This window comes from Streptomyces ficellus (assembly GCF_030406405.1).
Lineage (GTDB): Bacteria > Actinomycetota > Actinomycetes > Streptomycetales > Streptomycetaceae > Streptomyces > Streptomyces ficellus_B.
This window is the reverse complement of record NZ_JAUEPL010000013.1, coordinates 57,672-115,342: the sequence shown is the minus strand read 5'-3', so window position 1 is coordinate 115,342 and position 57,671 is coordinate 57,672. Positions and strand designations below refer to the sequence as shown.

Annotated in this window: 41 protein-coding genes and 2 tRNA genes (2 of these 43 cut by a window edge); 28 read left to right on the top strand and 15 right to left on the bottom strand. The window is 70.9% G+C overall.

Translation table 11 applies throughout. From position 1 onward, the window contains the following. From QWM81_RS11925 to QWM81_RS11910, 4 genes are all read right to left on the bottom strand, one after another. On the bottom strand, positions 1-1,462 hold the 5' portion of the coding sequence (locus tag QWM81_RS11925; RefSeq protein WP_290111811.1) for a sensor histidine kinase. 248 nt of this gene lie to the left of the window's left edge; the window shows 1,462 of its 1,710 coding nt (coding positions 1-1,462); the start codon lies at positions 1,460-1,462; the stop codon falls past the left edge of the window. A 198-nt stretch (positions 1,463-1,660) separates the two neighbouring features. Continuing rightward, complete coding sequence (pepN, locus tag QWM81_RS11920; RefSeq protein ID WP_290111810.1) at positions 1,661-4,237, bottom strand: aminopeptidase N; 2,577 nt, start codon at positions 4,235-4,237, stop codon at positions 1,661-1,663. 108 nt (positions 4,238-4,345) lie between these two features. Continuing rightward, on the bottom strand, positions 4,346-5,362 hold the full coding sequence (locus tag QWM81_RS11915) for an aspartate-semialdehyde dehydrogenase (protein ID WP_290111809.1): 1,017 nt from the start codon (positions 5,360-5,362) through the stop codon (positions 4,346-4,348). 175 nt (positions 5,363-5,537) lie between these two features. Next, a complete protein-coding gene (locus tag QWM81_RS11910; protein ID WP_290111808.1) occupies positions 5,538-8,852 on the bottom strand; it encodes a S8 family serine peptidase in 3,315 nt (1,104 codons plus the stop codon). Positions 8,853-9,125: 273 nt separating this feature from the next. On the opposite strand from QWM81_RS11910, the gene QWM81_RS11905 reads away from it, so the two are divergent. After that, complete coding sequence (locus QWM81_RS11905; protein ID WP_290111807.1) at positions 9,126-10,274, top strand: serine hydrolase domain-containing protein; 1,149 nt, start codon at positions 9,126-9,128, stop codon at positions 10,272-10,274. Positions 10,275-10,280: 6 nt separating this feature from the next. Here QWM81_RS11905 and QWM81_RS11900 read toward each other — a convergent pair whose 3' ends face one another. Further along, entirely contained in the window at positions 10,281-11,261 is a 981-nt protein-coding gene (locus QWM81_RS11900; RefSeq protein WP_290111806.1) for a hypothetical protein, read from the bottom strand. Between the two features lie 168 nt (positions 11,262-11,429). After that, entirely contained in the window at positions 11,430-14,090 is a 2,661-nt protein-coding gene (gene pepN, locus QWM81_RS11895; RefSeq protein WP_290111805.1) for an aminopeptidase N, read from the bottom strand. Between the two features lie 136 nt (positions 14,091-14,226). Between pepN (QWM81_RS11895) and QWM81_RS11890 the strand changes: the two genes are divergently transcribed. After that, positions 14,227-14,862: a mycothiol-dependent nitroreductase Rv2466c family protein gene (locus tag QWM81_RS11890; protein WP_290111804.1), complete on the top strand. Its 636-nt coding sequence runs from the start codon at positions 14,227-14,229 to the stop codon at positions 14,860-14,862. Between the two features lie 115 nt (positions 14,863-14,977). Here the strand turns inward: QWM81_RS11890 and QWM81_RS11885 are convergent, their stop codons facing one another. The 4 genes from QWM81_RS11885 to QWM81_RS11870 all read right to left on the bottom strand — a co-directional run bounded on the left by QWM81_RS11885 (position 14,978) and on the right by QWM81_RS11870 (position 19,906). Beyond that, positions 14,978-15,622 (bottom strand): superoxide dismutase, encoded by a 645-nt coding sequence (locus QWM81_RS11885; protein WP_290111803.1) that lies wholly within the window; start codon positions 15,620-15,622, stop codon positions 14,978-14,980. A 96-nt stretch (positions 15,623-15,718) separates the two neighbouring features. Continuing rightward, positions 15,719-16,789, bottom strand: a complete 1,071-nt coding sequence (locus tag QWM81_RS11880; RefSeq protein ID WP_290111802.1) for a glycerophosphodiester phosphodiesterase family protein — start codon at positions 16,787-16,789, stop codon at positions 15,719-15,721. Between the two features lie 134 nt (positions 16,790-16,923). Then, positions 16,924-18,354 (bottom strand): amino acid permease, encoded by a 1,431-nt coding sequence (locus QWM81_RS11875; protein ID WP_290111801.1) that lies wholly within the window; start codon positions 18,352-18,354, stop codon positions 16,924-16,926. Between the two features lie 154 nt (positions 18,355-18,508). Next, complete coding sequence (locus QWM81_RS11870) at positions 18,509-19,906, bottom strand: amino acid permease (protein WP_290111800.1); 1,398 nt, start codon at positions 19,904-19,906, stop codon at positions 18,509-18,511. A gap of 251 nt (positions 19,907-20,157) precedes the next feature. Between QWM81_RS11870 and QWM81_RS11865 the strand changes: the two genes are divergently transcribed. Further along, positions 20,158-20,742: a biotin transporter BioY gene (locus QWM81_RS11865; protein ID WP_290111799.1), complete on the top strand. Its 585-nt coding sequence runs from the start codon at positions 20,158-20,160 to the stop codon at positions 20,740-20,742. Between the two features lie 111 nt (positions 20,743-20,853). Here the strand turns inward: QWM81_RS11865 and QWM81_RS11860 are convergent, their stop codons facing one another. Beyond that, a complete protein-coding gene (locus QWM81_RS11860) occupies positions 20,854-22,302 on the bottom strand; it encodes an amino acid permease (RefSeq protein ID WP_290111798.1) in 1,449 nt (482 codons plus the stop codon). A 161-nt stretch (positions 22,303-22,463) separates the two neighbouring features. On the opposite strand from QWM81_RS11860, the gene QWM81_RS11855 reads away from it, so the two are divergent. Beyond that, on the top strand, positions 22,464-22,952 hold the full coding sequence (locus QWM81_RS11855) for a ribose-5-phosphate isomerase (protein ID WP_290111797.1): 489 nt from the start codon (positions 22,464-22,466) through the stop codon (positions 22,950-22,952). A gap of 564 nt (positions 22,953-23,516) precedes the next feature. Further along, the gene (locus QWM81_RS11850) at positions 23,517-24,326 is read left to right on the top strand and encodes an Fpg/Nei family DNA glycosylase (RefSeq protein WP_290111796.1); all 810 of its coding nucleotides are present in this window, start codon (positions 23,517-23,519) and stop codon (positions 24,324-24,326) included. Here QWM81_RS11850 and QWM81_RS11845 read toward each other — a convergent pair. Continuing rightward, a complete protein-coding gene (locus QWM81_RS11845; protein WP_290111795.1) occupies positions 24,314-25,543 on the bottom strand; it encodes a GNAT family N-acetyltransferase in 1,230 nt (409 codons plus the stop codon). The two genes, QWM81_RS11850 and QWM81_RS11845, sit on opposite strands and share 13 nt — an antisense overlap. A gap of 105 nt (positions 25,544-25,648) precedes the next feature. Here QWM81_RS11845 and QWM81_RS11840 point away from each other — a divergent pair, with 105 nt between their 5' ends. Beyond that, positions 25,649-26,794: a PP2C family protein-serine/threonine phosphatase gene (locus QWM81_RS11840; RefSeq protein WP_290111794.1), complete on the top strand. Its 1,146-nt coding sequence runs from the start codon at positions 25,649-25,651 to the stop codon at positions 26,792-26,794. A gap of 16 nt (positions 26,795-26,810) precedes the next feature. Here the strand turns inward: QWM81_RS11840 and QWM81_RS11835 are convergent, their stop codons facing one another. Continuing rightward, positions 26,811-27,956 (bottom strand): acyltransferase family protein, encoded by a 1,146-nt coding sequence (locus QWM81_RS11835; RefSeq protein WP_290111793.1) that lies wholly within the window; start codon positions 27,954-27,956, stop codon positions 26,811-26,813. Between the two features lie 424 nt (positions 27,957-28,380). On the opposite strand from QWM81_RS11835, the gene QWM81_RS11830 reads away from it, so the two are divergent. Together QWM81_RS11830 and QWM81_RS11825 are read left to right on the top strand one after the other, a co-directional pair. Beyond that, positions 28,381-28,575: a hypothetical protein gene (locus QWM81_RS11830; protein ID WP_290111792.1), complete on the top strand. Its 195-nt coding sequence runs from the start codon at positions 28,381-28,383 to the stop codon at positions 28,573-28,575. 281 nt (positions 28,576-28,856) lie between these two features. Next, positions 28,857-29,399: a DUF4262 domain-containing protein gene (locus QWM81_RS11825; protein WP_290111791.1), complete on the top strand. Its 543-nt coding sequence runs from the start codon at positions 28,857-28,859 to the stop codon at positions 29,397-29,399. A 212-nt stretch (positions 29,400-29,611) separates the two neighbouring features. On the opposite strand, the gene QWM81_RS11820 is transcribed toward QWM81_RS11825, so the two are convergent. Next, positions 29,612-29,685 (bottom strand) — tRNA-Gly (locus tag QWM81_RS11820). Between the two features lie 130 nt (positions 29,686-29,815). Here QWM81_RS11820 and QWM81_RS11815 point away from each other — a divergent pair. The 5 genes from QWM81_RS11815 to clpX all read left to right on the top strand — a co-directional run bounded on the left by QWM81_RS11815 (position 29,816) and on the right by clpX (position 34,471). Next, positions 29,816-29,892, top strand: a tRNA-Pro gene (locus QWM81_RS11815). 178 nt (positions 29,893-30,070) lie between these two features. Next, on the top strand, positions 30,071-31,468 hold the full coding sequence (gene tig / locus QWM81_RS11810; protein ID WP_290111790.1) for a trigger factor: 1,398 nt from the start codon (positions 30,071-30,073) through the stop codon (positions 31,466-31,468). A gap of 249 nt (positions 31,469-31,717) precedes the next feature. Continuing rightward, positions 31,718-32,335 (top strand): ATP-dependent Clp protease proteolytic subunit, encoded by a 618-nt coding sequence (locus QWM81_RS11805; protein ID WP_290111789.1) that lies wholly within the window; start codon positions 31,718-31,720, stop codon positions 32,333-32,335. A gap of 57 nt (positions 32,336-32,392) precedes the next feature. After that, complete coding sequence (locus QWM81_RS11800; RefSeq protein WP_039946446.1) at positions 32,393-33,052, top strand: ATP-dependent Clp protease proteolytic subunit; 660 nt, start codon at positions 32,393-32,395, stop codon at positions 33,050-33,052. Between the two features lie 135 nt (positions 33,053-33,187). Then, positions 33,188-34,471 carry an ATP-dependent Clp protease ATP-binding subunit ClpX gene (clpX, locus tag QWM81_RS11795; protein ID WP_031070473.1) on the top strand — a complete coding sequence of 428 codons (1,284 nt, stop codon included), beginning with the start codon at positions 33,188-33,190 and terminating at the stop codon, positions 34,469-34,471. 67 nt (positions 34,472-34,538) lie between these two features. On the opposite strand, the gene QWM81_RS11790 is transcribed toward clpX, so the two are convergent. Further along, positions 34,539-35,363, bottom strand: a complete 825-nt coding sequence (locus QWM81_RS11790; protein ID WP_353938290.1) for a hypothetical protein — start codon at positions 35,361-35,363, stop codon at positions 34,539-34,541. 241 nt (positions 35,364-35,604) lie between these two features. Here QWM81_RS11790 and QWM81_RS11785 point away from each other — a divergent pair, with 241 nt between their 5' ends. From QWM81_RS11785 to QWM81_RS11715, 15 genes are all read left to right on the top strand, one after another. Continuing rightward, positions 35,605-38,226, top strand: coding sequence for a valine--tRNA ligase (locus QWM81_RS11785; protein ID WP_290111788.1), 2,622 nt, complete (start codon positions 35,605-35,607; stop codon positions 38,224-38,226). Positions 38,227-38,282: 56 nt separating this feature from the next. Further along, positions 38,283-39,791 (top strand): bifunctional tetrahydrofolate synthase/dihydrofolate synthase, encoded by a 1,509-nt coding sequence (gene folC / locus QWM81_RS11780; protein WP_290111787.1) that lies wholly within the window; start codon positions 38,283-38,285, stop codon positions 39,789-39,791. Positions 39,792-39,800: 9 nt separating this feature from the next. Beyond that, entirely contained in the window at positions 39,801-40,136 is a 336-nt protein-coding gene (locus tag QWM81_RS11775) for a DUF4233 domain-containing protein (RefSeq protein WP_290111786.1), read from the top strand. Between the two features lie 89 nt (positions 40,137-40,225). Further along, complete coding sequence (gene ndk / locus QWM81_RS11770; protein ID WP_290111785.1) at positions 40,226-40,639, top strand: nucleoside-diphosphate kinase; 414 nt, start codon at positions 40,226-40,228, stop codon at positions 40,637-40,639. A 263-nt stretch (positions 40,640-40,902) separates the two neighbouring features. Beyond that, positions 40,903-41,922, top strand: coding sequence for a rod shape-determining protein (locus QWM81_RS11765; RefSeq protein WP_031070458.1), 1,020 nt, complete (start codon positions 40,903-40,905; stop codon positions 41,920-41,922). A 132-nt stretch (positions 41,923-42,054) separates the two neighbouring features. Continuing rightward, complete coding sequence (gene mreC, locus QWM81_RS11760) at positions 42,055-43,017, top strand: rod shape-determining protein MreC (RefSeq protein WP_290111784.1); 963 nt, start codon at positions 42,055-42,057, stop codon at positions 43,015-43,017. A gap of 4 nt (positions 43,018-43,021) precedes the next feature. Next, positions 43,022-43,687, top strand: coding sequence for a rod shape-determining protein MreD (gene mreD / locus QWM81_RS11755; RefSeq protein ID WP_290111783.1), 666 nt, complete (start codon positions 43,022-43,024; stop codon positions 43,685-43,687). 19 nt (positions 43,688-43,706) lie between these two features. Further along, on the top strand, positions 43,707-45,896 hold the full coding sequence (gene mrdA, locus QWM81_RS11750) for a penicillin-binding protein 2 (protein ID WP_290111782.1): 2,190 nt from the start codon (positions 43,707-43,709) through the stop codon (positions 45,894-45,896). Positions 45,897-45,903: 7 nt separating this feature from the next. Then, positions 45,904-47,103 (top strand): rod shape-determining protein RodA, encoded by a 1,200-nt coding sequence (gene rodA, locus QWM81_RS11745; protein WP_290111781.1) that lies wholly within the window; start codon positions 45,904-45,906, stop codon positions 47,101-47,103. 66 nt (positions 47,104-47,169) lie between these two features. Further along, positions 47,170-48,672 (top strand): CYTH and CHAD domain-containing protein, encoded by a 1,503-nt coding sequence (locus QWM81_RS11740; RefSeq protein ID WP_290111780.1) that lies wholly within the window; start codon positions 47,170-47,172, stop codon positions 48,670-48,672. 59 nt (positions 48,673-48,731) lie between these two features. Then, positions 48,732-50,657 carry a TIGR03960 family B12-binding radical SAM protein gene (locus QWM81_RS11735; protein ID WP_290111779.1) on the top strand — a complete coding sequence of 642 codons (1,926 nt, stop codon included), beginning with the start codon at positions 48,732-48,734 and terminating at the stop codon, positions 50,655-50,657. A gap of 435 nt (positions 50,658-51,092) precedes the next feature. Further along, positions 51,093-51,875: a TIGR03936 family radical SAM-associated protein gene (locus tag QWM81_RS11730; protein WP_290111778.1), complete on the top strand. Its 783-nt coding sequence runs from the start codon at positions 51,093-51,095 to the stop codon at positions 51,873-51,875. A gap of 183 nt (positions 51,876-52,058) precedes the next feature. Then, positions 52,059-56,174, top strand: a complete 4,116-nt coding sequence (locus QWM81_RS11725; protein WP_290111777.1) for an Rne/Rng family ribonuclease — start codon at positions 52,059-52,061, stop codon at positions 56,172-56,174. Between the two features lie 341 nt (positions 56,175-56,515). Further along, the gene (locus QWM81_RS11720; protein ID WP_290111776.1) at positions 56,516-57,634 is read left to right on the top strand and encodes a DegT/DnrJ/EryC1/StrS family aminotransferase; all 1,119 of its coding nucleotides are present in this window, start codon (positions 56,516-56,518) and stop codon (positions 57,632-57,634) included. Beyond that, a protein-coding gene (locus QWM81_RS11715) for a Gfo/Idh/MocA family protein (protein ID WP_290111775.1) crosses the window boundary here: on the top strand, positions 57,631-57,671 show its beginning. Its footprint extends 973 nt past the window's final position; the window shows 41 of its 1,014 coding nt (coding positions 1-41); its start codon is at positions 57,631-57,633; its stop codon lies off the right edge, out of view. The genes QWM81_RS11720 and QWM81_RS11715 overlap by 4 nt, the downstream gene beginning before the upstream one ends.

The window sequence follows — 57,671 nt, the reverse complement described above, 5'->3', positions numbered from 1 at the left end:
GCTGCACCTGCGGCGCGGGCTCCGGCTCGGTGGCCGTCCGGGTGGTCGGGGCCCCGCCCGACGCCGTCGCGGGCGCGGCGGCCGCGGGCGCGGGTGCGGCGGGAGCGGTCGGCGGCGCCGTGACGCGGTTCTTGCGGCGCCGCTGCGGCAGCCCGTTGGCGGTCCGCTCGGTCACGACCGGCGCGTCGGGGTCGGGCTCGGGCGCGCGGGGGCCGCTGGCCGGCCGGGACGGCTCACGCGCGGCCCTCCGCGCGGCCGGCGAAAGCGCGCCCCGGGGCCCGGAGGCGGTGCCGATGCCGTGGGCGACGCCCGTCGCGGAGGAGACGGTGGTGATCAGGTCCTGCGGGACGACGAGGACGGCACGCACACCGCCGTACGCCGAGGAGCGCAGCGAGACCCGGAAGTTGTACGCCTGCGAGAGCCGGCCCACCACCGCGAGGCCCAGGCGCGGCGTCTCGCCCAGGTCGTTGAGGTCGATGCCCTCCTGGGCCTGGCGCAGCATCCGCTCGGCCCTGCCCCGGGCCTCCTCGCTCATGCTCACGCCGCCGTCCTCGATCTCGACGGCGATGCCCGCGGTCACGTCCACGGCGGTCAGGTGGACCTTGGTCTGTGGCGGCGAATAGCGGGTGGCGTTGTCCAGCAGCTCCGCCAGCGCGTGGATCAGGGGCTCGACGGCGGGGCCGATCACGGCCACCTCGGAGACCGAGTGGAGCTCCACGCGCTGGTAGTCGATGATCCGCGACATGGCGCCGCGCAGCACGCTGTAGAGGGGCACGGCCCTGCTCCACTGGCGGCCGGGCCGCGCGCCGCCGAGTACGGCGATGGAGTCGGCGAGCCGGCCGATCAGCGCGGTGCCGTGGTCCAGCCGCAGCAGATCGCCGAAGACGCTCGGACTGCGGCCGTGCCGGTCCTCCATCTCCCGCAGCTCCTGCGCCTGCTGGTGCACGATCGCCTGTACGCGCCGGGCGATGTTCACAAACGCCCGCTGCGCCGAGTCACGCAGGTCCTCCTCGGCGGTCACGGCCTCCACCACCGAGCGCAGCACGGCCCGGTGCGCCGCCCGGAACTGCGGCGTCAGCCCGGGGCCGTACGCGTCGGCGGCGTCCAGGGAGGCGAGGACGTCCTCCGGGAACTCGCCCTTGCGCAGCCGCGCCACGACGTCGGGCAGCAGCGTCTCGGCGAGCCGTACGGTCTCCGCCTCCTGCCGCTCCAGGGCCGTGCGCTGCTCGGCGACCGTGGCCCGCAGGCGCGCCACCTCGCGGCCGCGCCGGGCGGCCGCACCGCAGGAGAGCGCGACCGCGACGAACGCCACGGCACCGAGCCACGCGACCGGCATCCTGGCCGCCGCCGGGGCCAGGACCACGGCGGCGACGGTGCCCGCTGCTATCACGATGGCGGGTAACGCCCATAGGGCGGGTGAGGCGGGCCCTGGACTTCCGGGCGACGATCCCTCTCGAACCATCAGAACCCTCAAACGATCGTGAGCGAAAGATCAAAGGACATCGGCCGGGAAGCTTATCGGTTATGTGCGCGGCACTTGACAGAGGGTCAGAGTGTGGACGGGCCAAGGGGTTTGGAACGCGGAGGTGCCCCGGACCGATCCGGTCCGGGGCACCTCGCAGGGAGCCTGACACCCCCCTGCGCGCCGCCTGCGCGCCGCCTACGCGTCCGCCGCCTGTGCCTTCAGCGCGCGCTCGACACCGGCCCGGGACTCCAGGACCAGCCGCCGCAGCGCCGCGTTGGGCTCGGCGCTCGCCAGCCACGCGTCGGTGGCGTCCAGCGTCTCCTGCGAGACCTGGAGCGCGGGGTAGAGCCCGACCGCGATCTGCTGGGCCATCTCGTGCGAGCGGGACTCCCACGCGTCCTTGACCGCCGCGAAGTACTTCTCCGTGTACGGGGCCAGCAGCTCGCGCTGGTCGGTCTGCACGAAGCCGCTGATCACCGCCTCCTGCACGGCGTTCGGCAGCGCTGCCTTCGCATCCGACCCGGCGGACTCCACGACCGACGCCCACGCCTCGGCCTTGGCCTCCTCGGTCGGCCGGGCCGCCCGCGCGGTCGCCGCGTGCCGCTCGCCCGCCGCGGTCCTGTCCCGCTCGTACTCGGCCGCGATCTCCTCCTCGCCGTACACGCCCGTGGCCGCCAGCCGCTCCACGAACGCCCAGCGCAGCTCGGTGTCGACCACCAGGCCCTCGATCGACTCCCTGCCCTCCAGCAGGGCCGCCAGCAGGTCCAGCTGCTGGGGCGTGCGCGCCGTCGCCGCGAAGGCCCGCGCCCACGCCAGCTGGTGGTCGCTGCCCGGCTCGGCCGTGCGCAGGTGCGCCAGCGTCGCCTCCGTCCAGCGCGTCAGCGCCGCCTCGCGCCGCTCGGGAGCCGCGTACAGGTCCAGCGCCAGCTTCACCTGGCGGTGCAGCGACTGCACCACACCGATGTCCGACTCCTTGTCGATGCCGGACAGCACCAGCTCCAGGTAGTCGTGCGTGGCCAGCTCGGCGTCCCGCGTCATGTCCCAGGCCGACGCCCAGCACAGCGCGCGCGGCAGCGACTCGGTGAAGTCGCCCAGGTGCCGGGTGACGGTGCGCAGGGACTCCTCGTCCAGGCGCACCTTCGCGTACGACAGGTCGTCGTCGTTGAGCAGCACGACCGCCGGACGCGGCTTCCCGGCCAGCTGCGGCACGTCGGTGAGGTCACCGTCGACGTCCAGCTCCACGCGGTCCGTACGGACCAGGGCGCCGTCCTTGAGCTCGTACAGCCCGATCGCGATCCGGTGCGGCCGCAGCGTCGGCTCGCCCTTCGCGCCGGACGGCAGCGCCGGGGCCTCCTGCCGGACCGCGAAGGAGGTGATGACCCCCTGCCCGTCCACGGAGATCTCCGGGCGCAGGATGTTGATCCCGGCGGTTTCCAGCCATGCCTTCGACCAGGTCCTCAGGTCGCGCCCGGAGGTCTCCTCCAGTGCGCCCAGCAGGTCCGAAAGCCGGGTGTTGCCGTACGCGTGCCGCTTGAAGTACGCCTGCACGCCCCGGAAGAACGCGTCCTCGCCCACGTACGCCACGAGCTGCTTCAGCACGGAGGCGCCCTTGGCGTACGTGATGCCGTCGAAGTTGACCAGGACGTCGTCCAGGTCGCGGATCTCGGCCATGATCGGGTGCGTGGACGGCAGCTGGTCCTGCCGGTACGCCCAGGTCTTCATCGAGTTCGCGAACGTCGTCCACGACTGCGGCCAGCGCGAGCCCGGCGCGGCGGCCTGGCAGGCGATCGAGGTGTACGTGGCGAAAGACTCGTTCAGCCACAGGTCGTTCCACCACTCCATGGTGACCAGGTCGCCGAACCACATGTGCGCCAGCTCGTGCAGGATGGTCTCGGCCCGCGTCTCGTACGCCGCGTCCGTCACCTTCGAGCGGAAGACGTACTGGTCGCGGATGGTGACCGCGCCCGCGTTCTCCATCGCGCCCGCGTTGAACTCCGGCACGAACAGCTGGTCGTACTTGGCGAAGGGGTAGGCGTAGTCGAACTTCTCCTGGAACCAGTCGAAGCCCTGCCGCGTCACCTCGAAGATCGCGTCCGCGTCCAGGTACGCGGCGAGCGACGGGCGGCAGTAGATGCCCAGCGGCACGACCTGCCCGTCCTTCTCGTAGGTGCTGTGCACGGAGTGGTACGGGCCGACGATCAGCGCCGTGATGTACGTCGAGATGCGCGGCGTCGGCTCGAAGACCCAGACGTCGTCCTTGGGCTCGGGCGTCGGGGAGTTCGAGATGACGGTCCAGCCGGCCGGCGCCTTCACGGTGAACTGGAACGTCGCCTTCAGGTCCGGCTGCTCGAAGCTCGCGAACACCCGCCGAGCGTCCGGCACCTCGAACTGGGTGTAGAGGTAGGTCTGGTCGTCGACCGGGTCGACGAACTTGTGCAGGCCCTCGCCGGTGTTCGTGTACGCGCAGTCCGCGACGACCGTCAGCTCGTTGCGGCCCTGCCTCAGGTGCTTCAGCTTGATCCGCGAGTCCCGGAACACGGCGGCCACATCCAGCGCCTTGCCGTTCAGGGTGACCTGGTGGACGGCGGGGGCCACCAGGTCGATGAAGGTCTCCGCCCCGTCCTCGGCGGAGTCGAAGCGCACGGTGGTCACGGACCGGTAGGTACCGCCCTCCCGCGCGCCACTGAGATCGAGGTCGATCTCGTACGAGTCCACGGTCAGCAGCCGCGCCCGCCGCTGGGCCTCTTCACGGGTCAGGTTCGTGCCAGGCACCCGGTCATCTCCTCGTTGTGTGACGTTTCCGGTCATCCTTCCACGTACGCCGAAGGGCCGCCCCACCGTTATGGCGGGGCGGCCCTTCGGCGTGTGTACGCGCCGGCGTCAGCCCTTCAGCTCGGCCGCCACCAGCTCCGCGATCTGCACGGCGTTCAGCGCCGCGCCCTTGCGGAGGTTGTCGTTGGACAGGAACAGCGCGAGGCCGTTGTCGACCGTCTCGTCCACGCGGATGCGGCCCACGTAGGAGGCGTCCTTGCCGGCCGCCTGGAGCGGAGTGGGGATGTCGGACAGCTCCACGCCCTCGGCGTCCTTCAGCAGCTCGTACGCGCGCTCCACGCTGATGGGACGCTCGAAGCGGGCGTTGACCTGGAGGGAGTGGCCCGAGAAGACCGGCACGCGCACGCAGGTGCCGGAGACCTTCAGGTCCGGGATCTCCAGGATCTTGCGGGACTCGTTGCGGAGCTTCTGCTCCTCGTCCGTCTCGAAGGACCCGTCGTCCACGATCGAGCCGGCCAGCGGCAGCACGTTGAAGGCGATGGGGCGCTTGTAGACGCCGGGCTCCGGGTACGCCACGGCCTCGCCGTCGTGGGTCAGCTCGGCGGCCCGTTCGGCGACCGCCTTGACCTGGCCGTCCAGCTCCGCGACGCCCGCGAGGCCCGAGCCGGAGACGGCCTGGTAGGTGGTGGCGACCAGGGCGGTCAGGCCCGCCTCCTGGTGGAGCGGCTTGAGCACCGGCATGGCGGCCATGGTGGTGCAGTTGGGGTTGGCGATGATGCCCAGCGGGCGGTCCTTGACCGCGTGCGGGTTCACCTCGGAGACGACGAGCGGCACCTCGGGGTGGCGGCGCCAGGCGGAGGAGTTGTCGATCACCACGGCACCCTGGGAGGCGACCTTCTCGGCGAGCGCCTTGGAGGTGGCGCCGCCGGCGGAGAACAGCACGATGTCCAGGCCGGTGTAGTCGGCGGTGGAGGCGTCCTCGACGGTCACCCCGTCCAGCACGCTGCCCGCGGAACGGGCGGAGGCGAACAGCCGCAGCTCGTCGATCGGGAAGTTCCGCTCGGCAAGGATCTTGCGCATGACCGTGCCGACCTGACCGGTGGCTCCGACGATTCCGACCTTCACGGGGACTCCTCCGTACGTTTGCGGCCCTGGCGGCCTGGGTGCCGCACCCATGATGCGTCTGACCTGGCCCGGCTTGTCCAATTCATTGTCCGTGACGTGAGAAGCAGCACGCACGGTGACGCGAAGGGCGGGCGCCCGTGCCGGACGCCCGCCCTCACTCACCGTACGTACCGGGTTACGGAGTGACCTTCCCGATTAGGACGCTGCCGCTGCCCGCGGCCGTGCCGCGCGCCGTCACCAAGGACACCTCGCCGAAGAACTGCCGGCCCTCGGGGGCCGCACCGCTCACCAGCACCTCGGCGGCGACCTGCGCGGACGCGCCGCCGGCCAGCTTCACCGGCTTCGACTCGTCCACCTTCACCGTGCCGAGCGCGGAGGAGAAGTACACGTCCTTGTAGTCGTACGTGGTCGACCCGGCCGGGACCGCGTAACCGTCCACGACGATCGTGTACGTGCCGGCGGCCGGCTTCGCCACGCTGACGGACTCCTCGGAGTCGCCGTCCGCGGACTGTCCCACGACCTTGCCGTCCTTCAGGACGGTCAGGTCCAGGTCGGCGCCCTTGTCGGAGGTGTTGCCGATGACGACGTCGAGACGCTCGACACCCGCACCGACCTCGACCGTGCTGACCTGCTGCTCGTGGTTCTCGATGGTCGGCGCCGCCACCTTCACGGACCCCAGCGGGCCGCCCTTCAGCCTGCCGTCGATCGCGGCGAAGTTGTTGGTGACCGTCCAGTCCACCGCGGCCGGCGTGCCGATCTTCGCCTCCGGGACCGTCTTCACGGCCGGGTCGAAGGACGCGCCCAGCACCGCGACGTCCAGCTTGTACGGGTTGTCGAGCAGCGGCGACGTACGGCGCGACTCGACCTCGATCTCCCACACGCCCGGCTGCGGGTTCGCGTACGAGCGCACATCGGGGCGGCAGGTGTTCGCCGGGTTGGTGTAGTTCGCGTAGCAGGCGGTCGAGGCGGTCGACTCCGACGGCAGGCCGTAGGGGTGGATCGCGATGAACCGGGTCTGGCTGCCCTCGGCGAGACCGCCGAGCGCGACCTCCAGGGACCGCGCGCCGGCCGGGACCGTCACGAAGTGCGACCGGTGGCTGTTGCGCTGCACCGACCCCTCGGCCGAGACGCTGTACGAGGGCTTGGCGAGCTCCTCGGCGGCGACCACGGTGGTCAGGATCTGCTTGTCGATGCCGACGGTGCGCGGGTCGGTCACCTCCAGGATGGCGCTGTGGACCCCGGCCGTGCGCGGCTTGGCCGCGACCTTGAAGGTGACCGGCGTGTTCAGCGGCAGGTTCACGGTGTCGTCGCCGACGATCCGGAAGGTGCGCTCGTGGTTGTTCTCGAACCACAGCTCGTGCCGGATGGGCCGGTCGGCGCCCGTGGTGCGGGTGACGGTGACCTCGTAGACCTTCTCCTGGCCGGGCTTGAGGCCGCCCTCACGGTCGTACAGGCCGGTGCCGGAGCCGGGGGTCTTCAGGAACTGGTCGATCGCGGTGTCGACCGGCGCCTTCACACCGTACTCGTGCGCGGTGGCGCCCCGGAGGATCTCCTTCCAGGCGTCCACCACATTGAGCCGGCCCGCGCCCTGCTCGTGGGCCTGGACGCCGGCGATCCGGTCGGCCTGGCTGACGATCGCGGTGCGCAGCTTGGCGGGCGTCACGTCGATGCCCCGCTGCTTGGCGGCGGACAGCAGCAGCGCCATCGCGCCCGTCGCCTGCGGCGCGGACATCGAGGTGCCGTTGAGCATGGAGTAGCCGGCCGGGAGGCGGTAGCCCGCCTCGGCGACCGCGCCGCCGGGTGCCCAGGTCTGGGTGGTGTTGATCGCGGAGCCGGGCGCGGAGATCACCGGGGTGAACCCGCCGTCCTCGCGCGGACCGCGGGAGGAGAAGGGGAACATCGCGTACGGCTTGGCGACGGCCGAGCCGTAGTTGGCGGCCCAGGTCTCCTTGGAGATCGCGGCGCCGACGCTGACGACCTTGTCCGCCAGGGACGGGTCGCCGATGGTGTTGACGCCGGGGCCGCTGTTGCCGGCCGAGATGACCAGCTGGACGCCGTAGGTGTCGATGAGGCGGGTGTAGAGCGCGGCGCGGGCGTTGTTGCCGTCGTTCAGCGCCGGAAGGCCGCCGATGGACATGTTGACGATGTCCACACCCCGGTTGACGACGAGGTCGATCATGCCCTCGGTCAGCGCGATGTTCGTGCAGCCGCCGCTCCAGGTGCAGGCGCGCGAGGAGACCAGCTTGGCGCCGGGCGCGGCGCCGTTCATCTTGCCGCCGAAGAGGCTGTGGGCGGCGGTGATGCCGGCGACGTGCGTGCCGTGCGAGCCCTCTATGACACCGATGTTGACGAAGTCGGCCTTGGCGCCCGCGCCGTTGTGGACGACGTCCTTGCGGACCTCCACCACGAACGGGATGCGCTCGGCGACCTCGGTGGCCGGGTCGTCGGTGCCGAAGTAACCGATCTGGAAGCCGTCCTTGTACGGCTTCATCGCCTCGTCGTCGCCGAAGTCGGCGTTGCCGTTGAGGTCGACGCGGACGGTGCCGGCGGCCGGGTCGTACAGCACGCCCCACACGTCGGTGGTGTCGCCGTCCCGGTTGAGGTCGCCGTTCATGTCGCCGCCCTTGGTGGCGGCCTCGGCGAACGCGCTGTACTTGTACGAGCCCGCGGGCGCCGACCAGGTGCGGCCCCCCGCCGTGAACGTCGGGCCGGAGACGGCGAAGTCCATCCGGCGCCAGGTGCCGTCACCGTCGTTCACCGGGTCGGTGGCCGTCACCCAGTCCACGATCTTGCGCTCGCCGGTGGTGGTCTTCTGGAGCGCCGGGTGGCCCAGGTCGATGCCCGAGTCGAGGATGCCGATGGTGATGCCACGCCCGTCGGCGGCCGGGTTGCCGCGGACGAAGTCCACCGCACCCGTCTCGTGGGACGGGTTGTACGGGTTCGCCGCCGGGGTGTCCTTGCCGGGGCCCGGGTAGGTGGTCGCGGTAGTGAGGGTCTTGGCGCCCTCGGCCCGGTCGGCCGCGGGCGTCGGGTCGTCCAGCAGGATCTCGTGCTTGAGGTCGATGCCCTGGACGCTGGACAGCTTGGCGGCCGCGGTCATCGCGTCGCCCGCCTCAGCGGTGGGCACGGTGGCGCGTACGTAGCCCAGCTTGTCGTACGTCTGGCCGACCGTGCCGCCCTTGACCGCGTCCAGCTGGCGCGCGACCTGCTCGGTGGCGCCGGGAGCCGTGGCCACCATCATGGTGATGTTCTTCTCGCCCCTGGCCTCGGCCTCGGCGAGCAGTTCGGCGTCGTCCGAACCGATCTTGCGCTCCGCGGACTTGGCGGGCTCGGGGGCCGTGGGCCCGGCCGGCGGCGTGTCCGTGGGAGCGGAGAAGGCGGGGGCGGCGCCGGCGGCGACGAGTGCCGCCACCATGCCCGCGGCGGCCGCGATACGGGCCGCGCGTCTCACCCCGGGTATGGGGCTGGGGGGTTCGAGGGTCATCTGCATCCCTGTTTGTGAAAGGAAGGGTCCGGAATCCGGTGCCGGATGACCGCTCACCCTGTCGTAAGTGACAGGGTTTTGTGGAGGGTTGTCGGAGACGGGATGCGGTCATGGCGTACATCCGCCACTGCGGCAGGTACGCCATCAGGAACGAACCCGCCCGAATCCCCCCGTCGTCCCGACGGCTGAAACACGCTCAACCGCACCGACCCAGGCAACGCCCTTCGCCCCGTTGGAGTCCTGCTCACCGACCACAGTCGAGCAGCGAGGGGAACGCACATGGCGATACGGACGACTCTCACCGCGGCGACGGCGGCGGTGGCGGCGACAGCGCTCGCCGCCACCGCCTTCACCGTCCCCGCGACGGCCGCCGGGCGAAGCGGCGAGCACGAGGAGACCCGGGCGGCGATCGAGGCGGTGGTGGAGGCCGGTGTGCCGGGCGTGCTCGCCCAGGCACAGGACCGCCACGGCACCTGGAACGGCACCGCCGGCGTCGCCGACCGCGAGACCGGACGGGAACGCCTGCCACGGGACCGCTACCGGGTCGGCTCCATCACCAAGACCTTCGTGGCGACCGTCGTCCTGCAACTGGAGGCCGAGGGCAGACTGGACCTGGACGACACCGTCGACCGCTGGCTGCCGGGGGTCGTGCGCGGCAACGGCCACGACGGCCGCGAGATCACCGTACGGCAGCTGCTCAACCACACCAGCGGCATCTACAACGTCACCTCCGACCCCGGCTTCCAGGCCAAGGTCTTCGGCCCCGGCTTCCTCCAGCACCGCTACGACACCTGGACGCCCGGACAGCTGGTGGACCTCGCGATGAAGCACCGGCCCGACTTCGCCCCCGGCACGGACTGGAGGTACTCCAACACCAACTACGTCCTCGCCGGAATGGTCATCGAGAAGGTCACCGGGCGGCCCTACGGAAAGGAGGTCGAGCGCCGCGTCCTGAAGCCGCTGGGGCTGCGCGCCACCAGCGTGCCCGGCACGGACCCGCGGATGCCGAAACCCAGCGGCCGCGCCTACTCCACGCTCATGGCGGGGCCCCACGCGCCGGTCCACGACGTCACCGAGCTGAACCCGTCCCTCGCCTGGGCGGCCGGCGAGATGGTCTCCGACTCCGCGGACCTCCAGCGCTTCGTACGGGCGCTGCTCAAGGGCAAGCTGCTGCCGCCGCGGCAGATGAAGGAGCTGACCACCACGGTCCCGGTCGGCGAGGACATGCCGTCCGGCCGCTACGGCCTGGGGGTGTCCGTCCAGAAGCTGAGCTGTGGCACGGAAGTGTGGGGCCACAACGGCGGCATCCACGGCTCCGGTTCCGCCATGGTCGCCACGCGGGACGGGCGGCACTCCCTGGCGCTGAACGTCAACGGTGACTGGGCGGGCGACATGAACGCGGTCGTCGAGGCCGAGTTCTGCGGCTGATCCGGCTCACCTGGGCAACACCACGACGTACGCGGCCGGGGGGCGGTCCCCGGCCGCCATCAGCGCCGTACGCACCACGATCGCCTGCTGCTCCAGGGCGTCCCGCAGCTTCCTGGGCGTGATGTGGACGACGGTGATGCCCAGCCGCTCCAGGTGCTCGCGCTTGCGGGTGTACTGCGTCCACGCCCCGTCGTCGTCCTGGCGGGGCGCACGCGTGTCCAGCTCGACGGCGACGGCGTGGTCGGGCCAGTACGCGTCCACGCCGCCCAGGTGCGGGCCGCCGGGCAGCCGGAGGTCCACGTTCCACAGCGGGTCGGGCAGCGAGTGGGCCCGCACCATCTCGTACAGCCGCTCCTCGGCCAGCGCCCGCCCCTCCGCGAGCAGCGCGTCGACGGCGTCCACGACGTGCGGCCGGCTCAGCAGCCTCGCCCGGTTCAACTCCCGTACCAGAGCGGCCGGTTCGCAGTGGGCACCGCGCACGGCCTCCGTCAGCAGCCGCCGTACGGTGTGGGCGTCGGCGATGTGCGCGACCGCGTCCGCCACCGCGCGGGCCACCGGGGCGACCGGCAGGCCGGTGACCTCCAGCGGCCTGGGCAGCTCCTGCGCGCGCACGATCCGCACGCACCCGGTGGACCGCAGCCGCCGGGTGCGTGCCACCAGGACGTCGATGCGGTCCAGGGACAGCAGCGGCGGCGCGGCCGCGAACCGGTACAGCGCGAGCGCGGCCAGCCCGGTGATCATGGCCTCCGGGGGCTGCCGGTCGGCGTACAGCAGGGCGGCGTGCAGCCGCTCCTCGCTGGTGGGCGGTCCTGGATGCAGCAGGTACACCCCCGGCAGGAACTGCTGCCAGGGGCCACCGGCCCGGCACTGCTCGGCGGCTTCGGCGGCGGAGACGCCCTGCGCCCGCAGCTGGGCCGCGGACAGCACGCGCCGCCGCGCGCCGGACAGGTGGGACAGGGGGCGGGGGGAGAGCGGGGTGTTCGTCATGCCCCGGGCATTCCGCCAACTGGCCACTCACTAACCGCTGTTACACACCCGTCGACAATCCGGGACAACCCCGTCCTAAAGTACAGGCGTTCGACTGCCGATCAGGGGCCCCGATCACGCCGCCGACCAGCGGCCGACGAGCGGCCGGCCCGGACCCCGCCCGGCGCGTCAGCCCGCCGCCGCGTCGCAGGACTGGGCCCGCAGGGCGCGCGCCAGGTCGTCGCGCGCCTCCAGGACCAGGCGGCGCAGCGCCGGGGGCGCCGACTCGTGCGTGGCGAGCCACGCGTCCGTCGCGCCCAGCGTCGCCGCGTCGTCCTGTAGCGACGGGAACAGGCCCCGCACCACGTCCATGGCGATCTGGATGGAACGCTCCGCCCACACCCGCTCGATCGCCGCGAAGTACCTCGGGGCGTACGGAGCGAGCAGCGCCCGCTGCGAGGGCTGGCCGAAGCCCGCGATCACCGCCTCGACCAGCGCGTTCGACAGGGCGTCCGACTCGACGACCTGCGCCCACGCCTGAGCCTTGACCGCCTCGGACGGGCGGGCCGCCAGGCAGCGCACCTGGTGGCGCTTGCCCGACGCGGTGTCGTCGCGCGCCAGCTCCGCCCCGATCACCGACTCGTCCGCCCGGCCGTGCGCCGCCAGCGGCTCCAGGAACGTCCAGCGCAGCTCCTGGTCCACCTCCAGTCCGTCGATCTTCGTCGCACCGTCCAGCAGTCCCTGGAGGAACGCGAGGTCCGCGTCGGTGGTGGCCGTCGCCGCGAAGAACCGCGCCCACGTCAGCTGGTGCTCACTGCCCGGCTCCGCCAGCCGCAGCTCCCGCAGCGCGCCCTCGGACAGCAGCCGGCCGCCCTCCTCGCGCCACGCCGGCGCCACGTAGTGCACCAGCGCCGACCGCGCCCAGGCGTGCAGCATCTGGAGCACACCGATGTCCGACTCACGCCCCGCGAAGGCGAGCACCATCGCCAGGAAGTTCCGCGCGGGCATCAGCGCGTCCCGCGTCAGGTTCCACAGCGCCGACCAGCACAGCGCCCGCGCCAGCGGGTCCGCGATGTCGCCCAGGTGGACCGCGAGCGTGGCCAGCGACCCCTCGTCGAAGCGGACCTTGCAGTACGTCAGGTCGTCGTCGTTGACAAGTACGAGCTCTGGCCGGTCCGCGCCCGCCAGCTCCGTCACCACCGTCCGCGCCCCCGTGACGTCCACCTCCGCGCGGGCGTAGCGCACCAGCTCGCCGCCCTCGACCCGGTACAGGCCCACGGCCACCCGGTGCGGGCGCAGCTCACCGGGCAGCTCACCACGGGGCTCACCACGGAGCTCCCCACGCGGCGCGGCCCCGGGGCCGGACGGCGCGTCCTGGAGCACGGCCAGCTCGGCGACACGGTCCTGTGCGTCGTACGTCACCACCGGCGTCAGGGTGTTGACGCCCGACGTCTCCAGCCAGGACCGCGACCAGGCCTTCATGTCCCGCCCCGACGTCTCCTCCAGCACCGACAGCAGGTCGGCCAGGGTCGTGTTGCCGTACGCGTGCCGCGTGAAGTACCGGCGGGCGCCCTCCAGGAACGCCTCCCGCCCCGCGTACGCCACGAGCTGCTTGAGCACCGCCGCGCCCTTGGCGTACGTGATCCCGTCGAAGTTCAGCTTGGCGTCCTCCAGATCACGGATGTCGGCCGTGACCGGATGCGTGGAGGGCAGCTGGTCCGCCCGGTACGCCCACGCCTTGCGGCTGTTGGCGAAGGTCACCCAGCTGTTGGTGAAGCGGGTCGCCTCGGCCAGGGAGAAGGAGCCCATGAAGTCCGCGAAGGACTCCTTCAGCCACAGGTCGTCCCACCACTTCATGGTGACCAGGTCGCCGAACCACATGTGCGCCATCTCGTGCAGGATGACGTTCGCCCGCCGCTCGTAGGCCGCGCGCGTCACCTTGCCCCGGTAGATGTACTCCTCGCGGAACGTCACCATGCCCGGGTTCTCCATCGCGCCGAGGTTGTACTCGGGCACGAAGGCCTGGTCGTACTTGCCGAAGGGGTACGGGTGGTCGAAGTTGTCGTGGAAGAAGTCGAAGCCCTGCTTGGTGATCAGGAAGATGTCGTCCGCGTCGAAGTGCCGGGCCAGCGCCTTGCGGCACATCGCCCCGAGCGGGATCTCCAGATCGCCGCGCCGGTAGGTGTCCGTCACGTAGTGGTACGGACCGGCCACCACACACGTGATGTACGTCGAGATCGGCGCCGTCTCGGCGAACCGCCAGACGCGGCCCTCCCGTCGCCCACCACCACCCGTCTGCGGAAGCGCTTCGCGCCCTTCTTCTCGCGACTGCTCGGCCCCGTTGCTCCACACCGTCCAGCCCTCGGGAGCCGTCACCTCGAACCGGAACGGCGCCTTCAGGTCGGGCTGTTCGAAGGTGGCGAACACCCGCCGCGCGTCGGCCGGCTCGTACTGCGTGTAGAGGTAGACCTCGCCGTCCTCCGGGTCGACGAACCGGTGCAGGCCCTCGCCGGTCCGGCTGTACGCGCACTGCGCGTCCACCACCAGCACGTTCTCGTCGGCGAGCCCGTCCAGCGCGATCCGGGAGCCGTCGAAGACGGCCGCCGGGTCCAGCTGCCGCCCGTTGAGCGTCACCGCGTTCACCGACGGGGCGATCAGATCCACGAACGTCGCCGTTCCGCCCGGCGCCACGCGGCGGAACCTGATCGTCGTCACCGACCGGAACGTGCGCTGCTTCGAGGCGGTCCCGCCGATCGCCGACCGCAGGTCGAGGGCGACCTCGTACCCGTCGACGGTCAGCAGCTCGGCCCGCTCGCGGGCCTCGTCGCGGGAGAGATTCTCACCGGGCACGGGCTACTCCTTCGTGGCTCGTTCGTACAGGGGCGATCCTGCCATGCGGCACTGACGGGCGGCGGGCGGGAATGCCCCCGCGCACCCCCGGCGTTCCCGCCCGAAGGAGCACGATCCGATCAGCACGAGGAGAGAGATGTCCGAGAGCAGGACCACCGCCGACTTCTGGTTCGACCCGCTGTGCCCCTGGGCGTGGCTGACCTCACGCTGGATGCTCGAGGTGGAGAAGGTCCGCCCGGTCGATGTGCGCTGGCATGTGATGAGCCTGGCCGTGCTGAACGAGGACAAGCTGGACGAGGTCCCGGCCGAGTACCGCGAGATGCTGGAGACCCAGGCCTGGGGCCCGGTCCGCGTGGTGATCGCGGCCCAGCAGCTGCACGGCGACGACGTCGTCGGCCCGCTCTACACCGCCCTCGGCACCCGCTTCCACAACAAGGGCGAGGGGCCGACCCCGACCGCGATCCGCGAGGCGCTGGAGGACGTCGGCCTGCCGGTCTCGCTCGCCGAGTACGCCGACAAGGACACCTACGACGCCGAGCTGCGCGCCTCCCACCACGAGGGGATCAGCAAGGTGGGCCAGGAGGTCGGCACCCCGGTCATCGCGGTCCCCGGCCCGGACGGCGAGCAGATCGCCTTCTTCGGCCCGGTCGTCACCCCCGCCCCCAAGGGTGAGGAAGCCGCCAAGCTGTGGGACGGCACGCTCATGGTGGCCTCGATCCCCGGCTTCTACGAGATCAAGCGCACCCGCACGCAGGGCCCCGTCTTCGACTGATCGGCAGCACGAACGGCCCCCCGCGAGTCACGTCCTCGCGGGGGGCCGTTCTTCATCCGCCTGCCCGGTGAAGGTTGAGAAGACGATCACGAGCAGGAGGTTCAGGGCACCCGGTTCACGGGGCGATCAGCGGCGTGCGCTCCTTGGCCCGGGCGTAACGCCTGGCGACGTCCTGCCAGTTGACGACCTGCCACATGGCGTCGATGAAGTCGACCTTCTGGTTCTTGTACTGGAGGTAGAAGGCGTGCTCCCAGGCGTCGAAGACCAGGATCGGCACCGAGCCCTGGCCGACGTTGCCCTGGTGGTCGTAGACCTGCTCCACGATCAGCCGGCCGCTGACCGGCTCGTACGCGAGCACGCCCCAGCCCGAGCCCTGGGTGGTCGCGGCTGCCTTGGACAGCTGGGTCTTGAACTTCGCGAAGGAGCCGAAGGACTCGGCGATGGCGTCCGCGAGCTCGCCGACGCCGTCCGCCGCCAGCGGCTCGCCACCGCCGCCGTTCTTCGTACCCGTCATGTTGTGCCAGTAGATCGAGTGCAGGATGTGGCCGGAGAGGTGGAACGCCAGGTTCTTCTCCAGGCCGTTGATGGCGCCCCACTGCTCCTTGTCGCGCGCCTCCTCCAGCTGTTCGAGGGTGTCGTTGGCGCCCTTGACGTAGGCGGCGTGGTGCTTGTCGTGGTGCAGCTCGATGATCTGCGGGTTGATGACCGGGTCGAGCTCCGCGTAGTCGTACGGAAGTTCAGGAAGTGTGTAGATCGCCATGTCCGAGCCCTCCGACTGCTTGCTGCAACGCCTTGCTGATGCTTATTGCGACTCATGCGCAAGTGCAGGCTAACAGCAGGAAGGCCCGGAAGTTGATCAGCCCTTCGGCCTAGGCCCTACGGCCGGGCCGCACCGCGTCGCGTCACGGGCGATGGCCGCCAGGTCCGGGAAGTCGGTCACCACGGCGTCGACGCCCTGCTCGAAGTGGCGGGCGTACTCCGCGAAGGCGTCCCCGAAACCGTTCGGGTCGCTGCCGCGCCGCAGCTCGGCCGGCAGGTACCGGTTCTCGGCGCGGAAGGTGTAGGCGCCCACCTTCAGGCCCGCCGCGTGCGCGTCCGCGAGCAGCGTCGAGGGCGGCACCAGGGACGACTTGTCGGGCCCGATCCACTGCGCGTACGCCGCGATGGCCCGCAGCCCCGCCGGGGTCGTCATGTCGGCGTACGTCATCTCGTGCCCGTACGGGCCGCCACGGGTGCCGAGCGCCTGCCAGAGCGGGACGCCCAGCCGCTCGTCGGCCATCCGCAGGAGGCTGGACGGCTCGAAGGACTGCACGACGCACTCGCGCGGCCCGAGCCGGTCGCGCCTGATGGCATCGGCGAGGACCGGCTCCAGGGGCAGGCCGATGGAGCGGAAGTACGTCGGGTGCTTGGTCTCGGGGAAGACCGTGACGGTACGGCCGTGGCGCCGGGACAGCCGGCGCGCCAGGGCGACCACCTCGCGGAAGGTCAGCACCCGCTGGCGCCCGTCGAAGACGGTGTTCCGGTCGCGTACGAGGGGCAGGCGCTCCACCGCCCACAGGGTCTTCAGCTCCGCCAGGGTGAAGTCCTCGGTGAACCAGCCGGTGAGGGCCCGCCCGTCGACGGTCTTCGTGGTGCGGCGCCCGGCGAACTCCGGGCGCCGCGCCACATCGGTGGTGCCCGAGATCTCGTTCTCGTGCCGCACCACCAGGTGGTGGTCCCGGGTGGGGACCAGGTCCGGTTCGATCCAGTCGGCGCCGGTCTCGACGGCGAACGCGTAGGAGGCGGCGGTGTGTTCCGGGCGCCAGCCGGCCGCGCCCCGGTGCCCGATCACCAGCGGTCGGGGGGCGGGCGCCGCGTGGGCGGGAGGGGCGGATACGGAGATGGCGGCGGCCGCGCCCGCCGCGAGGAGTACCGAACGACGTCTCATGGGCGGACCGTAGGCGGCCGGGAGGGGCGCGCCCAGGCGACTTCACGCCCCGTGCGGGTGGTTTTCACCTCCCGTACCGCGAAAGGAGCGGGCCCCGGCGCGTGACGCGCCGGGGCCCACCCTTGTCGCTCGCGTCAGGCGGCGGTCTTCCCGGCCGCCAGCTTCTGGCGGAGGATGCCGACGACGGCGAGCACCAGCGTCAGACCGCCCGTGTAGTACAGCTGGAGACGGGTGTCCGCCTCCCGCGCCATGAGCACGAAGACCGCGGTCATGCCGGCCAGCGCCACCCACGTCAGGTACGGGTACAGCCACATCCGCACGACCAGCTTCTCGGGCGCCTCACGCTCCAGCCGGCGGCGCAGCAGCAGCTGCGAGACGGCGATGAAGAACCACACCACCAGGATGATCGCGCCGATCATGTTGAGCAGCCACGCGAAGATGTCGTTGGGCCGCCAGTAGCTGAGCACCACGCACACGAAGCCGAAGACGGACGACGTCAGCACGGCCACGCGCGGCACCCCGCCGGAGATCGTGCCCAGCGCCTTGGGGCCCTGGCCGCGGGCCACCAGCGAGCAGGCCATGCGGGAGGCGCCGTAGATGTTGGCGTTCATCGCCGAGAGCAGGGCGACCAGCACGACCACGTTCATGATCTGGCCGGCGGCCGGGATGCCCAGGAAGTCCAGTGTGGCCACGTACGGGCCCTTGGCGACGACCGACTCGTGCGTCCAGGGCAGCAGCGTGACGACGACGGCCATCGAACCGACGTAGAAGATCGCGATCCGCCACATCGCCGTGCGCACGGCCTTCGCGACCCCCTTGACCGGGTGCTCGGACTCGGCGGCGGCGATGGTGACGGTCTCCAGGCCGCCGTACGCGAAGACGGAGGCGAGCAGCCCGACGATCAGGCCCTCGGTGCCCTGGGGCATGAAGCCGCCGTGGCCGGTGAGGTTGCCCAGGCCGGGGGAGTCGGTGCCGGGCAGGACGCCGGCGATGGCCAGCACGCCGATGCCGAGGAAGAGGACGATCGCGCCGACCTTGAGCGCGGCGAACCAGAACTCGAACTCGCCGAAGTTCTTCACGGCCGCGAGGTTCGTACCGCAGAACATCACCATGAACAGCGCCACCCAGGCCCATTCGGGGGTCCCCGGGAGCCAGCTGCTCATGATCGCGGCGGCGCCCATGCCCTCCAGGCCGACGGCCACGCACATCAGGAACCAGAAGGACCAGCCGGCCGTGAACCCCGCCCACGGGCCGATGGCCCGCTCGGCGTGCACGGAGAACGAACCGGAGGCCGGGTTCGCCGCCGCCATCTCGCCCAGCATGCGCATCACGAGCATGACGAGCGCGCCGGATATCGCGTACGCGAGAATGATCGACGGGCCCGCGGCCGCGATGGCCTTGCCCGAGCCGACGAACAGCCCGGCTCCGATGACGCCGCCGAGGGCGATCATCGACAGGTGGCGCTGTTTGAGTCCGTGCGTAAGCGGCGCGTCGGCGGTCGTCGGCGAGTCGACAGGCGTCGAGTCGCCGGGCGTCGAGTCGACGGGCGCGGTGGTCCGAGACATGGGCGTGCCCTGTTCAGTAGCTGAGACGGGGTGCGGTGCGGCCCAAGAGCCTGGGCGCGGCCCACAGTCTGGGCGGGCGCACCGCTGACAGGGAACAACCGCCCGCTATACGGACACCGTGCTCACACAATGTGAAGAATCGTACACGGAATCATCACACGGAGCGCGCGCGCCACTCCCGTACCCAGGCCACCGCCACAACCGCCCCGGTCGCCGCCCCTGACCACAGCACCTGCGGCCGCGAACCCTCGTCGAGCAGCATCAGCACCAGCACCGCCGCCATCGCCGCCAGCGCGGCCCACGTCAGCCAGGGGAAGCCCCACATCCGCAGGGTCAGCAGCGACGGCGCCTCGCGCTCGATCCGCCGCCGCAGCCGCAACTGCGACACCGCGATCAGGCTCCACACGAACAGCAGCACCGCGCCGACCGCGTTCAGCATGTACAGGAAGACCGACTCGGGCCACTTCAGATTGAGCAGTACGGAGACGAAGCCGAAGGCCACCGACGCCAGCACCGCCCGCCGCGGCACCCCGCCGCCCGACACCGCGAGCAGCCCCTTCGGCGCCTCGCCCCGCTCCGCGAGCGAGAAGACCATCCGGGACGAGCCGTACAGGTTCGCGTTCAGCGCCGACAGCAGCGCCACGAAGATGACGACGTTCATGATCTGACCGGCCGACGGCACACCGATCGCGTCGAGCACGGCCACGTACGGGCTCTGCCCCGGCGCCGGCGCCGTCCACGGCAGCAGCGTCACGATGACCAGCATCGAACCGACGTAGAAGAACAGAATCCGCCACACCGCGCTGCGCACCGCACGGGCGACATTGCGGGCGGGGTCCCGCGACTCGGCGGCGGCGATCGTCACCACCTCAAGACCGCCGAACGCGAAGACGACCGCCAGCACCCCGGAGACCACCCCGTCCCAGCCGTTCGGCAGGAAGCCGCCGTGCCCGGTCAGGTTCGCCATCCCGACCGGATCGGTGTCCGGCAGCCACCCGGCGATCGCGGCCACGCCGAGAGCGAGGAAGAGGACGATCGCCCCCACCTTCAGCCCCGCGAACCAGAACTCGAACTCACCGAAGTTCTTCACGGCCGCCAGGTTGGCGGCCGTGAACACCACCATGAAGATCAGCACCCACGCCCATTGGGCGATCCCCGGCACCCAGCCGTTCGCGATCCGCGCCGCGCCCGTCGCCTCCACCGCCAGCACGACGACCAGCAGGAACCAGTACAGCCAGCCGACGGAGAACCCGGCCCACCGGCCCAGCGCCCGCTCCGCGTGCACGGAGAAGGCGCCCGACGCGGGCATCGCCGCCGACATCTCACCGAGCATCCGCATGATCAGCATCGCGAGCGCGCCCGCGATCAGATACGACAGGACGATCCCCGGCCCCGCGACCGCGATCCCGGCGCCCGAGCCCACGAACAGCCCCGCGCCGATCACCCCGCCCAGCCCGAGCATCGTCAGGTGCCGCTGCTTCAGCCCGTGCGACAGGGGCTCGGGCTCCGGCGCGAGTGGCGGGGGAGTGGCCGTGGGAGGGGCGTCGTGCATGGCGCTCGTACTCTCAGGTGTTTGGAAGGACCCCACAGTCTCTCCGCAGACCGGCCCCCGGCGCAAAAGGGACCCTCCACACGGACTGCCCAGTGACGCGTATCACGCCCGCCAGGGCATATGGCGGGGGCTTTGTGCGAACCCCACCAACGGGCCGTCAGCCGCTTTGTGGTCGGCGGACGGTGATCGGTCGTTCACTCGTGGGCTACGGTCAGCCTGTTCGAACTGCCCTCACCCCCGCCGGAGTCCCGATGAGCACCGCCGCCGCCCCCGCCCGTACCGGAGTGGTCCTGGCCGACCTCCTGCCATCCAGCCGTGTGCGCGACATCGCGCTCGTCGCCGGCGGCGCCGCGCTCACCGGCATCGCCGCCCAGATCGCGGTGCCGATCCCCGGCTCGCCCGTCCCGGTCTCCGGCCAGACCTTCGCGGCCCTGCTCGTCGGCACGGCCCTCGGCGCCCGCCGCGGCTTCCTGTCCCTCGCCCTGTACGCGGTGGCGGGCGTGGCCGGCATGCCCTGGTTCGCCCAGGGCTCCTCCGGGTACGCGATGCCGTCCTTCGGCTACATCCTCGGCATGCTGCTCGCCGCGACCGTCGTCGGTGCCCTCGCGCGGCGCGGCGCCGACCGCTCCGTCGCGCGCATGGCGGGCACCATGGCGCTCGGTTCGCTGATCATCTACGCGGTCGGCGTGCCGTACCTGGCCCTGGCGACCGGCATGACGCTGCCGCAGGCGGTGGCCGCGGGGCTGACGCCGTTCCTGATCGGTGACGCCCTGAAGGCGGCGCTGGCGATGGGCGCGCTGCCCACCGCCTGGAAGCTCATCGGCCGGAAGGGCTGACGGCCGACGCCCTTCGGCGCGTACACGTCGTCGCGTACACGCGAAAGGCTCTCCGTTCCCGGTCATCCCCGGGTACGGAGAGCCTTTCGGCGTGTGGGCAGCGGGTGCCGGTTACTTGACGGGTGCGGCCAGGCTCTTCTTGCGCAGGCTGTCACGGACCACGGCGATGGCCACGACCACCGCCGCCACCAGCAGCGACAGCACCACCTGCTGGCGTACGTCCCCGCCCTTGTAGACCATGTACGCGAGCACGAACGTGATCATGCCGATGGTGGCCCACGTCAGGTACGGGAAGAGCCACATCCGCACGACGAGCTTCTCCGGCGTCTCGCGCAGGATGATCCCGCGCATCCGCAGCTGCGTGCAGCAGATGACCAGCCACACGAACAGGGCGACCGCGCCGGAGGAGTTCAGCAGGAACTCGAAGACGGTGTCGGGCCACTCGTAGTTGAAGAAGACGGCCAGGAAGCCGAAGAGCACCGACGCCAGGATCGCCGTCCTCGGCACACCCCGCTCGTTCGTCCGCGCGAACGACTTCGGCGCGTCACCGCGCTGCCCGAGCGAGAAGGCCATCCGCGAGGCGGTGTAGAGGCCCGAGTTGAGGCACGACAGCACGGCGGTCAGCACGATGACCTCCATGACCGTCCCCGCGTTGGGGATGCCGATGGAGTTCAGGGCCGCGACGTACGAGCCGTCCTCGGTGATCGCCTTGTCGTTCCAGGGCAGCAGCGTGATGACGACGAAGATGGAACCGAGGTAGAACACCGCGATCCGCCAGATCACGCTGTTCGTCGCCTTGGTGACGGCCCGCTGCGGATCCTCGGACTCACCCGCGGCCAGCGTCACGATCTCGCTGCCCATGAACGAGAACACGACCATCAGCACACCGGTGAGGATTGCCCCGGCGCCCATCGGGAAGAACCCGCCGCTGTCCGTCAGATGCGCGAACCCGGCGCCCGGATTGTCCGAACCGGGCAGGAAGCCGAACACGGCGAGCAGACCTACGACCACGAACGCGGCGATCGCCACGACCTTGATCCCGGCGAACCAGAACTCGAACTCGCCGTACGACGACACCGACGCCAGGTTCGTCGCCGTCAGCACGACCATCACGAGCAGGGCCCACGCCCACTGCGGGACGGCCGGTATCCAGTGCTCCAGGATCTCGGCCCCGGCGGTCGCCTCGACCGCCAGCACGACGACCCAGAAGAACCAGTAGAGCCAGCCGATCGAGAAGCCGGCCCAGCGGCCGAGCGCCTGGTCCGCGTACGTGGAGAACGAACCGGACGTCGGCCGGGCCGCGGCCATCTCGCCGAGCATCCGCATCACGAACACGACCAGCACGCCCACGAGCGCGTACGACAGCAAAATGGCTGGGCCGGCGGCGGCGATACCGGCACCGGAGCCGACGAACAGGCCGGCGCCGATCACTCCGCCGATGGCGATCATGGAAAGGTGGCGGTTCTTCAGCCCGGCCTTGAGGCCGCCGTCCGAGGGCTGCGAAATACCGGGTTCTCCGGTCTCTTCGCCTTCCTTCGGCAGGGTCGACTGCGTAGTCATGGACGAATCCTTACGTCTGTAGGGCACTCGGGTTACGAGCCCGTGCATTGAAACCCGAGACGTGGAGAGGCCGGAAGACCCTATTTCGGATCGTGATACGCGGGGCGATGGTGCCGACCCGCTGACCGCTACCCGGCGGGTCGCATGCCACACTCGGACCCATGCGCGTGTACCTCGGCTCCGACCATGCCGGCTTCGAACTCAAGAACCACCTCGTCGAGTGGCTCAAGGCCCATGGCCACGAGCCCGTGGACTGCGGTCCCCACATCTACGACGCCCAGGACGACTACCCGCCGTTCTGCCTCCGCGCCGCGGAGAAGACGGCGGCGGACGCCGGCAGCCTCGGCATCGTCATCGGCGGCTCCGGCAACGGCGAGCAGATCGCCGCGAACAAGGTGAAGGGCGTCCGTGCGGCGCTGGCCTGGAGCGAGCAGACCGCGGCGCTCGGCCGTGAGCACAATGACGCCAACGTCATCGCGATCGGTGGGCGGATGCACTCCCTGGAGGAGTCCACCAAGTTCGTCGAGATCTTCCTCAACACCCCTTACTCCGGTGAGGAACGTCACACGCGGCGCATCGAGATGCTGACGGCGTACGAGACGACCGGCGAGCTCCCCCCGATCCCCCCGCACCACCCCCAGCAGGACTGACCCCTCCGGTTGGGCGGGGCCCCGCCGGGCCCGCGGGCCGGGCGGTCTGCGTCGGTGGGTGGGGGGCGAAGCCCGTACGTGGCGCGGCCCCTTCCGGGCGTGCGGGACGGGAGGTGTGCGCCGGTGGGTGCGCGGCCCCCTCCGGGCCTGCGCCCCGGGCGGCGCGGCCGGTGGGGGTGGGGCGGGGCCCCTCCGGGCTCGTCTCCTCGGGGCCGGCGGCCTTGGGTCTCCTGGTGAGGAGCCCCTGCCTCGCCGCCATCCCCTGCGGGGACGACCCTGCACGGCCCCACCCCGGCCGTCCGCCGGGTGCGGGACTTTTGCCTGTACGGCCCCGCCCTGCGCCGTCGGTCGGGTGCGGCCCGTGGTCATGCCGGTCTCCTGCCTGTACGGCCCCGTCTTGTGCGGTCTGCCGGGGGTGGGCCGGGTGTCGCGGCGTGGAGCTGCCGCGTTTGGGGTGTGGGGGCGTCAGCCCCCGAGACGTCAGGGGGTCCGGGGGCGTCAGCCCCCGGGTTCGGGAAGGGGCGGGGTGGGGAGACGAACCCGCCCCCGGAAGGAGAGCCAGCCGTGCCCGAAGGGCATACGATTCACCGCCTCGCCGAGGACCACCTCGCCCGCTTCGGCGGCCGCGCGCTGCGCGTCAGCAGCCCGCAGGGCACGTTCTCCGACAGCGCCGCCCTGCTCGACGGGCAGGTGCTCGACGCGGTCGACGCGCACGGCAAGCACCTGTTCCTCGGTTTCGGGGACACCGGCTGGGTCCACATCCACCTCGGGCTCTTCGGCAAGCTCGGCTTCGGTACGGCTCCGGCGCCGCCGCCGGCGCAGACCGTACGGCTGCGCCTGCTCGGCGGTGAGCACTACGCCGACCTGCGCGGGCCCACCGCCTGCGCCCTGATCACCGAGCCGGAGAAGCGGGCGATACACCAGCGGCTCGGGCCCGATCCGCTGCGGGACGGGGACGACCCCGACAGGGCGTGGCGGCGGATCTCGCGGTCGCGCACCAGCATCGCCGCCCTGCTGATGGACCAGAAGGTCATCGCGGGCGTCGGCAACGTCTACCGCGCCGAGGTGCTTTTCCGGCACGGCATCGATCCGTACCGGGCGGGGAAGGACCTCACCGAGGCGGAGTGGGCCGCGATGTGGGCCGACCTCGTGGCGCTCATGCGTGAAGGGGTACGCCACAACCGCATCGACACCGTCCGCCCCGAGCACACCCCGGAGGCGATGGGCCGCCCGCCGCGCGTGGACGACCACGGCGGAGAGGTGTACGTCTACCGCAGGGCGACCATGCCCTGCCACATCTGTGGCGGCGAGATCCGCACCGCCGGTCTCGCCGCCCGCAACCTCTTCTGGTGCCCCGGCTGTCAGAAGCCGTGAGGCAGCCACGGCGCCACCGGGGAGCCGAAGGCCACCGAGGCTTCGGCCAGGGCGCCCTGCCGCAGTTCACGGACGCGCCCGGCGGCGGCGAGGGACGCCAGGGACACGCCGCCCAGGTACGCCGCGCCCAACTCCCGTACCGACAGCGCCAGGTCGGCCGGCTCGTCCGTACGCGAGCACTGGGCGCCCTTCTGGTCGCCGGCCAGCCGCCAACGCCCCGCGTTCCAGGGGCAGAACGCGTCCTCCACGTCCAGCACCACGTCCAGCGGCGTCTGGTACGTGCGCGCCTCCAGCGCCGCGCCCAGGTCGACCAGCCGTACGTACAGCCCGTCCTGCACGCGCGTCCGGCAGCGCCGGATGTCGGAGACCAGGTGCTGCCAGGCGTCGTCCACCGGGCGGTTCACCACCTGGATCACCGACATCAGGTCCAGGCCGCACAGGAACCGCCACAGTGCCGCGTACGACGCCGGGTCCAGGGCCCCGAGGCCGCGCAGCAGCACCGTGCCGCGCGGGACCTGGCTGTCCCACTGGGGCTTGGTGCTGTAGAGGGCGTAACCCGTGACCTCGCCGTCCCGTTCGGCCAGCACGCACTGCAGCGGCGACGCGCCATCCCGCTCGGCCGGAGGGTCCAGCAGGGGGAGCCGTTCCCAGCCCGGCATCCGGGCGAGCATCCCCGGCCGCTCGGGCACCAGCCGCGCGTACACCGCCTCGCACACGGCGCTCACGTCGGCGGGCGCGGCGAGCCGTAGCGCTACGTCATCCGTACCGGGCGGGACGGACAGCCGCACCCGATCGGTGTCGATCTCCGCGCGCAACTGCCGCGTCGCGGCGCCGTAACCGAACCGCCCGTAAATGTCCGGCTCCGACGCCGTCAGCACGGCCAGCGGCTCACCCCACGCGCGTACGTCATCGAGCTGGCGCCGCATCATCGAGGTCAGCACGCCCCGCCTGCGGTGCGTCGGCGCCACGCTCACCATCGTCACCCCCGCCGCGGGCACCAGCGCGCCGCCCGGCACGGACAGCCGGAAGGTGAACGCGCCCGCCGTACCGACGCACCTGTCGCCGTCCCAGACGCCCAGCGAGCGCTCGTACTCGGTCAGCGCCTCCCACAGGGCACGCTCCTCCGGGGCCTCGGGGACGCCCCCGAAGGCGAGCTCCAACTGCCCATACCAGCGGTCCCATTCGTCGGGCCGGAGCACTCGTAAATCTGTCGTCATATGCCATGCGTATCAGGCGCTTCCCACCGTGGCGACTCAATTTCGAACGCAATGTCACAGGGCCCCCCTGCACGGGACGCCACCGGGTGGATAGGGTCCAGGCCAATGGCCCGTAGTGAACGAGTGGACGCGTACCTGGCCCGGCTGCGGAGATCGGCGCGCCGGGTCAAGGTTGTGCTGCGCAAATCCGCGGTCGACTACTTCCGCGGCGACGGCTCCGACTGGATCGCCCTCGGGGGCCTGCTGCTCACCGTCCCGGCGATCACCCTGCTCACAATCGCCAACCCCGTGTGGGTCGCCCCCGCCGCGCTCGTCCTGCCGATCGTGGCGGGCGGCCTGCTGCTGCGCCCGGCGAGCCTGCTGGGCCTGTACGCGGCGGCCGCGGCCGCGCTGATCGTCGAGTCGGCCGTGCTCGGCCCGTACACCGAGGGCGCGGCCCGGGTCACGCCGGGCACGGTCCTGGTGGTGGCCGCCTGCGGGCTGTTCGGCCTGCTGATCGCCCAGTTCCGGGCCCGGGTCGGCGTGCCGTGGCGGCGCGGCGGCACCATGCTGTTCGACCTGCGCGAGCGCATCCGGGTGCAGAGCGCGCTGCCGCCGCTGCCCAAGGGCTGGCACCGGGAGATGGCGCTGCGCCCGGCGGGCGGCCAGTCCTTCTCGGGCGACTTCGTCGTCGCGGCCCGCACGCAGGGCGGCCGCACCCTGGAGGTCGTCCTCACCGATGTGTCCGGCAAGGGCATGGACGCGGGCTCACGGGCCCTGCTGCTGTCGGGTGCCTTCGGCGGGCTGCTCGGCTCGCTGCCGCCGCACGGCTTCCTCCCGGCCGCCAACGGCTATCTGCTGCGCCAGGACTGGGACGAGGGCTTCGCGACCTCCATCCACCTGGTGCTCGACCTGGACTCGGGCGACTACGAGCTGCTGTCGGCGGGCCACCTGCCGGCGCTCCAGCTGCACGCGGGCACCGGCCGGTGGGAGGAGAAGGCCGGCGAGGGCCCCTTGCTCGGCGTGTACGACCGTGCCGAGTTCCACCCGGTCAAGGGCTCGCTGCGGCCCGGCGACGTCCTGATGCTCTTCACCGACGGCCTGGTCGAGGCCGCCGACCGCGACATCGCGGAGGGCATCGACCGGCTCACCGGCGAGGCGGACCGCTATGTGGCCTCCGGCTTCGAGGGCGCGGCCTGGCACCTGATCGAGGCGTGCGCGAAAGACGTCAACGACGACCGCGCCCTGCTGCTGATCACCCGCGACGCGTAGGGGCCGCCTCGCATGTTCAGCGCCGGGGGAGCCGCGGTGCGTCGCGGCGGAACGCCCACTCCATGCTCGGCTCGGTCACCCACCGCAGCGCCCTGCGCACCGGCGGGGTGCACATCGCGGTCACCGCGGCGGTCGCGACCACCGTGACGACGAGCCGCCCGAGGGGGGTCGCGAGGTCGTACGCCGGGACGAGCGCCCAGTAGTCCATGGCCTTCACCAGGAACCCGTGCAGCAGGTAGCCGCAGATGGTGCCCGCCCCCAGGACGGTGAACCAGGTCCGGCGGCGCGGCACCCAGGCGAGGAAGGCCGCGGTCAGCACGCAGGCGCAGCCGAAGAGGACGACCGTCATCACCGGCCCCGTCCACCAGGGCGCGTCCAGCTCCTCCGCGCTGGTGCTGCGGTAGAACCAGCTCATCCGGATGTCCGGCGCGATCCAGTACGTGAACACCAGGGCGCCCAGGGCGACGGGCAGGGCCAGCAGCCGCACCTCCCGGCGCCGTACCAGCGCGAAGTGCTCGGGCCTGAGCGACAGGCCCAGCACGAAGAACGGCAGGAACTGCAGCACCCGCTGGAGGTCCAGGTCCTGGCTGATGCCCGGGGTGAGCGAGGCGAGCGCGGCGATGACCAGCGCCACCGGCAGCGGGTGGCGGACGGTGCGCAGCAGGGGCGTGGCCAGCCGCCAGATGAACAGCGCGACCAGGAACCAGGTGAGGTAGATCGGGTCGGTCAGGCTGATGGCCTGGTCGGGGGTGCCGCCGGCCCAGCGCCGGTAGAGCGAGTACGCCACCTCGAAGACCACGTACGGCACCAGGAGCCCGGTGACCAGGCGCTTGAGCTGGTCGGGCCGCCCGGTGAAGCTCCGCGAGAAGTAACCGGAGATCACGATGAACGCCGGCATGTGGAAGGTGTAGACGAACATGTAGAGCGCTCTGGTCGCGCGACTGCCGTCCATGACCGGTTCCCACGCGTGCGCCACGGCGACCAGCACGATCGCCAGGTACTTGGCGTTGTCGAAGAACGCGTCCCGCCCCTTCCCGGCGGGCGCGGCATCCCCGCTGCCGGGTCTGTGCACAGCCCGGTCACGGGTGTCCGCGACGGCGGTCGCGCGCGCCCTGGCCGGCGGGATCGTGGCCTGCTGATTTCCCTGCGGAGCCTGGAACATCTGAGGCACCCTAGTAGCGCCTCCGGTATTTCGTAAAACCCGGCGAGGCGCCCTTCCATTCGTATCTGACACCACCCCCAACCGCCCGCTATGCCCCGATTAATCCCCCTTGAATGGGGCATTTCGTTACGCCGTCCCCCATGCGGAATTACCCTTCGGTCACCCTGCGAATTTCCTGTGACCAATCTGTGTGCAGCGGGAAACGATCACATTGAATTCGCGGTCTGCTTTTCAGTGCGGGAGCGTGACCGGGCCGGTCCCGGGCGGGCCGGCGGCGGACGGCCGCTGTGATCCGTACGTGAACGATGTGTCAGCAGGCAGCTTTCGGGGGGATGTTGGTGGCACGATGGACCGAACGGGGGTGCGCCGGGCTGTGTACCCCCGGGGCCGGCAAGGCGGACCGACCGAGGGTGTGTGATCAGTTGTGGCCATTTCACTGTCCGTGGTGCTGCTGTTGGCGATCATCCTCGTGGTGTTGATCCGCGGCGGCTCGCTCAAAGCGGGACCCGCGATCGTCGCCGTGCTCTTCGGCTTCTTCCTCGCCTCGTCCGGCATGGCGCCGTCGATACGGCGCTTCCTCGACTCGATAGCGGCGACGATCAACCAGATCAGTTTCTGAGTGCCGCCGGAAAACGCGGCGCGGCCCGGGGAGAGGAACCTCTCGCCGGGCTGCGGCCGGATGGAGCGGGCGACGGGAATCGAACCCGCGTAGCTAGTTTGGAAGACGTCGTATGCGGATGCCTGCTGAGCTGGGAAGTCTCTGACGTGCAGGGGAGCTGCCGACTGACCGCTCTTCCCCGTGGTTCCCCGTTCCCCTCCGGCTGATCGGGCACGCAAGGGGCACGTGGCTAGCTCATGGCCAGAGAACCCGGTGAGTGGGGGCAAGGCTAGTCTCCTCGGATGGACGAGTCCCCTTGCTTCTGCCTGCTCTGTGCCCCGACCGAATGGGGCGGCCCCGTGTCGGAGGAACGCGATCGTCACATCGCGAAGAACGTCGCGGACTACGGTTGGCACGTCATGGGCGTGGCTGGCGGTGATGCCCCTGGCGACTGGGGCTACTCAATCGGTCTCTGGCACACACTGCGCAGTCCAGAGGTCAGCGTGTTCGGCCTGCCCTCGCAGACCGCGATGAACGTGGCGAACGCCGCTGGGGCAGCGATCCGGGACGGGAACCCACTCGAGCCCGACCAGCGCCGGGGGGACGTCCTCAATGGCTACGACGTGGCGGTCCGGCCCGTGCATCCCAGCTGGTACCACGACTTCTTCGGCGCGGGCATCGACTTCTACCAGACCCCGCCCCTGCCGATCACTCAGCTGTTCTGGCCGGACAAGGACGGGCGGTTCCCCTGGGACGAGGGAGTGAACGAGCACTGCCGTGTGAGCCAACCACTGCTCTGGGTGCCCAAGGACGAGACCACCGGCCCTTGGGCGGAGATCAGCTGAGGTCGGTGGAGCGGCTTTGGGCGGGAGCTGCCATGGGGCGAGAGATCATGGCCCCGTAAGCTTCCGGCGCGTCGGGCAGTCTGTTGACCTGCCCGTTAAAGCACGACGTTCGATGCGAACGGGCACGCAGCGGGCACGCAGGACTGAACGAAGATCCGAAACGCATCAGGGCCAGGCTGGAGGATTAACCTCTGACCTGGCCCTGAGCCATGTGGAGCGGGCGACGGGAATCGAACCCGCGTAGCTAGTTTGGAAGACTAGGGCTCTACCATTGAGCTACGCCCGCAAGCAGTGCACCGCAGGTCACGTGGGCCGCGGGCACGAAGAGCATCGTAGCGGGTCCGGGCCGGTCGCCGCACGCCCCCAAAACGTCCCGACGTACCGCCCGCGGCCATGTACCCTACGTGTCGCACCGACGGGGTGTGGCGCAGCTTGGTAGCGCGTCCGCTTTGGGAGCGGAAGGCCGTGGGTTCAAATCCCGCCACCCCGACCACGCCACGAGCGCCGGACCGCGCGCGCAACCAAGATCACATTGTGGGCCTCATCCCGCTTGCGGTTACTATGCAAGCTGCGTGCCCGTGTGTCTCTCTGACCGGGCCGAATCCGCCGGAAGCCGCTGACCAAGCGGGCTCCGGCAGAATCCAAGAATCAGCCACCAAGGAGACCGAACCGTGAAGAGCGCCGTGGAGACCCTGAACCCGACCCGGGTTCGGCTCACTGTCGAGGTGCCCTTCGAGGAGCTCAAGGACAGCCTCGACGCGGCGTACAAGAAGATCAACCAGCAGGTCACGGTGAAGGGCTTCCGCAAGGGCAAGATCCCCGCGCGCGTCATCGACCAGCGGTTCGGCCGTGGTGCGGTGCTGGAGGAGGCCGTCAACGACGCCCTCCCGAAGTTCTACACCGAGGCGGTCAACGAGGCCGAGGTGAACCCGCTGGGCCAGCCCGAGGTCGACATCACCGAGCTGAAGGACGGCGAGCTGCTGGCCTTCACCGCCGAGGTCGACATCCGGCCGACCATCGAGATCCCGGACTACTCCGGCATCGAGGTCACGGTCGACACCGTCGAGGTCACCGACGAGGACGTCGAGAAGTCCGTGGAGCAGCTGCGCGACCGCTTCGCCTCCACCAACCCGGTCGAGCGCCCCGCCGCCGAGGGTGACGTCGTGACGATCGACCTGGAGGCCAAGGTCGACGGCGAGGTCCTGCCGGACGGCGTCGCGAACGGCGTGCAGTACACGATCGGCTCCGGTGAGCTCCTCGACGGCATCGACGAGGCCGTCACCGGCCTGGAGGCCGGCGGCGAGGCCACCTTCACCTCCACCCTCAAGGGCGGCTCCGCCGAGGGCAAGGAGGCCGAGGTCACCGTCAAGGTCACCCAGGTCGCGGCCCGTGAGCTCCCCGAGCTCGACGACGACTTCGCCCAGATGGCGTCCGAGTTCGACACCCTCGAGGAGCTGAAGGCCGACAGCCGCAAGCGCCTGGAGAACATGAAGCGCTACGACCAGGCCACCCAGGCCCAGGAGCGCGTCCTGGACGAGCTGCTGAAGATCGCCGAGGTGCCGATCCCCGAGAAGCTCCTCGAGGACGAGGTCAACACCCGCAAGCACAACCTGGTCAACCACCAGCTCGGTCAGATGGGTCTGACCCTCGAGAAGTACCTGGAGCTCCAGGGCAAGACGCTCGAGGAGTTCGAGGCCGAGACCAGGGAGCAGGCGGTCAAGGGCATCAAGACCCAGTTCATCCTGGACGAGCTGGTCAACAAGGAGAAGCTCAACGTCAACCAGGAGGAGCTCACCGAGCACCTCATGCGGCGTGCGGCCTCCTCCGGCATGAGCCCCGACCAGTTCGCCAAGGCCGTCGTCGAGGGCGGCCAGGTGCCGATGCTCGTCGGTGAGGTCGCCCGCGGCAAGGCCCTCGCGGTGGTCGTCGAGGCCGCCAAGGTCGTCGACACCAACGGCGAGGACGTCGACCTGAGCGACGACGAGGACGAGACCGCCGAGACGGTCGAGGCCTCCGCCGAGGACGCCCCGGCGGCCGAGGAGCGGTCCGAGGACAAGCCCGAGGCCTAAGCCCCGGCAGGAGCCTTCAGACGGGCCCGGTCCGCACTGCGCGTGCGGTCGGGCCCGTCTCCGTACGGGGTGCGGACGGGCCCCCGGCGGACCCAACTACCTTGCGCTCCCAGCGAACAGTTCGGGAACCGGGATGGCGCCCGCCGACCAGCGCGTTAGGGTCCATGAATACGAGGGCAGGGGAGTACCCGCCCCCAGTACGTACGACGCTGAGACGGCCGGAGCCGTCAGAGACGAGCAGGTGGATACGTGACGAATCTGATGCCTTACGCCGCGGGTGAGCCGTCCATCGGTGGTGGCCTCGGCGACCATGTCTACAACCGGCTGCTCGGCGAGCGCATCATCTTCCTCGGCCAGCAGGTCGACGACGAGATCGCCAACAAGATCACTTCGCAGATGCTGCTCCTTGCCGCCGACCCGGACAAGGACATTTATCTGTACATCAACAGCCCCGGTGGCTCGGTGACGGCCGGCATGGCCATCTACGACACCATGCAGTACATCCCCAATGACGTCGTCACCATCGGTATGGGCATGGCGGCCTCCATGGGCCAGTTCCTGCTGACCGGCGGCAGCACCGGCAAGCGCTTCGCACTGCCGAACACCGACATCCTGATGCACCAGGGCTCCGCCGGCATCGGCGGCACCGCCTCGGACATCAAGATCCAGGCCGAGTACCTTCTCCGTACGAAGAGGCGCATGGCCGAGATCACCGCGCGCCACTCCGGTCAGACCGTGGAGACGATCATCCGCGACGGCGACCGTGACCGCTGGTTCACCGCGGAAGAGGCCAAGGAGTACGGCCTGATCGACGACATCATGTCTGCCGCCGCGGGCGTTCCGGGCGGTGGCGGCACCGGCGCCTGAGCCGGTACCGCCCCAGCCCCCAGCCCCGCTGAACGCCACCAGGATGGTGAACACCCCATGAGCAACTTCTCCGCGAGCGGCCTCTACACCGGCCCGCAGGTGGACAACCGGTACGTCGTCCCGCGCTTCGTCGAGCGCACCTCCCAGGGCGTGCGCGAGTACGACCCGTACGCGAAGCTCTTCGAAGAGCGCGTGATCTTCCTGGGCGTGCAGATCGACGACGCGTCCGCCAACGACGTCATGGCGCAGCTGCTGTGCCTGGAGTCGATGGACCCGGACCGTGACATCTCGATCTACATCAACAGCCCCGGTGGCTCCTTCACCGCGCTGACCGCCATCTACGACACGATGCAGTTCGTGAAGCCGGACATCCAGACCGTGTGCATGGGCCAGGCGGCCTCGGCCGCGGCGGTCCTGCTCGCCGCCGGCACCCCCGGCAAGCGGATGGCCCTGCCCAACGCCCGCGTGCTGATCCACCAGCCGTCCGGCGGCACCGGCCGCGAGCAGCTCTCCGACCTGGAGATCGCGGCCAACGAGATCCTGCGTATGCGTACGCAGCTGGAGGAGATGCTGGCCAAGCACTCCACCCAGCCGATCGAGAAGATCCGCGACGACATCGAGCGCGACAAGATCCTCACGGCCGAGGACGCCCTCGCGTACGGCCTGGTGGACCAGATCGTGTCCACCCGCAAGAGCACCGCCGCGGCGGCAGCCTGACGCCCTACCTTCCCTTGGCACGGTGTGAACCGTGCCAAGGGGGGCCCGAATCGGGGGCCCGGCAAGGTACCGTCGAATATGAGGCACCAGGAGCCGGCTGAACCAAGCCGCTCCCAGGCGAAGGGGAAGCACCTCGTGGCACGCATCGGTGATGGCGGCGACCTGCTCAAGTGCTCGTTCTGCGGAAAGAGCCAGAAGCAGGTGAAGAAGCTCATCGCAGGCCCCGGTGTCTACATCTGCGACGAGTGCATCGACCTCTGCAACGAGATCATCGAGGAAGAGCTCGCCGAGACCTCCGAGGTGCGGTGGGAGGAACTTCCCAAGCCGCGCGAGATCTACGAGTTCCTCGAGGGGTACGTCGTCGGGCAGGAGCCCGCGAAGAAGGCCCTGTCGGTCGCGGTGTACAACCACTACAAGCGCGTACAGGCCGGCGAGAACGGCGGCGCGCAGGGCCGGGACGACGCGATCGAACTCGCCAAGTCCAACATCCTGTTGCTGGGCCCCACCGGCTCCGGCAAGACGCTCCTGGCCCAGACCCTCGCCCGTATGCTCAACGTCCCGTTCGCCATCGCCGACGCGACGGCGCTGACAGAGGCGGGATATGTCGGCGAGGACGTCGAGAACATCCTGCTGAAGCTCATCCAGGCCGCCGACTACGACGTCAAGAAGGCCGAGACGGGCATCATCTACATCGACGAGATCGACAAGGTCGCCCGCAAGAGCGAGAACCCGTCCATCACACGCGATGTGTCGGGTGAGGGCGTCCAGCAGGCCCTGCTCAAAATCCTGGAGGGCACGACGGCTTCGGTGCCCCCGCAGGGCGGCCGCAAGCACCCGCACCAGGAGTTCATCCAGATCGACACGACGAACGTCCTGTTCATCGTGGGCGGTGCCTTCGCCGGCCTGGAGAAGATCATCGAGTCACGGGCGGGCGCGAAGGGCATCGGCTTCGGCGCGACGATCCGCTCCAAGCGCGAGATCGAGGCGAGCGACCAGTTCCAGGAGGTCATGCCGGAGGACCTGGTCAAGTTCGGCATGATCCCCGAATTCATCGGCCGTCTGCCGGTCATCACCTCCGTGCACAACCTGGACCGCGAGGCGCTGCTGAAGATCCTCGTCGAGCCGCGCAACGCGCTGGTCAAGCAGTACCAGCGCCTCTTCGAACTCGACGGCGTGGAACTGGACTTCGACCGCCCGGCCCTGGAGGCCATCGCCGACCAGGCCATCCTGCGCGGCACGGGCGCGCGCGGCCTGCGCGCCATCATGGAAGAGGTCCTGATGTCCGTGATGTACGAGGTCCCGTCCCGCAAGGACGTGGCCCGCGTGGTCATCACGGAGGACGTCGTCCACAACAACGTCAACCCGACGCTGGTTCCCAGGGTCGTCAAGGACCCGGGCCGCCACGAGAAGTCGGCCTGACAGCCACCAGAACGCGAAGGGCGCCCGCTGGTTCACCGAACCGGCGGGCGCCCTTCCGCGTGCTTCGTCACACCTTGACGCGGACTTCCTTGCGGAGCTTGGCGGCCGTCTCCGCGGCTGCCGCCGGGTCGCCGCCCTTGCCGGTGAGGGCGCCCGCCATGTCGATCGGCATGACGACTCCCACAGTGCTGTGGTCGCCCCAGACGCACACGGTGAGCGTCACGTCCTTGGGGCCCTCGCCGGCCGAGGCGCCTGTATCGCCCTTGAGCTGCTGGCACTTCAGGACGGCGTTCTCCAGACCCGCCGGCTCGTAGGTCTGCGGGCTGCCGACGAGCTTCCCCTCGGCGTCCGGCTCCTTCTCGCTCTCCGACTTGATGTGCGCGAAGAAGGCGTCCACCACCTTCTCCGGGTCCTCGATATCCCCGTAGACGCCACCGAACTGCAGCATCTTGGACGCGAAGGGGTTGCTCTCGTCGCCGGACTGGTAGGCCGCCTCGACCTCCTTGGCGTTCTTCACCCCCCACTTCTCGGCGTCCTTGAAGTCGTCATCGGACGACGAACCGCTCTCGCCACCCGCGTTCTTCTTGTACTCCCCGAGCACCGTCTCCGGCGTCACCAGCTTGTGCGGGCCGTCGTCCGCGATGGCGCTGCCGCCGCCCCCGAACACGAAGTACGCGCCCACGCCGATCGCCGCCACCACCGCGACCGCGCCGAGGATGAGGGCCGTCTTCTTGCCGCCGCCCGAGGCCGGCGGGGGCGGCGGCGGGTAGGCGCCGGGGCCCGCGCCGTAGGGGGGCTGCTGCGGGGGCTGGCCGTAGGGGCCGGGCTGCTGCGGGTGGCCGTAGCCCTGCTGCGGCACGCCCGGCGGGGGGGGGCTGCTGGGGGTAGCCATAGCCGGGCTGGGGCGCCTGCGGCTGCTGGCCGTAGGGGCCCGGCTGGCCGTACGGCCCGGGCTGCTGGGGCTGTCCGCCGTACGGGCCCGGCTGGTTGTGACTCATTAAGGGGTCCCCTCCGAATGCTTATGCGTTCCTGACATCCTGGCCGAGACCCCGGTCTCGCGGGACGGCGGGGGTCACACCGTTACGGAAGATTCCCGTTTCAGTACGGCCCTGTGACACCTCTAAACTGGGCCCGTGACCGAGAACACTCAGCAGCAGCCAGCATCCGTCCCCGAACTGCCGACCCAGTACGCGCCGGCCGAGGTAGAGGGGAAGCTGTACGAGCGCTGGGTAGAGCGCGGTTACTTCACGGCCGACGCGAAGAGCGAGAAGCCCCCGTACACCATCGTCATCCCGCCGCCGAACGTCACCGGCAGCCTCCACCTGGGCCACGCCTTCCAGCACACGCTCATGGACGCCCTCACCCGCCGCAAGCGGATGCAGGGATACGAGGCGCTGTGGCTGCCCGGCATGGACCACGCCGGCATCGCCACCCAGAACAAGGTCGAGCAGCAGCTCGCCGAGGAGGGCAAGTCCCGCCACGACCTGGGGCGCGAGGAGTTCGTCGAGCGCGTGTGGCAGTGGAAGGAGGAGTACGGCGGCAAGATCCTCGGCCAGATGCGCCGCCTCGGCGACGGGGTCGACTGGTCGCGCGAGCGGTTCACCATGGACGAGGGCCTGTCCAAGGCCGTCCAGACCATCTTCAAGCGGCTGTACGACGACGAGCTGATCTACCGCGCCGAGCGCATCATCAACTGGTGCCCGCGCTGCCTGACCGCCATCTCGGACATCGAGGTGGAGTACCAGGAGGACGACGGCGAGCTCGTCTCCATCCGGTACGGCGAGGGCGACGAGACGCTCGTCGTCGCGACCACCCGCGCCGAGACGATGCTCGGTGACACCGCGGTCGCCGTCCACCCGGACGACGAGCGGTACCAGCACCTCGTCGGCAAGCGCATCAAGCTGCCCCTGACCGACCGCACCATCCCGGTCGTCGCCGACACGCACGTCGACCCCGAGTTCGGCACCGGCGCCGTCAAGGTGACCCCCGCGCACGACCCCAACGACTTCGCGATCGGCCAGCGCCACGGCCTGGAGTCCATGACGATCATGGATGAGCGCGGGGTCATCACCGTCCACGGCCCCTTCCAGGGCCTGGACCGGTTCGAGGCGCGCAGCACGGTCGTCGGCGCACTGCGCTCGCAGGGCCGGATCGTCGCCGAGAAGCGTCCGTACCTCCACTCCGTCGGGCACTGCTCGCGCTGCAAGACCACCATCGAGCCGCGCCTGTCGATGCAGTGGTGGGTCAAGGTCGAGCCGCTGGCGAAGGCCGCCGGTGACGCCGTCCGCGACGGCCGGGTGAAGATCCACCCGGAGGACATGTCGAAGCGGTACTTCGACTGGGTCGACAACATGCACGACTGGTGCATCTCGCGCCAGTTGTGGTGGGGCCACCGCATCCCGGTCTGGTACGGGCCGAACGGCGAGGTCGTCTGCGCCGGACCGGACGACGAGGCTCCCACCGGCGAGGGCTGGACGCAGGACACCGACGTCCTCGACACCTGGTTCTCCTCCGGCCTGTGGCCCTTCTCCACGCTCGGCTGGCCGGAGCAGACCGCGGACCTCAAGAAGTTCTATCCGACCGATGTCCTGCTGACCGGCCACGACATCATCTTCTTCTGGGTCGCCCGGATGATGATGTTCGGCCTGTACGCGATGGACGGCGAGGTTCCGTTCAAGACGATCGCGCTGACCGGCCTGGTCCGTGACGAGCGCGGCAAGAAGATGTCGAAGTCCTTCGGCAACGTGGTCGACCCGCTGGACTGGATGGACGCCTACGGCTCCGACGCCGTCCGCTTCACCCTGGCCCGTGGCGCCAACCCCGGCACCGACGTCCCGATCGGCGAGGACTGGGTCCAGGCGTCCCGCAACTTCGCCAACAAGATCTGGAACGCCACTCGCTTCGCGCTGATGAACGGCGCCACGGTGGAGGGCCCGCTGCCGGAGCCGTCCGAGATGTCCGCCACCGACCGGTGGATCCTGTCGCGGCTCAACGCCACGGTCGCCGAAGTCGACGCGTACTACGAGGACTTCCAGTTCGCGAAGCTCTCCGACGCGCTGTACCACTTCGCCTGGGACGAGGTCTTCGACTGGTACGTCGAGCTGTCGAAGACCACGTTCTTCGGCGGTGGCGAGCCCGCCAAGGTCTCCGCCCGCGTGCTGGGCGAGGTCCTGGACGTGACGCTGCGGCTGCTGCACCCGGTGGTCCCGTTCGTCACCGAGACGCTGTGGACCTCGCTCACCGGCAAGGAGTCGCTCGTCGTCGCCGACTGGCCGGCCGACTCCGGCTTCCGTGACGAGGCCGCCGAGCGCGAGATCGAGCTCGTCCAGCGGGTCGTCACCGAGGTCCGCCGCTTCCGCTCCGACCAGGGCCTCCAGCCCGGCCAGAAGGTCCCGGCCCGCCTCGACCTCGCGGGAACGGCGCTGGCGCCGCACGAGCCCGCCATCCGCCAGCTGCTGCGCCTCCAGCCGGAGGGCGAGGGCTTCCACGCCACCGCCTCCCTGCCGGTCGCGGGCGCCACGGTCGCGCTCGACCTGTCGGGCACCATCGACGTGGCGGCCGAGCGCAAGCGCCTGGCGAAGGACCTGGCGGCGGCGGAGAAGGAGCGCCAGCAGGCGCACGCCAAGCTCGGCAACGAGGCGTTCCTCGCCAAGGCGCCGGACCACGTCGTCGCGAAGATCCGTACGCGCCTGGCGAAGGCGGACGAGGACATCGCCCGTATCCAGAACCAGCTGGCGAACCTGCCGCAGGCGTAACGCACCGAGGCCCCCGCTCCGGCGGGGGCCTCGGCCGTACTCCGTAGACTGGCCCTGTGAGTGAGCTCCCCCCGTCCAGCGACAGCGACGACTTCGACGAGATCGTGGAAGCCGAGACCGACAGAGACCCCGACCTGGCGGTGATCGAGGCCGGCAGCCGTACGTTGCGTGCGCAGGCCGGTCCGCCGCAGGCCAGCGACGCCGTGCCCGGGCGGCCCGCCGACCCGGAGGTGGACAAGGCGCTGCGGGAGGTGGAGCAGGAGCTCGCGACCCGCTGGGGCGAGACCAAGCTGGAGCCGTCCGTGTCGCGGATCGCGGCGCTGATGGACGTGCTGGGCGAGCCGCAGCGCGCGTACCCCTCGATCCACATCACCGGCACCAACGGCAAGACCTCCACCGCCCGCATGATCGAGGCCCTGCTGTCCGCGTTCGACCTGCGCACCGGGCGGTACACCTCGCCGCACGTCCAGTCGATCACCGAGCGGATCAGCCTCGACGGCGCGCCCATCACGCACGAGCGGTTCATCGAGACGTACCAGGACATCAAGCCGTACGTGGAGATGGTCGACGCCTCGCAGGACTACCGGCTGTCCTTCTTCGAGGTGCTCACGGGCATGGCGTACGCCGCGTTCGCGGACGCGCCGGTGGACGTGGCGGTCGTCGAGGTCGGCATGGGCGGCAGCTGGGACGCGACGAACGTGATCGACGGCTCGGTCGCGGTCGTCACGCCCATCTCCCTGGACCACACGGACCGGCTCGGCTCCACGCACGCCGAGATCGCCGGCGAGAAGGCCGGGATCATCAAGGAGGGCGCGACCGTCGTCCTGGCGCAGCAGCCGGTGGACGCGGCGCAGGTGATGCTGAAGAAGGCCGTCGAGGTGGACGCGACGGTGGCCCGCGAGGGCATGGAGTTCGGCGTCGTCTCGCGCGAGGTCGCGGTCGGCGGGCAGCTGCTGACGCTGCGCGGGCTCGGCGGTGAGTACGAGGAGATCTTCCTCCCGCTGTACGGCGCGCACCAGGCGCACAACGCGGCGGTGGCGCTGGCGGCGGTGGAGGCGTTCTTCGGTGTGGGCGCCGAGGCCGCGCGCACGCTGGACGTGGACACCGTGCGCAGGGCGTTCGCCGCGGTGCTCTCGCCGGGCCGCCTGGAGGTGGTGCGGCGCAGCCCGACCGTGGTGCTGGACGCCGCGCACAACCCGGCGGGCGCCCGGGCGACGGCCGAGGGCATCAGCGAGGCGTTCGGCTTCTCGCGCCTGGTGGGCGTGGTCGGTACCAGCGGTGACAAGGACGTACGGGGGCTGCTGGAGGCGTTCGAGCCGATCCTGGCGGAGGTCGTCGTCACGCGGAACTCCACCCCGCGCGCGATGGACGCGGACGAGCTGGCCGCGATCGCCGTGGAGGTCTTCGGCGACGAGCGGGTGGTCGTCGAGCCGCGTCTGCCGGACGCGCTGGAGGCGGCCATCACTCTGGCGGAGGAGGAGGACGAGTTCGCGGGGGCGGGCGTCCTCGTGACGGGTTCGGTGATCACGGTCGGCGAGGCCCGGCTGCTGCTCGGAAAGGGCTGAGGTTTCTCGATGCGTACGCTCTGCGCGTCCACACTGATCGGCGAGTTCTTCGTGATCGGCTTCGCCGGGCTGGTGGCCATGAAGGACGACGCTCTGGCGATGGGCACGGTCTGGACGGTGTGCGGTGTCCTGATGGCCCTGAGCGTGCTGCTCTGCGGCATGATCACCCGGCCGGGCGGGATACAGCTCGGCTGGGCGCTCCAGGGGGCGCTGATCCTGAGCGGGTTCGTGGTGCCGGCCATGTTCGTCCTGGGCGCGGTCTTCGCGGGGCTGTGGTGGGCGTCGGTCCACTTCGGTCGCAAGATCGACGAGGCCAAGGCCAGATGGGCGGCGCAGCCGGAGTGAATCCGGGCCCGAGGGTCCGTGATGTTGGGCCGGATGGCCCCTGTAGCCTCACCTCACCGCACCACGTTGCCTGCAAGGAGCCGTCACACATGACCCAGCGCACGCTCGTCCTTCTCAAGCCCGACGCCGTACGCCGCGCCCTGATCGGCGAGATCATCGGTCGTATCGAGCGCAAGGCCGGCTGGACCATCACCGCGCTGGAGCTGCGCGAGCTGGACCAGGAGACGCTCGAGCAGCACTACGGCGAGCACAAGGGCAAGCCGTTCTATGAGCCGCTGGTCGCGTTCATGTCATCCGGGCCGGTCGTCGCGATGGTCGTCGAGGGTGAGCGGGTCATCGAGGGTGTACGCCGGCTGGCGGGTCCCACTGACCCGATCGCCGCAGCGCCCGGCTCCATCCGTGGCGACTACGGCACCATCGTCCGGGAGAACCTGATCCACGCCTCGGACTCCGAGGAGTCCGCCATTCGGGAACTCAAGATTTTCTTCCCGGGCATCGGCTGACCTGCTGTCAGCCATACAGCGCTCATGACCTGGGGCGACCGAAGGAATTTCGGTCGCCCTTCGGCATATGAACGCCCCGACCGGGAACGCATCGCTCCGACACGTCGTCACCTATACAGAGGCGGGCCACCGCGCCGTGTCGGCGCAGGCGGCACTACGATGTGAATCTCCGCGCCACACCACCCACCTCGCCGACCTGAGAAGCCGTCAACGCTCTAATTGGGAAGGCCCGACGCATCCTCATGGGAAACAAGGGGAACTCAATGTCGTTCATCGGCCGTGACATGGCTGTCGACCTCGGGACCGCCAACACGCTGGTGTACGTCAGGGGTCGCGGCATCGTCCTCAACGAGCCGTCCGTCGTCGCCATCAACACCAACACCGGTGGCATCCTGGCGGTCGGCGCCGAAGCGAAGAAGATGATCGGCCGGACCCCCGGCAACATCGTCGCCGTGCGGCCACTGAAGGACGGCGTGATCGCCGACTTCGAAATCACCGAGCGCATGCTCCGCTACTTCATCCTCAAGATCCATAAGCGTCGCTATCTGGCACGCCCCCGGGTCGTCGTCTGTGTGCCCTCCGGCATCACCGGCGTCGAGCGCCGCGCCGTCATCGAGGCGTCCACCCAGGCAGGGGCACGCCAGGTGCACATCATCGAGGAGCCCATGGCCGCCGCCATCGGCTCCGGCCTCCCGGTCCACGAGGCCACCGGCAACATGGTCGTCGACATCGGTGGCGGCACCACCGAGGTCGCCGTCATCTCGCTCGGCGGAATCGTCACGGCACAGTCCATCCGGGTGGCCGGCGACGAGCTGGACAACGCGATCATCCAGCACATCAAGAAGGAGTACAGCCTCCTTCTCGGTGAGCGCACCGCCGAGCAGATCAAGATCACCATCGGTTCGGCGTTCGACCTGGAGACCGACGAGCACACCGAGATCCGCGGCCGGGACCTGGTCTCCGGGCTCCCGAAGACGGTCGTCATCTCGGCCGCCGAGGTCCGCAAGGCGATCGAGGAGCCGGTCAACGCGATCGTCGACGCGGTGAAGACGACCCTCGACAAGTGCCCGCCGGAGCTGTCCGGTGACGTCATGGACCGGGGCATCGTTCTCACGGGTGGCGGCGCCCTGCTGCGCGGCCTCGACGAGCGGCTGCGCCGGGAGACCGGCATGCCGATCCACATCGCCGAGGACCCGCTGGACTCGGTGGCGCTCGGGTCGGGCAAGTGCGTCGAGGAGTTCGAGGCGCTCCAGCAGGTGCTGGACGCCCAGCCCCGCCGGTAGCGATGCCGCACAGGTCAGCCGTACGGGTGCTGCCGGACCCGTACGGCTGATCGTTGACCCGGTCGATCCGGTTGGTATAACGGCACAGACATTCGTACGAGTTTCCTACGAGGAAGGGCACGGCCGCCCCACGTGAGGGACACACGAGAGAGCCGGCTACTCCTGGTGCTGCTGGTCGCCGTCGCGTTCGCGCTGATCACGGTGGACATCCGCGGCGGCGAGGAGTCACCCGTCGACGGCGCCCGGCGGGCCGCCGCCACTGTCTTCGGCCCGGTCGAGAACAGCGTCGCGTCCGCGGTCAACCCGATCGGCAACGCCATCGGGGCCGTACGGGACTCGGGCGAACGCCACAGCCGCATCGCGCGGCTGGAACGCGAGAACGCGGCGCTCAAGGCCAAGCTCGGCAGCGACGAGCGCAACCGCAGCCGCGTACGCGAACTCGACAACCTGCTGAAGAAGGCCGGCAGCGGCCAGTACGGCATCAAGGCCGCCGAGGTCATCGCCATAGGCGCCGCCCAGGGCTTCTCCTGGACCGTCACCATCGACGCCGGCTCCAACGACGGCATCCGGCGGGACATGACCGTCATCAACGGCGACGGGCTCGTCGGCCGCGTCACCACCGTCGGGCCCAGCACCGCCACCGTGCTGCTCGCCAACGACCCCGACTTCACTGTCGGCACCCGCATGGAGAAGTCCGACGAGCTCGGCTTCGCCACCGGCCAGGGCGACCGCCCGCTGACCGTGCAGCTCCTCAACGGCAAGGCCAAGGTCAGGCCCGGCGACCGGCTCGTCACCTTCGGCTCGCAGGCCGACAAGCCGTTCGTGCCCGGCGTCCCGGTCGGCGAGGTGGTCCGCGTCGACCCCTCCACCGGCAACCTCACCCGGAACGTCTTCGTCCGCCCGTACGTCGGCTTCAGCAAGCTCGACATCGTCGGGGTCGTCGTCCAGGCCCCGCGCACCGACCCGCGCGACACCGTCCTGCCGCCCAGGCCCACGCCCGAGCCGACCGTCACGGTCACGGTGACCCCGTCCCCGGCCGGGTCGCCCAGCGGCTCACCGAGCGCACCGGCCAGCGGCGAACCGGGGGTGGACTAAGACCATGCGCTTCAACCGGATCCTGCTCTCCACCACCCTCGTCGTCGTCGCCCTCGTCGTCCAGGTCTCGATCCTGGCCCGCCTCCAGCTGCCCGGCGCCGTCCCCGACCTGCTCCTGCTCGTCGTCGTCGGGCTCGCCCTGGTGTACGGGCACGTCAGCGGCGCCCTGATCGGCTTCGGCGCCGGGCTGCTCGCCGACCTCGCCCCGCCCGCCGACCACGCCGCCGGCCGGTACGCCCTGGTCCTGTGCGTCATCGGCTACCTCGTGGGCCTCGCCAAGCCGGAGAACGGCCAGGTGCGCTCCGCCACCGGCCCCATGGTCATGGTGGTCGTCGCGGCCGTCGGCTCCACCCTGCTGTACGCCGGCGTCGGCGCCCTCGTCGGCGACACCGCCGCCCGCCACGTCGGCCTGGTCTCGCTGCTGCTCACCGCCGTGATCTACGACCTGCTCCTCGCGCCCTTCACCGTGCCGCTGATCATGGCGCTTGCCAGACGCGCCGAGAACGATCCGCTCGCCGACACCACCGGCGCCGGCACCGATGTCGCCTCGGGCTTCGTGGCGAGCGGCACCGGCCTCAGGATCGGCACCCAGCGCAGCGGACTGCGCGTGAAGGCCGCCCGCAACCGGGCGGCACGGGCCGGACGCATCAAGGGCGTCAAGCGACTGTGACCGAGGGGGCAACCGCGTCATGAGCAACATCCCCGAGACCGGGCGGACCCCCAGGGTCCAGATCCGGCTGATCGTCATCCAGGTCCTGGTCTTCTCCCTGCTGCTCACCCTCGGCGGCCGCCTGTGGTACCTCCAGATCCGGCAGGGCAAGGAGTACACGGACGAGGCGAAGAACAACCACGTCCAGCAGGTCGTCGAGCCGGCCGTCCGCGGCTCCATCCTCGACGCCCGCGGCGTCCCCCTCGCCGACAACGAGACCCGGCTCGTCGTCTCCGCGTCCCGTACCGAGCTGATGAAGATGAAGGACGACGGCAAGGGCGTCCTCACCCGGCTCGCCGGCGTCCTCGGGATGAAGCCCAAGGAGGTCATGGACAAGGTCCGCCTCTGCGACTCCAAGACGCCCCAGCCCTGCTGGAACGGCTCACCCTTCCAGCCCATCCCGGTCACCGACGACGCCACCACCCAGCAGGCCCTGCAGATCCGCGAGCGTGCCGAGGACTTCCCCGGCATCACCGCCGAACCCACCGCCGTACGCCGCTACACCGCACCCGGCGGCGCCCGCACCGCGCAGGTCCTCGGCTACCTCTCGCCCGTCACCGACGAGGAGATCGAGAAGGCCAAGGACACCGACTCGCCGTTCCTCCGCTCCGACATGGTCGGCCGCTCCGGACTGGAGCGCACGTACGACAAGGCGCTGCGCGGCAAGGCCGGGGTGACCCGCTACGAGGTCGACAACCTGGGCCGGGTCATGGGCCAGGTGGAGGCCGACCCGGGCGTGCCCGGCTCCAACGTCGTCACCAGCATCGACGCCCGGGTCCAGGCCGTCGCCGAGTACGAGCTCCACCAGGCGATGAAGACCGTCCGGAAGGAGACCGACAAGATCACCGGCCGCCCGTACAAGGCCGACGCGGGCGCCGTCGTCGTCATGGAGTCCAAGACCGGCCGCGTCGTCGCGATGGCCTCCCAGCCCGACTACGACCCCAACGCCTGGATCGGCGGCATCTCCGCCAAGGACTACGCCAGGCTCACCGACAAGAACTCCAACTACCCGCTGCTCAACCGGGCCATCCAGGGCCAGGCCCCCGCCGGCTCCGTGTTCAAGGTGGTGTCGGCGAGCGCGGCCGTGCGGGCCGGCAACCCCTTCGACGGCCGCTACAACTGCAGCAGCTCCTACAGCCTCGGCGGCCGGAGCTTCGCGAACTTCGAGTCCAAGGGGCACGGCCCCATCTCCCTCGGCGATGCCCTCAAGTTCTCCTGCAACACCGTCTTCTACCGTCTCGGCCACGAGGAGTGGCAGCGCGACGGCGGCCTCAAGCCGAAGAAGAACGCCAACGACTGGTTCTACCGGACCGCGCACGACTTCGGCTTCGGCTCCGAGACCGGCATCGACCTGCCCAACGAGGTCAAGGGCCGCATCCCCGACCGCCACTGGAAGCAGGCCTTCTGGGAAGCCAACAAGGACGCCTGGTGCAAGCAGGGCAAGAAGGGCGGCAGCTACGTCGAGCAGATCGCCTATGAGAGCTGCCTCGAAGGCAACCAGCTGAAGGCCTTCGACAGCATCAACTTCGCCATCGGCCAGGGCGACGTGCTCATCACCCCCATCCAGCTGGCCACCGCCTACGCCGCCATCAGCAACGGCGGCACCCTCTACAACCCCACCCTCGGCAAGGCCGTGATCAGCCCGGACGGCAAGAGGATCGAGGAGATCAAGCCCAAGCCCCACGGCAGGCTGCCCGTCGACGCAGAGACCATCAGCGACCTCGACAAGGGCCTGCGCTCCGTCGTCGAGCCCGGCGGCACCGCCGCCTGGCGGTTCGGCGGCTGGCCGCAGGACAAGATCCCGATGCGCGCCAAGACCGGCACCGCCCAGGTCTACGGCAAGCAGACGACGTCGTGGTTCGCCACGTACACCGACGAGTTCACCATCGTCATGACGATCTCCCAGGGTGGTACGGGCTCCGGCGCCTCCGGTCCCGCCGTACGCAACATCTACGACGCCCTGTACGGACTCGACGACGAGGGCAACCAGGACCTCAAGCGCGCCCTGCTGCCCAAGCCGCAGCAGACCCTGCCCAAGATCCAGCCGGACGGCTCCATCGAGGCGCCGCCCGTCAAGCCGTACGACCCCAAGGCGCAGCAGGTCGACCCGGCCAAGAAGGACGACGGACAGCCGCAGCTCGCGGGCCCGCCTCCCGTCTGGAGGGACTGAACCGACCATGGCCGGATCGAACGGCTTCTCCGTCTCGCGGTACCAGCCCCAGCGCGGCGCCTGGGCCAGGCTCACCGCACGCGACTCGATGGTGCGCAGGCTCGACTGGCCGCTGCTGTTCTCCTCGATCGCGCTGTCCGTCATCGGGTCGCTCCTGGTGTGGTCCGCCACCCGCAACCGCACCGAGCTCAACCAGGGCGACCCGTACTACTTCCTCTTCCGTCACGTCCTCAACACCGGCATCGGCATCGCGCTGATGGTCGGCACCGTCTGGCTCGGGCACCGCACCCTGCGCGGCGCGGTGCCGGTGCTGTACGGGGTGTCGGTGGTGCTCGTCCTGCTGGTGCTGACGCCGCTCGGCGCGACCATCAACGGCGCGCACGCGTGGATCGTGATCGGCGGCGGATTCTCGCTCCAGCCCTCCGAGTTCGTGAAGATCACGATCATCCTCGGCATGGCGATGCTGCTGGCCGCCAAGGTCGACGCGGGCGACCAGGTCCACCCGGACCACCGCACCGTCGCCAAGTCGCTGGGCATCGCGGTGCTTCCCATGGCCATCGTCATGCTGATGCCGGACCTCGGCTCGGTGATGGTCATGGTCGTCATCGTGCTCGGCGTCCTGCTCGCCTCCGGGGCCTCCAACCGCTGGATCTTCGGGCTCATCAGCGCGGGCATCACCGGAGCGGTGCTCGTCGCCGCGCTCGGCGTGCTCGACCAGTACCAGATCAACCGGTTCGCCGCGTTCGCCAACCCCGAACTCGACCCGGCCGGCGCCGGCTACAACACCAACCAGGCGCGCATCGCGATCGGCTCCGGTGGCCTGTACGGGGCGGGGCTCTTCAACGGGCACCAGACCACCGGCCAGTTCGTCCCCGAGCAGCAGACCGACTTCATCTTCACCGTCGCGGGCGAGGAGCTGGGCTTCATCGGCGCCGGCACCATCATCGCCCTGCTCGGTGTGGTGCTGTGGCGGGCCTGCCGGATCGCCCGCGAGACGAGCGAGCTGTACGGCACGATCGTCGCCGCCGGCATCATCGCCTGGTTCGCGTTCCAGTCCTTCGAGAACATCGGCATGACGCTCGGCATCATGCCGGTCGCGGGCCTGCCGCTGCCGTTCGTGTCGTACGGCGGTTCCTCGATGTTCGCGGTCTGGGTGGCGGTCGGCCTGCTCCAGTCGATCAGGGTGCAGCGACCCATAACGGCCTAGCGTCGTGTTCGCGAAGTCCCTCGTCACCGCATGGACCGGCGCTTTCGGGGCATCTAGATTCGAATGATGGCGGACGCGAAACGCGAGATCGAGCGGAAGTACGAAGCCACCCCCGACACCCGGCTGCCGGACCTGACCGGTGTGGCCGGGATCGCGCGGGTCCTCGACAAGGGCGTCGCCGATCTGGACGCCGTCTATTACGACACTGGCGACCTGCGGCTGGCCCGGGCGTCCGTCACCCTGCGCCGGCGCACCGGCGGCGACGACGCGGGCTGGCACCTCAAACTGCCCGTCGCCCCCGGCGTACGCGACGAACTGCGCGCCCCGCTGGAGGACGGCGTCCCGCGCTCGCTGGCCGGGCTGGTGCGCGCCAGGACGCGTGGCGCCGCGCTCCTGCCGCTCGTACGGCTGCGCTCCCGCCGCGACGTGAGCCACCTCCTCGACGGCGACGGTGCCCTGCTGGCCGAGCTGAGCACCGACACCGTCCACGCCGAGCGCCTCACCGGCGGGCACGGCACCGCCGAGTGGACCGAGATCGAGGTGGAACTCGCCGACGGCGGCGACCCCGCATTCCTCGACGCCGTCCACAAACGGCTCCGCAAGGCAGGGCTCAGGCCCGCCGGGGCCGCCTCCAAGCTCGCCAGGGCGCTCGCCGAAACCGGCCGCCCGCCCGCCGCGCCCCCCGAGCCCGACACCACCGCCGGCGGTCGCGTCCTGGCCTACCTGCGCGAACAGGCCGACGCGCTGGTGACCTCCGACGCTGCCGTACGCCGGGACCTTCCCGACTCCGTGCACACCATGCGCGTCGCCACCCGTCGTATGCGCAGCGCCTTCCGTACGTACCGCAAGGTCCTGGACCGGACCGTCACCGACTCGGTCGCCGACGAGCTCGCGTGGCTGGCCGGCGAACTCGGCGCCGATCGCGACCAGGAGGTCCTCACCGAGCGGCTCACCTCCCGCATCGACGCCCTGCCCGTCACCCTGCTCCTCGGACCGGTCAGGGGACGGCTGCGCGTCTGGGCCGGCTCGGGCCGCGCCGGATCGCGCGGCCGCACCCTCTCCGTACTCGACGGCGAGCGCTACGTCGCCCTCCTGAACGCCCTCGACGCCCTGCTGGCCGACCCGCCGCTGCGCCCCGCCGCCGCGAAGGAGGCCGACGTGGTGCTGCCCAAGGCGATCGCGAAGGAGTACGGCCGGCTGGCCGCCCGCGTCGACCGCGCGCTCGCCCTGCCCGCCGGCCACGACCGGGACCTCGCCATGCACAGCGCCCGCAAGGCCGCCAAACGCGCCCGGTACGCCGCCGAGGCCGCCGCGCCCGCCCTCGGCAAGCCCGCGAAGCGGTTCGCCAAGCGCATGAAGGCCGTACAGAAGGTGCTGGGCGAGCACCAGGACAGCGTCGTCGCCCGCGACACCCTGCGGCAGCTCGCCATCCAGGCGCACGCGGCCGGGGAGACCGCCTTCACCTGGGGCCTGCTCTACGGCCAGGAGGAGGCCCGGGCCGCGCGCTGCGAACGGGAGCTTCCGCGGGTGTGGGAGGAGGCGACCAGGGGCAAACCGTGGCGGCTGTGACCCCCTGGGCGCCGGGGTACGCTTGAGAGTCGCCCTGCCAGCTCACGAAGGTTCGCGAGATGCCTGCCGAGTCCGTCTTCCCTCAGCTCGAAGCTCTGCTTCCGCATGTGCAGAAGCCGATCCAGTACGTCGGCGGTGAGCTGAACTCCACCGTCAAGGAGTGGGACAGCTGCGACGTCCGCTGGGCGCTCATGTACCCGGACGCGTACGAGGTCGGGTTGCCCAACCAGGGCGTCATGATCCTCTACGAGGTGCTGAACGAGCGCGAAGGTGTGCTCGCCGAGCGCACGTACAGCGTGTGGCCGGACCTCGAAGCGCTGATGCGCGAGCACGAGGTGCCGCAGTTCACCGTGGACAGCCACAGGCCCGTGCGCGCCTTCGACGTGTTCGGGCTGAGCTTCTCCACCGAGCTCGGCTACACCAATATGCTCACCGCCCTGGATCTCGCGGGCATCCCGCTGGAGTCCAGGGACCGCACGCTGGACGACCCGATCGTGCTCGCGGGCGGGCACGCCGCCTTCAACCCCGAGCCGATCGCGGACTTCATCGACTGCGCGATCATCGGTGACGGCGAGCAGGCCGTGCTCGACATGACCGGGATCATCCGCGCCTGGAAGGCGGAGGGCCGCCCCGGCGGCCGCGAGGAGGTCCTCTTCCGCCTCGCCAGGACCGGGTCGGTGTACGTCCCGGCCTTCTACGACGTCGAGTACCTGCCGGACGGGCGCATCGGCCGCGTCGTACCGAACAAGTCGGGCGTGCCGTGGCGCGTGTCCAAGCACACCGTCATGGACCTCGACGAGTGGCCGTACCCCAAGCAGCCGCTCGTGCCGCTCGCCGAGACCGTCCACGAGCGGATGAGCGTGGAGATCTTCCGCGGCTGCACCCGCGGCTGCCGTTTCTGCCAGGCCGGCATGATCACGCGTCCCGTACGGGAGCGAAGCATCACCGGCATCGGCGACATGGTGGAGAAGGGCCTCAAGGCGACCGGTTTCGAGGAGGTCGGCCTGCTGTCGCTGTCCTCCGCGGACCACAGCGAGATCGGCGACATCGCCAAGGGCCTCGCGGACCGGTACGAGGACGACAAGATCGGCCTCTCGCTGCCCTCCACCCGGGTGGACGCCTTCAACGTCGACCTCGCCAACGAGCTGACGAGGAACGGCCGCCGCTCGGGACTGACCTTCGCCCCCGAGGGCGGCTCCGAGCGCCTGCGCAAGGTCATCAACAAGATGGTCTCGGAGGAGGACCTGATCCGTACGGTCTCCACGGCGTACGGCAACGGCTGGCGCCAGGTGAAGCTGTACTTCATGTGCGGTCTGCCCACCGAGACCGACGAGGACGTCCTCCAGATCGCCGACATGGCGGCGAACGTCATCGCCGAGGGCCGCAAGGTGTCGGGCCAGAACGACATCCGCTGCACGGTGTCGATCGGCGGCTTCGTGCCCAAGCCGCACACCCCCTTCCAGTGGGCCCCGCAGCTGTCCGCCGAGGAGACCGACGCCCGCCTGGAGAAGCTCCGCGACAAGATCCGCGGCGACAAGAAGTACGGCCGCTCCATCGGCTTCCGCTACCACGACGGCAAGCCCGGCATCGTCGAGGGCCTCCTCTCGCGCGGCGACCGCCGCGTGGGCGCCGTGATCCGCGCCGTCTACGAGGACGGCGGCCGCTTCGACGGCTGGCGCGAGCACTTCAGCTACGACCGCTGGATGGCGTGCGCCGAGAAGACGCTGCCGCAGTACGGCGTGGACGTCGACTGGTACACCACGCGCGAGCGCACGTACGAGGAGGTCCTGCCCTGGGACCACCTGGACTCCGGTCTCGACAAGGACTGGCTCTGGGAGGACTGGCAGGACGCGCTCGACGAGACCGAGGTCGAGGACTGCCGCTGGACGCCGTGCTTCGACTGCGGCGTGTGTCCTGCCATGGACACGAACATCCAGATCGGACCCACGGGCAAGAAGCTGCTGCCGCTCACCGTGGTGAAGTGACGGCCGACCGACCGTACAAGCCCCTCACCGGTCCCGGTCAGGGGCTTGTATGTCGGGCTCACCATGGTCCACGACCGCGACGTCGAAACCATCGCGGAGATCATCGACCTGAGAACGCGGTGGCCGGCGCCGCCCGGGTCGATCGGCTGACCCCACACCCCACCGCCGCCGCGCCGGGCGCGGCGGCGGTGGGGGGCCGGATGAAGCGGGCTGGGGAACCGCTACGGGTGCCGGCGCGTAGTCTGGGTAGTACAACGACCGTTCCCGGCGTGGCGCCCGCATCCGAGATCTCCTTGCGAAAGCAGGGGTGAGCCGGGCGGGACCCCCGGGGGCCGCCCGAATTTCGTGGGCGGAGCGCCACCCGCGCCCGCCCCGCACCGAGGAGAAGAACCACTGGGCAAGCGACAGCCCGAAGGCCCGCCGCCCGCACCGGCGGTGCAGCGCATCCGACTGCGCTACACCAAGCGCGGCCGCCTCCGGTTCACCAGCCACCGCGACTTCCAGCGCGCGTTCGAGCGCGCGCTGCGGCGCGCCGAGGTGCCCATGGCGTACTCGGCGGGCTTCACGCCGCACCCGAAGGTCTCGTACGCCAATGCCGCACCCACCGGCACGGGCTCCGAGGCGGAGTACCTGGAGATCGCGCTCACCGAGCCGCGTGACCCGGACAAGCTGCGTGAGCTGCTCGACGAGTCGCTGCCGGCCGGGCTCGACATCATTGACGCCGTCGAGGCCCGTACGTCCGGACTCGCCGACCGGCTGACGGCTTCCGTATGGGAGCTGCGGCTGGACGGCGTGCCGGTCGAGGACGCCGAACGCGCCGTCGCCGCCTTCCTCGCCGCCGAGACTGTCGAGGTCCGGCGCAAGACGAAGAACGGCATGCGGACGTTCGACGCGAGGGCCGCCGTGGCGGGGCTCGAAGCCGCTCACGCACAGGCTGATAGGCCCGGCGAGGGCCCCTGTGCGATACTGCGGCTGGTGGTTCGGCACGTGACACCTGCCGTACGACCCGACGACGTCCTGTCCGGTCTCCGAGCTGTGGCCGACCTGGCGCCGCCGGTCCCCGCAGCGGTGACCAGGCTGGCGCAGGGGCTCTTCGACGAGGAGTCCGGCACGGTGACCGACCCGCTCGCGCCCGACCGCGAGGCAGTCACGGCCGCCCCACCCAAGGCCGCCGGACTCGCCGCCGCCCCGGAGCCGACAGGTGCAGGTTCCGCGTAGGGCGGTCGTTGTAACGCGGCCCTGGTACTCGGGAGCCACCTGGGTCGGGCCGCGGACACCCACAGGAGACTTTCGCCAGGCCGTGCGTACATCGCGTACGGAACCGGCGAGCCAGACATAACAGCTCCCGTGCGGCGCCGCGCCAGACGCGGCGCCCGGGAGCGTGACGGGAGAACCGCCCGCATGCTCGAGCCGAACGAAACCGGCACCACCGCCGGTACCGACAACGAACAGAACAATTCCCCCAGCGACACGCTGCCGCCGCGCCGCCGTCGCCGCGCCGCGTCGCGTCCGGCGGGCCCGCCGGTCACCGCCGCTGCCGGCGAGGCACCGGCCGCCGAGGTCGTCGTCGAGACGCCCGCCGCCGACGTGGCCGACGTCGCCTCCCTCGCCGAGGCGCCGAACGAGGCGCCCGAGCCCGCTCCGGTGCGTCCGCGCCGCCGCGCCACCCGCAAGGCCACCGCCCCGGCGGGTGCCCCGCAGGTGGCCGAGGCCACCGTTGACGAGCCGGAGTCGCAGCCGCAGCCGCAGCCCGAGGCCGCCCCGGTCCCGGCGCGCCGCCGCGCCACCCGCAAGGCCACCGCCCCGGCGGGTGCCCCGCAGGCCGTTCAGGAGCCGCAGGCCGCCGAGGCCCCGGTCGAGCAGCCGACGGAGGAGCCCGAGGCGGCTCCGGCGCGTGCGCGCCGCCGCGCCACCCGTAAGGCCACCGCTCCGGCGGGCGCCCCGCAGGTTGTCCAGGAGCCGCAGGCCGCGGAGGCCCCGGTCGAGCAGGCGACGGAGGAGCCCGAGGCGGCTCCGGCGCGTACGCGTCGCCGTGCGACCCGTAAGGCCACCGCTCCGGCGGGTGCCCCGCAGGTCGTCCAGGAGCCGCAGGGCGCCGAGGCCCCGGTCACCGAGGCCGCGGAGACGGTCGAGGAGCCCGCCGCCGAGGCCGAGGCGGAGGCCGCCCCGCGCCGTACCCGCCGCCGCGCCACCCGCAAGGCGACCGCGCCCGCGGGCGCGCCGCAGGCCCCGGCACAGGAGGACGTCGAAGACGTCGCCGAGGCGGGCGAGAGCCTGCCCGCCGACACCGTCGCCCAGATCACCACCGACGAGGCCGGGCCCGAGGTCGCCGCCGCCGAGGAGGCCGCCTCCCGTGGCCGCACCCGGCGCCGCGCCACCGCGCCGAAGTTCACCGCCGAGCCGACGCACAAGCCGGAGCGTGGCCGCCGCGCCGCGCGCCCCGCCGCCGTGCCGGTCTTCCAGGCGCCGGTCTTCACCGAGCCGATGTTCCAGACCCCGGAGACCGCCGCCGCGGCGGCCGCCGCCGAGGCCGCCGAGCAGGAGCAGGAGACCCCCCAGGCCCCCGAGGTCACCGAGGCCCCGGCCGTCGCGGAGGCGCAGCCCGAGAAGCAGTCCGAGAGGCAGCCCGAGGCCGGTGGCCGCCGCCGTCGCCGCCGCCGTGGCGAGCCGGCCGAGCCCGTCGAGCCGGCCCAGCCGGTCGAGGCCGCCGCGGCCCCCGAGCCCGAGCCCGAGCCGGAGGCCGGAGCGGAGGCCGAGACCGAGGCCGCCGACGGGGAGGAGACGGACGAGTTCGAGGACCGTCCCTCGCGCCGCCGTCGCCGTGGTGGCCGTCGCCGCCGCCGTGGTGAGGCCACCGAGGCGGAGGAGGCCGAGGAGGCCGCCCGGGCCGAGGAGGAGGCCGCCGCCGAGGAGGCGGAGGAGGAGCACGAGGACGAGGAGGACGAGGAGCACGAGACCGGCACCCCGTCCGCCGCCGGCACCAGCAGCTCCCGCCGTCGCCGCCGCCGTCGCCGCCGCAGCGGTGACGCGACCGCCGAGACCGAGCTCGCCGAGGAAGAGGGCGTACGCACGGTCGTCAAGGTCCGCGAGCCCCGCCCGAAGGCGGAGCCGTCCGACGAGGTGCAGTCCATCAAGGGCTCGACCCGTCTGGAGGCGAAGAAGCAGCGCCGCCGCGAGGGCCGCGAGCAGGGCCGCCGGCGCGTGCCGATCATCACCGAGGCCGAGTTCCTGGCGCGCCGCGAGGCCGTCGAGCGCGTGATGGTCGTCCGCCAGAGCGGCGAGCGCACCCAGATCGGCGTCCTTGAGGACAACGTGCTCGTCGAGCACTACGTCAACAAGGAGCAGGCCACCAGCTACGTCGGCAACGTCTACCTGGGCAAGGTCCAGAACGTCCTGCCGTCCATGGAGGCCGCGTTCGTCGACATCGGCAAGGGCCGCAACGCCGTCCTGTACGCCGGTGAGGTCAACTTCGAGGCGCTCGGCATGGCCAACGGGCCGCGCCGTATCGAGACCGCGCTCAAGTCCGGCCAGTCCGTCCTCGTCCAGGTGACGAAGGACCCGATCGGCCACAAGGGCGCCCGCCTCACAAGTCAGGTGTCTCTGCCCGGCCGCTACCTGGTGTACGTGCCCGAGGGCTCGATGACCGGGATCAGCCGCAAGCTGCCCGACACCGAGCGCGCCCGGCTGAAGACCATCCTCAAGAAGATCGTCCCCGAGGACGCGGGCGTCATCGTGCGCACCGCCGCCGAGGGCGCGAGCGAGGACGAGCTGCGCCGTGACGTCGAGCGTCTCCAGGAGCAGTGGGAGGAGATCCAGAAGAAGGCGAAGAACGGCAACGCTCCGACCCTTCTCTACGGTGAGCCGGACATGACCGTCCGGGTCGTCCGCGACATCTTCAACGAGGACTTCTCGAAGGTCATCGTCAGCGGCGACGACGCGTGGCAGACCATCCACGGGTACGTGACGCACGTCGCGCCCGACCTGAAGGACCGGCTGCAGCGCTGGACGTCGGAGGTCGACGTCTTCGCGACGTACCGGATCGACGAGCAGCTGATGAAGGCGCTGGACCGCAAGGTCTGGCTGCCGTCCGGCGGTTCGCTGGTGATCGACAAGACCGAGGCCATGGTCGTGGTCGACGTCAACACCGGCAAGTTCACCGGCCAGGGCGGCAACCTGGAGGAGACGGTCACCAGGAACAACCTGGAGGCGGCCGAGGAGATCGTGCGCCAGCTGCGGCTGCGCGACCTGGGCGGCATCGTCGTGATCGACTTCATCGACATGGTGCTGGAGTCCAACCGGGACCTGGTGCTGCGGCGCCTCCTGGAGTGCCTGGGCCGGGACCGTACGAAGCACCAGGTCGCCGAGGTGACCTCGCTGGGCCTGGTCCAGATGACCCGCAAGCGGGTGGGCCAGGGTCTGCTGGAGTCCTTCTCCGAGACGTGCGTCCACTGCAATGGCCGTGGCGTCATCGTGCACATGGAGCAGCCGACCGCCGCCGGTGGCGGCGGCAACGGCGGCAAGCGGGCGAAGAAGCGCGCCCGTGCCGCCGAGGCCGAGGTCACCGCGCCCGGGATCGAGACCGAGGTCGAGGCCCCCGAGCTGGAGGCCGAGACCGAGGCGGAGCTCGCGGCGGAGGTCGCCGCCCCGGTGTCGCTCGCCGAGCCGCTGCCGGACACCATGGCCGCGGACGAGGAGTTGTACTCCAGCGTGGCGGAGGCCGAGGCGGCCGCGGGCCGTGGCCGTACGCGCCGCCGGGCGACCCGCAAGGCGACCGCTCCGGCGGGCGCGCCGCGCGCCGCCGAGGAGCCCCAGCCGCAGCCCGCGCTCGCCGAGGTGGCCCCCGAGGCCGTCGAGCTGGAGGCCGCCCCGGCGATCGCCGCCGCCGCGGAGGAGCCGGCCCCCCAGGGCCGTACCCGCCGCCGGGCCACCCGCAAGGCGACCGCCCCGGCGGGCTCGCCCAAGCAGGCGCAGGAGGCCGCGGCCGTGGTGGTCCCGGCCGCCGAGCCGTCGACGCCCGCCGAGCAGCCGCAGCCGCAGCAGCAGCCGGAGCCCGTGGCCGAGCAGCCGCAGGAACCCCAGCAGCCGCAGCAGCCGCAGGAGCCCGAGCAGGCGGCCGCCGCCGAGGAGGCCCCCGTGGCCGCCCCGCCGCGTGCCCGCCGTCGCGTGGTCCGCAAGGTCACCGCTCCGGCCGGTTCCCCGGCGGGTGCCGAGGAGGCCGCGATCGTCGTCGTGAGCAGCGCCCCGGCGGAGCCGGAGGCCGAGGCCGCCGAGGTCCCGGCCGAGGTGTCCGAGGCGCCCGAGGCGCCCGAGGCGCCGGCCAAGAAGGCGGTCCGCAAGACGGCCGCCAAGAAGGCCCCGGCGAAGAAGGCCGCCGCCAAGAAGACGGCGGCCAAGAAGACCGCGGCGAAGAAGACGACCGCCAAGAAGGCCACCAAGACGGCCAAGTCGGCGGCGAAGAAGACCGTCGCCGCCGAGCAGTCGCCGCAGCCGGGCGTGACGGCGGTCACGGAGAGCTGACCGCTGAACAGTTGGTGAGCAGCGAGCGAAAGTTCCGCGTTCCGCTCCGGATTACCGGGGCGGAACGCGGGATTTCGTTTCGGAATCGATGCCTCCGACGGTTAACGACCCCGAAATTGGCCAGGAAATTCCTGATAATGTGACGCCGGTCGCTGCCGTCGGCGGGCCCCGCCCGAAGACTACGGTCGGTGACCGACCCGGTTCCGGGACAGACCGGTCCCAGCATTCCTCGGTAGGGCGTCGGCATCGCGCCGGAGGGGTAAGCGCGGCCTTGTCAGCCTCCGCAACACCCTTCAGACCTCTGCCACAAAGAGCTCTTGCGGTGTTCAAGGAGGACGTCCATGCCGAGCATCAACGAGCAGCCCATTCCCGCTGCCCGCCCGGTCATCGGTGAAGAAGAGATCGAGGCCGCAGTACGCGTACTGCGCACCGGCCGCGTCGTACAGGGCCCCGAAGTGGCCGCCTTCGAGGAGGGATTCTCCGAGCTGGTCGACGGCCGCCACTGCGTCGCCGTCAACTCCGGTACGTCGGCGCTGCACCTCCTTCTGATGGCGCTGAACATCGGCCCGGGCGACGAGGTGATCGTCCCCTCCTTCTCGTTCGCCGCCTCGGCGAACGCGGTGCGGCTGGTCGGCGCCGACGCGGTCTTCGCCGACATCGAGCCCGGCAGCTTCAACCTGGACCCGGCCGCCGTCGAGGCGGCCATCACCCCGCGCACGGCCGCGATCATGCCGGTCCACCTGTACGGCCACCCGGCGGCGATGGACAAGATCATGGCCATCGCGGAGAAGCACAAGCTCGCGGTCGTCGAGGACGCCTGCCAGGCGCACGCCGCGGCCCTGAACGGCACCCCGGTCGGCGCCTTCGGCAACGGCGGCACGTTCAGCTTCTACCCGACCAAGAACATGCACAGCCTCGAAGGCGGCATGATCTCCACGGCCGACGCCGAACTGGCCCGCACCCTGCGCCTGCTGCGCAACCAGGGCATGGAGCAGCGGTACGCCAACGAGATCGTCGGCGCCAACATGCGCATGACCGACGTGGCCGCCGCCGTCGGCCGCGTACAGCTGGGCAAGCTCCCCGCCTGGACCGAGCAGCGCATCGCCAACGCCGCGTACCTCTCGGCGAACATCACCGCGCCGGGCATCGTGACCCCGCCGGTCGCCGAGGGCGCGCGCCACATCTACCACCAGTACACGATCCGCGTGAAGGGTGACCGTGACGCCGCGATGGCGAAGCTCACCGAGGCGGGCGTCGGCAACGCCGTGTACTACCCGACGCCGATCCACCGGCTGAAGCCGTACTGGGAGCCGGACCAGAAGGCCGGGCGGAACTGGGACCTGCCGCAGACGGAGAAGGCCGCCGCCGAGGTCGTCTCGCTGCCGGTCCACCCCTCGCTGACCCAGAACGACCTCGAACGCATCGTCGCCGCCGTGAACGCGCTGGGAGAGAACCTGTGACTGCCGCTGGACTGCGAGCCGGCCTGATCGGCCTCGG

What these genes read in the sequence shown, in the direction of transcription:
- QWM81_RS11845 (WP_290111795.1), bottom strand. Translation starts at nt 25,543, where the DNA reads ATGACGACAGATTTACGAGTGCTCCGGCCCGACGAATGGGACCGCTGG.
- ndk (WP_290111785.1), top strand. Translation starts at nt 40,226, where the DNA reads ATGACCCAGCGCACGCTCGTCCTTCTCAAGCCCGACGCCGTACGCCGC.
- QWM81_RS11775 (WP_290111786.1), top strand. Translation starts at nt 39,801, where the DNA reads ATGCGTACGCTCTGCGCGTCCACACTGATCGGCGAGTTCTTCGTGATC.
- QWM81_RS11740 (WP_290111780.1), top strand. Translation starts at nt 47,170, where the DNA reads ATGGCGGACGCGAAACGCGAGATCGAGCGGAAGTACGAAGCCACCCCC.
- QWM81_RS11725 (WP_290111777.1), top strand. Translation starts at nt 52,059, where the DNA reads ATGCTCGAGCCGAACGAAACCGGCACCACCGCCGGTACCGACAACGAA.
- QWM81_RS11840 (WP_290111794.1), top strand. Translation starts at nt 25,649, where the DNA reads ATGGCCCGTAGTGAACGAGTGGACGCGTACCTGGCCCGGCTGCGGAGA.
- QWM81_RS11855 (WP_290111797.1), top strand. Translation starts at nt 22,464, where the DNA reads ATGCGCGTGTACCTCGGCTCCGACCATGCCGGCTTCGAACTCAAGAAC.
- QWM81_RS11875 (WP_290111801.1), bottom strand. Translation starts at nt 18,354, where the DNA reads ATGTCTCGGACCACCGCGCCCGTCGACTCGACGCCCGGCGACTCGACG.
- QWM81_RS11860 (WP_290111798.1), bottom strand. Translation starts at nt 22,302, where the DNA reads ATGACTACGCAGTCGACCCTGCCGAAGGAAGGCGAAGAGACCGGAGAA.
- rodA (WP_290111781.1), top strand. Translation starts at nt 45,904, where the DNA reads ATGGCCGGATCGAACGGCTTCTCCGTCTCGCGGTACCAGCCCCAGCGC.
- QWM81_RS11835 (WP_290111793.1), bottom strand. Translation starts at nt 27,956, where the DNA reads ATGTTCCAGGCTCCGCAGGGAAATCAGCAGGCCACGATCCCGCCGGCC.
- QWM81_RS11800 (WP_039946446.1), top strand. Translation starts at nt 32,393, where the DNA reads ATGAGCAACTTCTCCGCGAGCGGCCTCTACACCGGCCCGCAGGTGGAC.
- QWM81_RS11890 (WP_290111804.1), top strand. Translation starts at nt 14,227, where the DNA reads ATGTCCGAGAGCAGGACCACCGCCGACTTCTGGTTCGACCCGCTGTGC.
- mreD (WP_290111783.1), top strand. Translation starts at nt 43,022, where the DNA reads ATGCGCTTCAACCGGATCCTGCTCTCCACCACCCTCGTCGTCGTCGCC.
- QWM81_RS11870 (WP_290111800.1), bottom strand. Translation starts at nt 19,906, where the DNA reads ATGCACGACGCCCCTCCCACGGCCACTCCCCCGCCACTCGCGCCGGAG.
- QWM81_RS11865 (WP_290111799.1), top strand. Translation starts at nt 20,158, where the DNA reads ATGAGCACCGCCGCCGCCCCCGCCCGTACCGGAGTGGTCCTGGCCGAC.
- QWM81_RS11765 (WP_031070458.1), top strand. Translation starts at nt 40,903, where the DNA reads ATGTCGTTCATCGGCCGTGACATGGCTGTCGACCTCGGGACCGCCAAC.
- QWM81_RS11900 (WP_290111806.1), bottom strand. Translation starts at nt 11,261, where the DNA reads ATGACGAACACCCCGCTCTCCCCCCGCCCCCTGTCCCACCTGTCCGGC.
- mrdA (WP_290111782.1), top strand. Translation starts at nt 43,707, where the DNA reads ATGAGCAACATCCCCGAGACCGGGCGGACCCCCAGGGTCCAGATCCGG.
- QWM81_RS11885 (WP_290111803.1), bottom strand. Translation starts at nt 15,622, where the DNA reads ATGGCGATCTACACACTTCCTGAACTTCCGTACGACTACGCGGAGCTC.
- QWM81_RS11910 (WP_290111808.1), bottom strand. Translation starts at nt 8,852, where the DNA reads ATGCAGATGACCCTCGAACCCCCCAGCCCCATACCCGGGGTGAGACGC.
- QWM81_RS11825 (WP_290111791.1), top strand. Translation starts at nt 28,857, where the DNA reads ATGGACGAGTCCCCTTGCTTCTGCCTGCTCTGTGCCCCGACCGAATGG.
- QWM81_RS11720 (WP_290111776.1), top strand. Translation starts at nt 56,516, where the DNA reads ATGCCGAGCATCAACGAGCAGCCCATTCCCGCTGCCCGCCCGGTCATC.
- QWM81_RS11735 (WP_290111779.1), top strand. Translation starts at nt 48,732, where the DNA reads ATGCCTGCCGAGTCCGTCTTCCCTCAGCTCGAAGCTCTGCTTCCGCAT.
- QWM81_RS11880 (WP_290111802.1), bottom strand. Translation starts at nt 16,789, where the DNA reads ATGAGACGTCGTTCGGTACTCCTCGCGGCGGGCGCGGCCGCCGCCATC.
- QWM81_RS11790 (WP_353938290.1), bottom strand. Translation starts at nt 35,363, where the DNA reads ATGGCTACCCCCAGCAGCCCCCCCCCGCCGGGCGTGCCGCAGCAGGGC.
- QWM81_RS11905 (WP_290111807.1), top strand. Translation starts at nt 9,126, where the DNA reads ATGGCGATACGGACGACTCTCACCGCGGCGACGGCGGCGGTGGCGGCG.